51 protein-coding genes and 1 pseudogene (1 of these 52 only partly in view) are annotated in these 55,896 nt (G+C 72.1%); 17 read left to right on the top strand and 35 right to left on the bottom strand.

The annotated features are described in order from the left end of the window. Positions 1–343 (top strand): anthrone oxygenase family protein (locus ACFV9D_RS27765; protein ID WP_385151773.1); only part of this gene is annotated, 343 nt, incomplete at its 5' end. A gap of 232 nt (positions 344–575) precedes the next feature. Then, complete coding sequence (locus ACFV9D_RS27770) at positions 576–1,001, top strand: DUF4267 domain-containing protein (RefSeq protein ID WP_385151776.1); 426 nt, start codon at positions 576–578, stop codon at positions 999–1,001. Between the two features lie 220 nt (positions 1,002–1,221). Here ACFV9D_RS27770 and ACFV9D_RS27775 read toward each other — a convergent pair whose 3' ends face one another. Further along, positions 1,222–1,644 (bottom strand): MarR family winged helix-turn-helix transcriptional regulator, encoded by a 423-nt coding sequence (locus tag ACFV9D_RS27775; RefSeq protein WP_385151779.1) that lies wholly within the window; start codon positions 1,642–1,644, stop codon positions 1,222–1,224. Between the two features lie 171 nt (positions 1,645–1,815). On the opposite strand from ACFV9D_RS27775, the gene eno reads away from it, so the two are divergent. Then, positions 1,816–3,093 carry a phosphopyruvate hydratase gene (gene eno, locus ACFV9D_RS27780; RefSeq protein WP_385151782.1) on the top strand — a complete coding sequence of 426 codons (1,278 nt, stop codon included), beginning with the start codon at positions 1,816–1,818 and terminating at the stop codon, positions 3,091–3,093. Positions 3,094–3,133: 40 nt separating this feature from the next. Here eno and ACFV9D_RS27785 read toward each other — a convergent pair whose 3' ends face one another. From ACFV9D_RS27785 to ACFV9D_RS27795, 3 genes are all read right to left on the bottom strand, one after another. Next, positions 3,134–4,399, bottom strand: coding sequence for an NAD(P)/FAD-dependent oxidoreductase (locus tag ACFV9D_RS27785; RefSeq protein ID WP_385151785.1), 1,266 nt, complete (start codon positions 4,397–4,399; stop codon positions 3,134–3,136). Between the two features lie 140 nt (positions 4,400–4,539). Continuing rightward, a complete protein-coding gene (locus tag ACFV9D_RS27790; protein ID WP_385152049.1) occupies positions 4,540–5,193 on the bottom strand; it encodes a DNA alkylation repair protein in 654 nt (217 codons plus the stop codon). A 282-nt stretch (positions 5,194–5,475) separates the two neighbouring features. Then, positions 5,476–6,327, bottom strand: a complete 852-nt coding sequence (locus ACFV9D_RS27795) for an aldo/keto reductase (RefSeq protein ID WP_385151787.1) — start codon at positions 6,325–6,327, stop codon at positions 5,476–5,478. A 185-nt stretch (positions 6,328–6,512) separates the two neighbouring features. Between ACFV9D_RS27795 and ACFV9D_RS27800 the strand changes: the two genes are divergently transcribed. After that, the gene (locus tag ACFV9D_RS27800) at positions 6,513–7,421 is read left to right on the top strand and encodes a helix-turn-helix transcriptional regulator (RefSeq protein WP_385151791.1); all 909 of its coding nucleotides are present in this window, start codon (positions 6,513–6,515) and stop codon (positions 7,419–7,421) included. Positions 7,422–7,539: 118 nt separating this feature from the next. On the opposite strand, the gene ACFV9D_RS27805 is transcribed toward ACFV9D_RS27800, so the two are convergent. The 6 genes from ACFV9D_RS27805 to ACFV9D_RS27830 form a co-directional block, all read right to left on the bottom strand. Beyond that, positions 7,540–7,773: a ferredoxin gene (locus tag ACFV9D_RS27805; RefSeq protein ID WP_385151794.1), complete on the bottom strand. Its 234-nt coding sequence runs from the start codon at positions 7,771–7,773 to the stop codon at positions 7,540–7,542. Between the two features lie 4 nt (positions 7,774–7,777). Next, positions 7,778–9,034, bottom strand: a complete 1,257-nt coding sequence (locus ACFV9D_RS27810) for a cytochrome P450 (RefSeq protein WP_385151797.1) — start codon at positions 9,032–9,034, stop codon at positions 7,778–7,780. 76 nt (positions 9,035–9,110) lie between these two features. Further along, the gene (locus ACFV9D_RS27815) at positions 9,111–9,902 is read right to left on the bottom strand and encodes an ABC transporter permease (protein ID WP_385151800.1); all 792 of its coding nucleotides are present in this window, start codon (positions 9,900–9,902) and stop codon (positions 9,111–9,113) included. Next, positions 9,902–10,906: an ATP-binding cassette domain-containing protein gene (locus tag ACFV9D_RS27820; RefSeq protein ID WP_385151803.1), complete on the bottom strand. Its 1,005-nt coding sequence runs from the start codon at positions 10,904–10,906 to the stop codon at positions 9,902–9,904. Before ACFV9D_RS27820 ends, ACFV9D_RS27815 begins: the two co-directional genes overlap by 1 nt. 107 nt (positions 10,907–11,013) lie before the next feature. After that, positions 11,014–11,904, bottom strand: a complete 891-nt coding sequence (locus ACFV9D_RS27825) for a DUF4097 domain-containing protein (RefSeq protein WP_385151806.1) — start codon at positions 11,902–11,904, stop codon at positions 11,014–11,016. Between the two features lie 123 nt (positions 11,905–12,027). After that, a complete protein-coding gene (locus tag ACFV9D_RS27830; protein WP_385151809.1) occupies positions 12,028–12,558 on the bottom strand; it encodes a hypothetical protein in 531 nt (176 codons plus the stop codon). Between the two features lie 351 nt (positions 12,559–12,909). Between ACFV9D_RS27830 and ACFV9D_RS27835 the strand changes: the two genes are divergently transcribed. After that, positions 12,910–15,159, top strand: coding sequence for an MMPL family transporter (locus ACFV9D_RS27835; protein WP_385151812.1), 2,250 nt, complete (start codon positions 12,910–12,912; stop codon positions 15,157–15,159). 145 nt (positions 15,160–15,304) lie between these two features. Here ACFV9D_RS27835 and ACFV9D_RS27840 read toward each other — a convergent pair whose 3' ends face one another. Then, positions 15,305–15,718 (bottom strand): hypothetical protein, encoded by a 414-nt coding sequence (locus ACFV9D_RS27840; protein ID WP_385151815.1) that lies wholly within the window; start codon positions 15,716–15,718, stop codon positions 15,305–15,307. A gap of 271 nt (positions 15,719–15,989) precedes the next feature. Then, positions 15,990–16,959, bottom strand: a pseudogene (locus ACFV9D_RS27845) (helix-turn-helix transcriptional regulator). 117 nt (positions 16,960–17,076) lie between these two features. Here ACFV9D_RS27845 and ACFV9D_RS27850 point away from each other — a divergent pair. The 4 genes from ACFV9D_RS27850 to ACFV9D_RS27865 all read left to right on the top strand — a co-directional run bounded on the left by ACFV9D_RS27850 (position 17,077) and on the right by ACFV9D_RS27865 (position 20,362). After that, a complete protein-coding gene (locus ACFV9D_RS27850) occupies positions 17,077–17,502 on the top strand; it encodes a VOC family protein (RefSeq protein ID WP_385151818.1) in 426 nt (141 codons plus the stop codon). Between the two features lie 155 nt (positions 17,503–17,657). Continuing rightward, positions 17,658–17,984 carry a PadR family transcriptional regulator gene (locus ACFV9D_RS27855; protein WP_385151821.1) on the top strand — a complete coding sequence of 109 codons (327 nt, stop codon included), beginning with the start codon at positions 17,658–17,660 and terminating at the stop codon, positions 17,982–17,984. Then, complete coding sequence (locus ACFV9D_RS27860) at positions 17,981–19,195, top strand: hypothetical protein (RefSeq protein ID WP_385151824.1); 1,215 nt, start codon at positions 17,981–17,983, stop codon at positions 19,193–19,195. Before ACFV9D_RS27855 ends, ACFV9D_RS27860 begins: the two co-directional genes overlap by 4 nt. A gap of 123 nt (positions 19,196–19,318) precedes the next feature. Next, a complete protein-coding gene (locus tag ACFV9D_RS27865; RefSeq protein ID WP_385151827.1) occupies positions 19,319–20,362 on the top strand; it encodes a substrate-binding domain-containing protein in 1,044 nt (347 codons plus the stop codon). 276 nt (positions 20,363–20,638) lie between these two features. Here ACFV9D_RS27865 and ACFV9D_RS27870 read toward each other — a convergent pair whose 3' ends face one another. The 4 genes from ACFV9D_RS27870 to ACFV9D_RS27885 all read right to left on the bottom strand — a co-directional run bounded on the left by ACFV9D_RS27870 (position 20,639) and on the right by ACFV9D_RS27885 (position 25,477). After that, positions 20,639–21,349, bottom strand: coding sequence for a sulfite exporter TauE/SafE family protein (locus ACFV9D_RS27870; protein WP_385151830.1), 711 nt, complete (start codon positions 21,347–21,349; stop codon positions 20,639–20,641). Beyond that, complete coding sequence (locus tag ACFV9D_RS27875; RefSeq protein WP_385151833.1) at positions 21,346–22,827, bottom strand: amidohydrolase family protein; 1,482 nt, start codon at positions 22,825–22,827, stop codon at positions 21,346–21,348. Before ACFV9D_RS27875 ends, ACFV9D_RS27870 begins: the two co-directional genes overlap by 4 nt. After that, the gene (locus ACFV9D_RS27880; RefSeq protein WP_385151836.1) at positions 22,824–24,218 is read right to left on the bottom strand and encodes a uracil-xanthine permease family protein; all 1,395 of its coding nucleotides are present in this window, start codon (positions 24,216–24,218) and stop codon (positions 22,824–22,826) included. The genes ACFV9D_RS27875 and ACFV9D_RS27880 overlap by 4 nt, the downstream gene beginning before the upstream one ends. Before the next feature lie 209 nt (positions 24,219–24,427). Beyond that, positions 24,428–25,477 carry a saccharopine dehydrogenase family protein gene (locus tag ACFV9D_RS27885; RefSeq protein ID WP_385151838.1) on the bottom strand — a complete coding sequence of 350 codons (1,050 nt, stop codon included), beginning with the start codon at positions 25,475–25,477 and terminating at the stop codon, positions 24,428–24,430. 102 nt (positions 25,478–25,579) lie between these two features. On the opposite strand from ACFV9D_RS27885, the gene ACFV9D_RS27890 reads away from it, so the two are divergent. After that, a complete protein-coding gene (locus ACFV9D_RS27890) occupies positions 25,580–26,533 on the top strand; it encodes a helix-turn-helix domain-containing protein (RefSeq protein ID WP_385151841.1) in 954 nt (317 codons plus the stop codon). Between the two features lie 8 nt (positions 26,534–26,541). On the opposite strand, the gene ACFV9D_RS27895 is transcribed toward ACFV9D_RS27890, so the two are convergent. The 4 genes from ACFV9D_RS27895 to ACFV9D_RS27910 form a co-directional block, all read right to left on the bottom strand. Then, the gene (locus ACFV9D_RS27895) at positions 26,542–27,090 is read right to left on the bottom strand and encodes a YciI family protein (RefSeq protein WP_385151845.1); all 549 of its coding nucleotides are present in this window, start codon (positions 27,088–27,090) and stop codon (positions 26,542–26,544) included. Between the two features lie 82 nt (positions 27,091–27,172). Further along, a complete protein-coding gene (locus ACFV9D_RS27900) occupies positions 27,173–27,862 on the bottom strand; it encodes an alpha/beta hydrolase family protein (RefSeq protein ID WP_385151848.1) in 690 nt (229 codons plus the stop codon). Further along, positions 27,859–28,725 carry a GyrI-like domain-containing protein gene (locus ACFV9D_RS27905; RefSeq protein ID WP_385151851.1) on the bottom strand — a complete coding sequence of 289 codons (867 nt, stop codon included), beginning with the start codon at positions 28,723–28,725 and terminating at the stop codon, positions 27,859–27,861. The genes ACFV9D_RS27900 and ACFV9D_RS27905 overlap by 4 nt, the downstream gene beginning before the upstream one ends. Positions 28,726–28,846: 121 nt before the next feature. After that, positions 28,847–29,605, bottom strand: coding sequence for a hypothetical protein (locus ACFV9D_RS27910; protein WP_385151854.1), 759 nt, complete (start codon positions 29,603–29,605; stop codon positions 28,847–28,849). A gap of 87 nt (positions 29,606–29,692) precedes the next feature. Here ACFV9D_RS27910 and ACFV9D_RS27915 point away from each other — a divergent pair, with 87 nt between their 5' ends. From ACFV9D_RS27915 to ACFV9D_RS27925, 3 genes are read left to right on the top strand one after another with little or no spacing between them, the layout of a single operon-like run. Continuing rightward, a complete protein-coding gene (locus tag ACFV9D_RS27915; RefSeq protein ID WP_385151856.1) occupies positions 29,693–30,844 on the top strand; it encodes an acyl-CoA dehydrogenase family protein in 1,152 nt (383 codons plus the stop codon). A 28-nt stretch (positions 30,845–30,872) separates the two neighbouring features. Further along, positions 30,873–31,658 (top strand): electron transfer flavoprotein subunit beta/FixA family protein, encoded by a 786-nt coding sequence (locus tag ACFV9D_RS27920; protein ID WP_385151859.1) that lies wholly within the window; start codon positions 30,873–30,875, stop codon positions 31,656–31,658. Between the two features lie 33 nt (positions 31,659–31,691). Further along, entirely contained in the window at positions 31,692–32,648 is a 957-nt protein-coding gene (locus ACFV9D_RS27925) for an electron transfer flavoprotein subunit alpha/FixB family protein (protein ID WP_385151862.1), read from the top strand. An 89-nt stretch (positions 32,649–32,737) separates the two neighbouring features. On the opposite strand, the gene ACFV9D_RS27930 is transcribed toward ACFV9D_RS27925, so the two are convergent. From ACFV9D_RS27930 to ACFV9D_RS27945, 4 genes are all read right to left on the bottom strand, one after another. Continuing rightward, the gene (locus tag ACFV9D_RS27930; RefSeq protein ID WP_385151865.1) at positions 32,738–33,136 is read right to left on the bottom strand and encodes a Zn-ribbon domain-containing OB-fold protein; all 399 of its coding nucleotides are present in this window, start codon (positions 33,134–33,136) and stop codon (positions 32,738–32,740) included. A gap of 121 nt (positions 33,137–33,257) precedes the next feature. Continuing rightward, a complete protein-coding gene (locus ACFV9D_RS27935) occupies positions 33,258–33,977 on the bottom strand; it encodes a TetR/AcrR family transcriptional regulator (RefSeq protein WP_385151869.1) in 720 nt (239 codons plus the stop codon). A 103-nt stretch (positions 33,978–34,080) separates the two neighbouring features. Then, a complete protein-coding gene (locus tag ACFV9D_RS27940) occupies positions 34,081–34,842 on the bottom strand; it encodes an SDR family NAD(P)-dependent oxidoreductase (RefSeq protein WP_385151872.1) in 762 nt (253 codons plus the stop codon). Between the two features lie 73 nt (positions 34,843–34,915). Beyond that, positions 34,916–36,070 (bottom strand): acyl-CoA dehydrogenase family protein, encoded by a 1,155-nt coding sequence (locus ACFV9D_RS27945; protein WP_385151875.1) that lies wholly within the window; start codon positions 36,068–36,070, stop codon positions 34,916–34,918. Positions 36,071–36,194: 124 nt separating this feature from the next. On the opposite strand from ACFV9D_RS27945, the gene ACFV9D_RS27950 reads away from it, so the two are divergent. The 3 genes from ACFV9D_RS27950 (at position 36,195) to ACFV9D_RS27960 (ending at position 37,874) form a co-directional block, all read left to right on the top strand. Next, entirely contained in the window at positions 36,195–36,800 is a 606-nt protein-coding gene (locus tag ACFV9D_RS27950; RefSeq protein ID WP_385151878.1) for a TetR/AcrR family transcriptional regulator, read from the top strand. A 127-nt stretch (positions 36,801–36,927) separates the two neighbouring features. After that, positions 36,928–37,644 (top strand): TNT domain-containing protein, encoded by a 717-nt coding sequence (locus tag ACFV9D_RS27955; RefSeq protein ID WP_385151881.1) that lies wholly within the window; start codon positions 36,928–36,930, stop codon positions 37,642–37,644. After that, on the top strand, positions 37,641–37,874 hold the full coding sequence (locus tag ACFV9D_RS27960) for a hypothetical protein (protein ID WP_385151884.1): 234 nt from the start codon (positions 37,641–37,643) through the stop codon (positions 37,872–37,874). The genes ACFV9D_RS27955 and ACFV9D_RS27960 overlap by 4 nt, the downstream gene beginning before the upstream one ends. Positions 37,875–37,926: 52 nt before the next feature. Here ACFV9D_RS27960 and ACFV9D_RS27965 read toward each other — a convergent pair whose 3' ends face one another. The 6 genes from ACFV9D_RS27965 to ACFV9D_RS27990 all read right to left on the bottom strand — a co-directional run bounded on the left by ACFV9D_RS27965 (position 37,927) and on the right by ACFV9D_RS27990 (position 45,977). Next, positions 37,927–39,141, bottom strand: coding sequence for a GNAT family N-acetyltransferase (locus ACFV9D_RS27965; RefSeq protein WP_385151887.1), 1,215 nt, complete (start codon positions 39,139–39,141; stop codon positions 37,927–37,929). A 54-nt stretch (positions 39,142–39,195) separates the two neighbouring features. Next, positions 39,196–40,332 (bottom strand): XdhC family protein, encoded by a 1,137-nt coding sequence (locus tag ACFV9D_RS27970; protein WP_385151889.1) that lies wholly within the window; start codon positions 40,330–40,332, stop codon positions 39,196–39,198. A 42-nt stretch (positions 40,333–40,374) separates the two neighbouring features. Then, positions 40,375–41,850 (bottom strand): NCS2 family permease, encoded by a 1,476-nt coding sequence (locus ACFV9D_RS27975; RefSeq protein WP_385151892.1) that lies wholly within the window; start codon positions 41,848–41,850, stop codon positions 40,375–40,377. A gap of 244 nt (positions 41,851–42,094) precedes the next feature. Continuing rightward, positions 42,095–44,497 (bottom strand): xanthine dehydrogenase subunit D, encoded by a 2,403-nt coding sequence (pucD, locus tag ACFV9D_RS27980; protein WP_385151895.1) that lies wholly within the window; start codon positions 44,495–44,497, stop codon positions 42,095–42,097. A gap of 2 nt (positions 44,498–44,499) precedes the next feature. Next, complete coding sequence (locus tag ACFV9D_RS27985; protein WP_385151898.1) at positions 44,500–45,084, bottom strand: (2Fe-2S)-binding protein; 585 nt, start codon at positions 45,082–45,084, stop codon at positions 44,500–44,502. A 2-nt stretch (positions 45,085–45,086) separates the two neighbouring features. Continuing rightward, positions 45,087–45,977 carry an FAD binding domain-containing protein gene (locus tag ACFV9D_RS27990; protein ID WP_385151901.1) on the bottom strand — a complete coding sequence of 297 codons (891 nt, stop codon included), beginning with the start codon at positions 45,975–45,977 and terminating at the stop codon, positions 45,087–45,089. 312 nt (positions 45,978–46,289) lie between these two features. On the opposite strand from ACFV9D_RS27990, the gene ACFV9D_RS27995 reads away from it, so the two are divergent. Beyond that, positions 46,290–47,981: a PucR family transcriptional regulator gene (locus ACFV9D_RS27995; RefSeq protein ID WP_385151904.1), complete on the top strand. Its 1,692-nt coding sequence runs from the start codon at positions 46,290–46,292 to the stop codon at positions 47,979–47,981. A 111-nt stretch (positions 47,982–48,092) separates the two neighbouring features. Here the strand turns inward: ACFV9D_RS27995 and ACFV9D_RS28000 are convergent, their stop codons facing one another. The 5 genes from ACFV9D_RS28000 to ACFV9D_RS28020 all read right to left on the bottom strand — a co-directional run. Beyond that, positions 48,093–49,751 (bottom strand): ABC transporter ATP-binding protein, encoded by a 1,659-nt coding sequence (locus ACFV9D_RS28000; RefSeq protein WP_385152052.1) that lies wholly within the window; start codon positions 49,749–49,751, stop codon positions 48,093–48,095. Positions 49,752–50,029: 278 nt separating this feature from the next. Next, positions 50,030–51,772, bottom strand: coding sequence for an ABC transporter ATP-binding protein/permease (locus ACFV9D_RS28005; protein WP_385151907.1), 1,743 nt, complete (start codon positions 51,770–51,772; stop codon positions 50,030–50,032). Beyond that, on the bottom strand, positions 51,769–52,836 hold the full coding sequence (locus ACFV9D_RS28010; RefSeq protein ID WP_385151910.1) for a hypothetical protein: 1,068 nt from the start codon (positions 52,834–52,836) through the stop codon (positions 51,769–51,771). Before ACFV9D_RS28010 ends, ACFV9D_RS28005 begins: the two co-directional genes overlap by 4 nt. Before the next feature lie 536 nt (positions 52,837–53,372). Further along, entirely contained in the window at positions 53,373–54,746 is a 1,374-nt protein-coding gene (locus ACFV9D_RS28015; RefSeq protein ID WP_385151913.1) for a YcaO-like family protein, read from the bottom strand. Continuing rightward, positions 54,743–55,896, bottom strand: the 3' portion of a protein-coding gene (locus ACFV9D_RS28020) for a CocE/NonD family hydrolase (RefSeq protein WP_385151916.1). Its footprint extends 337 nt past the window's final position; the window shows 1,154 of its 1,491 coding nt (coding positions 338–1,491); its start codon lies beyond the right edge, outside the window — the gene reads right to left on this strand; its stop codon occupies positions 54,743–54,745. The genes ACFV9D_RS28015 and ACFV9D_RS28020 overlap by 4 nt, the downstream gene beginning before the upstream one ends.

The raw sequence follows: 55,896 nt of genomic DNA on the forward strand, positions 1-55,896 counted from the left end.
CGAGGACAGTGCCCAACTCGGCCATGCCCACGGGGGCCGGATGCTCGGCGCAGTGATGCCGGTCTGGTACATCGGCTCGCTCGTCCTCGTCGCGGCCTGGGCCATCGCCGGATGGCACCACCACGGCACCGGCCTCGTCGTCACCGCCGGCGCACTGCTGATCCTCAGCGTGATCATGTCGATCCTGCTGCTCGTCCCGATCAACAACCGGAACAAGACGTGGACCCCCGACAACCGGCCCGCCGACTGGAAGCAGCAACTGAACCGCTGGAACCGCTTCCACTACATCCGCGTCGCCGTCATCATCGCCGCCTTCACCCTGCTCGCCGCCGCCCTCACCTGACACCGCGGACCGACCCCCCGCTGGTGGCGCGCGATCCCCACTCCCCGGGCGGCAGCTCGCCACCGAAATCCCGACATCCGGGAATGCACGTGCCGCTCAGATCCCACACCCGCGATCCCGACAAGCCGCGCCCCTCGACCAGCCGCGTCCGCGCGGCCTGATCAGGCCTCACACGACTCAGCAAGCTCCACGAAGCTCACCAAGCCGACGCAGACTCGCAAGGAGAAGAACAATGTCACTGACGAAGATCAACACCTTCCTGGCCGCCGCCTTCATCCTCTTCATCCTCTGGTTCGGGACGGAGTTCATCCTGAGCCCGGAGACGACGGCACCGGGCTTCGGCCTGCCGAGCTGGCCGTCCGGCGACGGCGGCGGCTTCCTGATCATCAAGGGAATCCGCGACGTCGTCCTGGCCCTGGTCCTGGGCATCCTGCTGGTGACGGGCCACCGCCGGGCACTGGGCTGGGCGCTGCTGGTGGAGGCCTTCGCCGCGTACGGCGACATGACCACCGTGCTGACCCACCACGGCTCCGTGGCCACCGCGCTCGGCATCCACGGCCTGACCGCGACACTGATGGTGGTCAACGGCCTGCTGATCATGCGCGAGACCCGCAAGGTCGCGGCCACTCCGGCAGCGCCCGCCCCGCAACCCGCCTAACGCCGACGCCAGTTGAAGAGGAGGGCCCATCAGCACCGGGGCCGGCGTCCTGCTGGCGCAACCGCTCGGAGTACGGGCCAACATGTCCTATCGGCAGGTACGGCTCGATGAACTCCACTCCACGTCGGTCAGCTCCGCACGCGTCACGCAAGACGATCCACCGGATCGAGGATCGGCACGCGGGGAGAACCCGCTCGTTGATCACGACCCGATACACGCCCTAGTGCGCCGCGAGCCTCTCCACCAGCCCGATCCCCCGCGCCAGCAGCTCCCGCTCCTCCCCCGTCAATTCCGCCTCGATCGCCCGCGCAAGCCAATCCACCCTGCGCCCCCGCTCCTCCTCCAGCAGCGCCTGGCCCGCAGAGGAGAGCTCGACCAGGCTCTTGCGGCCGTCGGTCGGATGCGCCCGGCGCGTGATCAGCCCCTGATCCATGAGCAGTCCGACGGCTCGGGCCATGGACTGCGGGCGTACCCGCTGATCGGCCGCCAGTTCGCTGGTCGTCATCGCACCGTTGCGGTCCAGCGCACCGAGGACGGCCACCTGGCCGAACGGCATCTGGTCCTCGAGCTTCACGCGCCGCGTGAGCTTTCCCATCGCGGTGCGCAGTTCGGCCGCGATGGCGGCGGATTCCGGAAGGGGCATACCGAATTTTAACGCAGCACAGCTGCACAGCAGGAGTGCGCAGCAGGACTGAACAGCAGAGCTGAACAGCGAAACTGCGCAGCACTGCTGTAGAGTTTCCCGCGCCGGGTCCAGCGCCACCGTCGCCGCAGCCGAACCCGGCACGCATGCGACAACGGGGAAGGAACTCCCATGACCGCCATCACCTCCGTCACCGGCCGCCGCGTCCTCGACAGCAGGGGCAACCCCACCGTCGAAGTGGATGTGGAACTGGCAGACGGATCCATCGGCCGGGCCGCAGTCCCCTCCGGCGCTTCGACCGGCGCCCGCGAGGCCGTCGAACTCCGCGACGGCGACCCGGCCCGCTGGCACGGAAAGGGCGTGGACCACGCGGTACGCCACGTCAACACGGAGCTCGCAGCCGCCGTCACCGGTCGCGAGGCCGAGGACCAGGCCGGCCTCGACGCCGCCCTCGTCGCCACGGACGGCACCCCTGCCAAGTCCAGGCTCGGCGCCAACGCGATCCTCGGGGTCTCCCTGGCCACCGCCAAGGCCGCGGCCGCCGCCCACCGCCTGCCGCTCTACCGCTACCTCGGCGGCTCCGACGCCCGGCTGCTGCCCGTACCGATGATGAACATCGTCAACGGGGGCGCGCACGCCGACAATCCCCTGGACTTCCAGGAGTTCATGATCGCCCCGATCGGCGCGGAGACCTTCGCCGAGGCCGTGCGGATGGGGTCCGAGATCTTCCACACCCTGCGCCGCGACCTCCTCGCCGCCGGGCACTCCACGGGCGTGGGCGACGAGGGCGGCTTCGCACCCGCCCTGCGCACCGCCGAGGAGGCCCTCGACTTCGTGGTGGCCGCCGTCGAGCGCACGGGTTACCGGCCGGGCACGGACATCGGCCTGGTCATGGACCCGGCGTCGTCCGAGTTCTTCCGCGAAGGCGTCTACGACTACACCGGGGAAGGAGTACGGCGCACACCGGCCGAACACGCCGACTACCTGGTCAAGTTGATCGACGCCTACCCCATCGTGTCGATCGAGGACCCGATGGCCGAGGACGACCTGACGGGGTGGCGTGACCTGACCGCACGGGTCGGTGCGCGCTGCCAGCTCACCGGTGACGACGTGTTCTGCACGAACGAGACCCTCCTGCGCGAGGGCATCGGCTCCGGCGTCGCCAACTCGGTCCTCGTGAAGGTCAACCAGATCGGCACCCTGACGGAGTCCCTGGCCACCGTCAACGCCGCCCACCGGGCGGGCTACACCGTCGTCATGTCGCACCGCTCGGGAGAGACGGAGGACACGACGATCGCGGACCTGGCGGTGGCCACGGGCTGCGGCCAGATCAAGACCGGATCACTGTCCCGCTCCGACCGCACCGCCAAGTACAACCAACTCATCCGCATCGAGGAGCAGTTGAGCGACAGCGCCCAGTACGCGGGCGCGGAGGCGCTGCGCCGCTAGGGCCTGTCAGCGGTCGAAGGCGTCGAGGTGCCGGGGCAGTTCAGCGTGTGGGTGGCGTGGTCGGCCCGCGATGTTTGATGTTGACGGCCGTGGCCTTGGCCAGTGCCTTGGGGTGCAGGAAACCCAGCGGGCCGATCAGGCGGGATGCGAACAGGTGCATGTGGCGCGCCACCGAGTCGTCGCGTGCTGCCGCCGAGAACATCAGCCGTTCCACGGGATTGAACGGGCGGGCCTTGGCGAAGTCGGCGGCCAGGTACTGGTGACCGCGCAGTCGGCGCTGGTGTGTGCGTGCGTACATGGCGAGCGACTTGTCGAGGTCGCCCCGACCGGTTGCGGCCGAGGCGACCGACTCGGCCAGCCATTGCGCGGACTCCAGCGCCCACCCGCATCCCACTCCCCACAGGGGATCGCCCGTCAGGGCGGCGTCGCCGATGAGCGCCACGCCCGGTGCGGTCGGCTTGCGGCTGTGGAGCGGGTAGTTGACCGTGCCGATGATCTTCGTGAGGCGCTCGGCGGAGTCGATGGGCGGTGCCTCGGGCAGGGCGCGGACGAATGCGAGGAAGCTGCCCTCCAGGTCTTCCCGGAAGGCCGGCAGCCGCTCCTTGTGCGGGAGCACCGCGAGGACCGTCACGCCGTCGTCGTTCGGAAACGCGTACGCCATATCGGGTTCGAGGAACCAGGCGTGAGCGATCCCGCCGTGCAGCGGAAGGTTGCGGAAGTGCGCGAGATAGCCGAAGCGCGTGTTCTCGTACTGTCGAGCAGGTACCTCGGCGAACTTCGCCACGGGCGAGTCCTTGCCGTCCGCCCCGACCACCAGGCGGGCCCGGATCTCGCGCTCGCCCTGTGGTGTCGACGCGCGCACCCCCACGGTGCGACCGGCTTCCTGGACCAGTCCGGTCACCTGATGGCCGAGGAGCAGATCGACGCCGGGTGTCTGCGCCGCATGGGACCTGATCAACGGATCGAGGGTGCTGCGCCGAATGTTGTACCCGTACGGCAGCTCGGGTCCCGCCGGCGCGGCCCTCGGCTCTATCCATCCCCAGCGGGTGTACCAGCGGGCCTCGTTGCGGACGGCTCCCGCCTTCTCGAGAGCGGGGACGAGGCCGAGTTCGTCCAGCACCGGGTAGGCGTTGGCCGAGAGGGAGTGGGTGCACAGCACCTTGTACGCTTCGGGGTCCGAGCGGCGTTCCAGCAGTGCGACGCGGACACCGCGTCGAGCGAGCAGGATCGCCGCGGCGCTGCCGGCGAGGCTGGCTCCGCTGATGACGACGTCGTAGTCGTGTCCCGCGCTCTCAGGCCTGGTCATGCGCTGATCGCCCCCTTCGGGTGTGTGGTGCCGTTCATGGGAGCGGCGCAGCGCGCCGCTGTCAGGCACATGACCAATTGTAGAGAGTGGTTGATCGGGTGATGGGTGATCAGACTGCGGCGGCGGACGAGTTCCGCTGATCAAGCCACCGTCTTGTCGTTCTGCCGGCGCACCATCTCGGTGATCCAGACGGGCGCGAACGGAGACGTGCAGCCCGGGGACGTCGGGTAGTCCCTGAGCACCTCCAGGCGCTCGCCGATGTCGATCGCACGGGTGCGCTGCTCGGGGTGCTCGATACCGATCTGGGCCAGGCAGTGGTTCATTGCCCACTGCAGGCGATCCGGGGCGTCCTTCATCTCCGTCTCGATGATGTCGAGCAGTCCTGCGAGGTCGAGGCCCTCGGGCTTCTTCGCCACGCGTTCGGTGGTCAGCGCCCAGCCGGCGCTCGCGACCACGGGGTCCGGATCGGCGGACCAGGCCAGGCGCAGCTCTTCGGAGTGCGGATTCTTCTTCACCACGTAGTTCACGAGCCAGTCGTGCACCTTGGGTGTGCGCGCCTCGCGCACCATGGCGTCCAGCTCGTCGCGCCCGAACGCCTTCGGGCGGCAGATCAGGAGGGCCAGCAGTCTCGCCGCGGTGTCGTCCGTCTCCCAGAGTCGGCACGCGAGGTCCTGCTGTGTCTTCAGCCGCTTCGCGAGCGCGCGCAGCTTGCCGAGGTTCACACCGTGATCGTCACCGTGCCTCTCGTTCACCTCGCGCGCTTTCGGGTCCTCGAGTTCGGCCAGCTCGGCCATCACCTCGGCGACCGTCGTCCCGGTCGGCGTCGTCTCGGCCACAGCAGCCTCCTGTCCCTCACGTGCGAGATTCACCCTACGACGGAAGTCGGCGTCCTGACGTACGCGCGGTTCGGCGGGCCCCGAACCCCCTCAGGGTCGGCTGACGGAGACGGGCAGCCCTCTGCGCCGTAGCCATGCCGCTGTCTCGGCGCCCGCTCCTCTCACCTCCTCGCCGATGGTCGCGCCGGGGCAGGAGGTGACGTGACGCGGATGCCCTTTGACAGCGGATGTCCCTCCGGGTCAGGCGTCGAGGCGGCGCTTTGCGAGCCAGTCGACCATCTTCGGGTCGTGGTGGTCGAAGAACAGCGTGCTTCCGGTGTCGAGGGTGGCGATGGCCGCCATCTGCTCGTCGGTGAGCTCGAAGTCGAAGATGTCGATGTTCTCCTTCATCCGCTCGGCGCGGACGGACTTCGGGATGGCGACGACGCCGCGCTGGGTCAGCCAGCGCGGCACCACCTGGGCGACGGACTTGCCGTGCGCGGCGCCGATCTCGCCGAGCAGGGGGTTGGTGAACAGGTTGTTCCTGCCCTCGGCGAAGCCGCCCCAGGACTGGATCTGGACGCCGCGCTCGCGCATGAGGTCCTGGTCGGCGGTGCGCTGGAAGAAGGGGTGGGTCTCGATCTGGTCGACCGCGGGCGTGATCTCGTTGTTGAGGAGGAGGTCGAGGAGCCGGTCGGGGTAGAAGTTGGCGACGCCGATCGCCCGGGTCAGGCCCTCGCGGTTGAGGTCCTCCATGGCCCGCCACTGGCCGTACACGTCCCCGTACGGCTGGTGCATCAGGTACAGGTCGACGTGGTCCAGGCCGAGCCTGACCAGCGAGGCCTCGAAGGCGCGCCGGGTGTTGTCCTGGGCGGGCGAGTCCTGGATCCAGAGCTTGGTGGTGACGAACAGCTCCTCGCGCGGAATGCCACTGTTCCTGATGGCGCGGCCGACGGCCTCCTCGTTGCCGTAGGCGGCGGCCGTGTCGAGCAGTCGGTAGCCCGCCGCGAGGGCTCCGGTGACGGCCTGCTCGGTCTGCTCCGGCGGGATCTGGTAGACGCCGAAACCGAGGATGGGCATCCTGACGCCATTGTTGAGGGTGACGTACTGCATCGTTCTTCCGTTCGAGTGAGGTGCTGGGGTCGGGCCGGTCCGGTGATGGCCGGGCGAGAGGTGGGGCTGGTACTCCTCCACCTTCAGGCCTTTTCCCGATCTGTGGCAGGCCGGGCTGTGCGGGGGTAGTGACAGGGCCCCCCACCGCACGGCCGAGCAGGTCACAGCGGTGTGAAACTGAATCCATGGCACACGAGCGCACCCCGACCGGCAACGGCGGCGGCACGGAGCTGGGCCGCTTCCTGCGGGCCCGCCGCACGCAGACGCGGCCCGAGCAGGTCGGCCTCACCATCGGCGCCGGCTTGCGCCGCACCCCCGGTCTGCGGCGTGAGGAGCTCGCCACGCTGGCCGGGATCAGCATCGACTATTACGTACGCCTGGAGCGCGGCAAGGAGACCCGGCCAAGCCCCGCCGTCCTCGACGCCCTCGCCCGCGCGCTCCACCTCGACGACCAGGAGCACCAGCACCTGCGCGAGCTGGCCGTTCACGCCGCGCGGTACGCACCCGAGCCGCCGCCCCCGCCCAGCCGCACCGTACGCCCCCACCTCAAGCTGCTCCTGGAGACGATGCGCCCCAACCCCGCGTACATCGTCAGCCGCAGCATGGCCTTCCTCGCCTCCAACCCCGGTGGTCTCGCGCTGTACGCGGGCCTGGCGGACTGGCCGGCCACACAGCGCAACCTCGCCCGCTACCTCTTCCTCCACCCCGCCTCACGCGACCTGTTCCCCGACTGGGACCGCCAGGTCCGCGCCTGCGTCGTCCGTCTTCGCGCCACCGCCGGCACCGCCCCGGATGCCCCCGACCTGACCGGTCTCGTCGGCGAACTCCTCCTCAAGAGCCCCGACTTCGCGGGGCTCTGGGAACGCTACGAGGTCACCGGCGACAAGCCCGCCCGCAAGACGTTCCACCACCCCCAGGTCGGCACCCTGCACCTCACCGGCCAGTCGGTGTTCCTCGACGGCACCCCGGGCCAACGCCTCGGCGTCTACACCGCCGAACCCGGCACCGCCGACCACGACGCCATGATCCTGCTCGACATGACCGCACCCAGGTCCGCCTCCCCGTCGCGAAGCAAACAGCAACGGCAGGCGTGACCACCGTGCCCCGGATCCGACGGCGGCACCTCGTCGGACGGGGCGTACGCGTCCGCACACGCGAGAGCCCCCACCGGTGCACGGTGCGGGGTTCTCGGTCCGGGACGTGCCACGGTCGCTACGCGTCCGTGGAATCCCGGGAGTCGAGGGCGATGGCTCCGGTCGGGCAGAGCCCGGCCGCCATCCGGGCGGCGGCCCGGTGCTCGGGGGCCGGCGTGGGGTGCAGGAGCACCACCAGGCCTTCCTCGTCGTCCTGGTCGAAGACCTCCGGTGCTGTCAGGGCGCACATGCCGGCGCCGGCGCAGCGGTCACGGTCCGCGCTGAGGCGCAGCGGCTCTCGTGGATCGCTCATGGTGCTACTCCTTGTCCCAGGTGACGGGCAGGCTGATCACGCCGTAGATGTTGGATCGGTCCCGCAGAGGAACCTCCTGCGGCGGTACCGCGAGGCGCAGGGTGGGGAAGCGGGCGAAGAGCGCTGGGAACGCGACGGTCATCTCGACGCGGGCGAGCTGCTGGCCCAGGCACTGGTGGGCGCCGTGGCCGAAGGACAGGTGCCCCGTGGCCCTGCGGTGGATGTCGAGCCGGTCGGGCTCGAGGAACTTGTGCGGGTCGCGGTTGGTGGCCTGCACGGAAATCGTCACCGTCTCGCCCGCCCTGATGAGCCGGCCCTCCACCTCGACGTCCTCGAGCGCCGCCCGCGGCAGCGGGTCGGCCACGCTGAGGTAGCGCAGCAGCTCCTCCACGGTCTGCTCGGCGAGCGCGGGGTCGGCGCGCAGCGCCTCGAGCTGGTCGGGGTTGCTCAGCAGGGCGAAGGTGCCGAGGCCGAGCATGTTCGCGGTGGTGTCGAGCCCGGCGGCGAGCAACAGCCCGCCGATTCCGGCAAGTTCCTCGTCGGTGAGGTCGGAGGTGGTCAGATCGCTGAGCAGGTCGTCGGTGGGCTCGGCGCGCTTGGCGAGGACCAGTTCGTTCAGGTACTGGAGCAGCGCCATATAGGCCTCGCCCTGCGCCTCCGCGTTCGCCGTCTGGTCGAAGATGGTCGCCACGTGGCTCTGGAAGCGCTCCCGGTCGGCGTACGGTACGCCGAGCAGCTCGCAGATCATCAGCGCGGGCACGGGCTGGGCGAACGCCTCCACCAGGTCGACCGTGGGCCCCGCCTGTTCCATGGCGTCCAGGCACTCGGCCGTGAACTGCTCCGCTTGCTCGGTGAGTTGACGCATCCGGCGGACGGTGAACTTGCCCGTGAGCAGGCGCCGGTAGCGCGTGTGCTCGGGGGCGTCGAGGCCGATCATGTCGCCGACCGGCGCGGGCGGCATCCCCTCCGCCGCGCCCTCGATCGGCATCGGCGGATGCATGAGTTCGTAGCGTGAGCTGAAGCGGGGGTCGGACAGGATCGCGCGGGCGGGGGCGTGTCCGGTGACCAGCCAGCCTATGTGTCCGTCGGCGTAGCGCATGCGGCGGATCGGCTTGTCGCTGAGCGCGGCGAGTTCGGCGGGCGGGTCGAAGGGGCAGCCGGTGCGCCGGTCGCCGGGCAGGGTGGGCAGCTCATCGGTCGTGGTGTCGTCGGCGGTGGCGCCGGCCGCGGTGGTCCCGGCGGCCTTCGGGTCGTACGACATGAATCCTCCTGCGATCGTCGGGTGGGGTGTGGTGCAGGTGGTGCGTATCGGTGAAGTGGCGCGAGGAGAGCGGCGGTTACCGCTTGGCGCCGGTCTTGAAGGTGCGGCGGGCCCAGACGTAACCGACCAGGGAGAGTCCCACGGTCCAGGCGAGGCCGATGACCGCGCTGGATCCGATCTCGGTGCCGAGCCACAGACCGCGCAGGGTCTCGGTGATCGGGGTGAAGGGCTGGTACTCCGCGAACCAGCGCAGGCCCGTGGGCATGGAGTCCGTCGGCACGATGGCGCTGCCGATGAACGGCAGGAACGTCAGCGGCATCGGGATGTTGCTGGCGGACTCCACGTTCTTGGCGACCAGGCCGATGCCCGCGGAGAGCCAGGTGAGAGCCAGGGTGAGCAGGCCGAGGAGGCCGATGGCGGCGGCCCACTCGACGGGCGTCGCGTCGGGACGGAAGCCCAGCAGGAAGGCGACGCCGATGACGAGCGTGATGCCGATCATCGTCTGGATCACGCTGCCCACGACATGACCGGTCAGGAACGAGGCCTGCGAGATCGGCATCGTACGGAAGCGGTTGACGATGCCCTCGGTCTTGTCGACGCACACGCTGATCGCGGTGGTCAGGGCGCCGGAGGTGGCGGCCATCAGGATGATGCCGGGCGCCAGGTAGTCGATGTAGTCGCTGCTGCCGGTGGGCAGTCCGCTGATGCCGGCGCCCAGGGCGGTGCCGAAGGCGTAGTTGAAGAGCAGCAGCATCATGATGGGCATGATGGCGACCATGAGCGTCAGGGACGGGTAGCGCATGGCCTTCTTGAGGTTGCGCCGCAGCATCGTCCTGGAGTCTCTGGCTGCGAAGGACATGGTGGCCATCAGACGTTCTCCTTGGGCGAGCCGACGGCGTCGGCGGCGCGGGGCTGACCGGTGAGGGTCAGGAAGACGTCGTCGAGGTCGGGGGTGTGCACGGTGAGCGACTCGGCCTGGACGGCGGTGGCCTCCAGGGTGTCGAGGACGGCCCGCAGGTTCGGGATGGAGCCGTCGCTGGGGATCTGCAGGGTGAGGGAGTCCTCGTCGCGGGTGGCGATGCCGAAGACGCCCGCGGCGGCGTCCAGAGCCTGGGCGTCGGCGAACCGCACCCGGATGTGACCGCCGGGGATGCGCTGCTTCAGCTCGTCGGCGGTGCCCTCGGCGATCAGCCTGCCGTGGTCCAACACGGCGATCCGGTCGGCTAGTTGGTCGGCCTCTTCGAGGTACTGGGTGGTCAGGAAGATGGTCACGCCGTCGTCGGCGACCAGCTCCCGGATGATCTCCCACATGGTGCGCCGGCTGCGCGGGTCGAGTCCCGTGGTGGGTTCGTCGAGGAAGATGATCCGCGGATCGCCGATCAGGGTCATCGCCAGGTCGAGCTTGCGCCGCATGCCGCCGGAGAAGGTGACGGCGGTCTTGCCCGCCGCCTCGGTCAGGTCGAAGCGGCGCAGCAGGTCCTTGGCCCGCGCCTTGCCCTCGCGCCGGTCGAGGTGGTGCAGATCCGCCATGAGGAGCAGGTTCTCCTCGGCGGTCAGCAGGTTGTCCACGGCCGAGAACTGGCCGGTGACACCGATCACGGAGCGCACCGCGTCGACGGCCCGGGTCAGATGGCGGCCCGCGACCCAGGCCTCGCCCGCGTCGGCGTCGATGAGTGTCGAAAGGATCTCCACCGTGGTGGTCTTGCCGGCGCCGTTCGGCCCGAGCAGCGCGAAGATGGTGCCTTCGGCGATGTTCAGGTCGATGCCGTCGAGCACGAGCTTGTCGCCGTAGGACTTGCGCAGTCCGGTGGCGCTGATCGCCGGCGCGGGCGCGTTCGCGACGATCGGCGCGGATGTCTGGGTGGCAGTCATGCCGCTTTCCCTTCGGGGATGGGGAGTTGGGGCTGCTCCGGGTCAGGCGCGGCGGACGGCGTCGCCCGGCCGAGTCAGGCGCGGCAGGTGACGCTGTCGCCCGCCGGTCAGGCGCGGCGGATGATGATGTCGCCGGTCGAGGTCCGCGCATGTACCTCGACGGTCTCTTCGGATTCCGTGGGCCCCGCGGCGGAGCCGAGCGAGTTGCGCACCATGCCGAACTTGGTGTTCACGTCGAGCCAGGCGGCGGTGCCCTCGTGGATCCCCACTTCGAGGTCACCCACGGACGTGCGCAGTTCGATCCGGCCGCGGGTGACGTCGCCGACGCGGATGGCGCCCATGGCCGACCTGGCGTCGACGCCGGCGTGGGCCACGTCGATGTCGATGCGGCCGTTGGCGTTCTTGGCCTCGACGGTGCCGTGCGCGATCCCGACGGAGAGGTCGCCGTTGGCCGCATTGGTCTTCAGACCGCCGGTGACCTCGCCGACCTCGGTCGCGCCGTTGCTGTTCTTGACGGTCGCCGCGCCCGCGACCGTGCCGATCTCGATCCGGCCCGCGCCGACGACTGCGACGTCACCGGTCGAGCGGGCCAGGCGGATGTCGCCGGTCGCGGTCCTGAGGTCGGCCCCGGCCGCCTCCTCGACCTGGAGGTCACCGAGGGAGGTCTTGAGCACGGCCTCCCCGAGACGGCCCTCGCAGTAGAAGTGTCCGAGGCCCGTGGTGCCCCGGACGTCGGATCCGGCGGGCAGTTCGATGGTCACCTCGACGGCGCCCGGCTTGCCGAACACGGACCGGTTCTTGGGCGTCTTGACCGAGAGGCGCCCGCCGGAGCAGCTGACCTGGGTCTGCTGTACGGCGCGTACGTCCTTGTCGTTGGAGCCGTCGCGTGGGAGCACCTCCACGACGGTGTCGGTGCGCTTCCCCGCGGTGATGCGGGCGGTGCCGGCGTCCAGCTCGACGACGGCGGAGATCGGTTCGGGGGTCTCGAAAGTAGGCATGGCTGTCCCGTCCTCTTGGCTCGGTTGGGTGATCCCGCTGGTGAGGCGGGTGAAGGGTGAAGGGTGACGTCGGCAGGAGCGGTGCTCCCGCCGGTGAAAGTGGAGTGGGCCGGGCCGGTGGCCCTAGCGGACCCAGCCGGTGAAGCCCCGGCCGCCCGAGTCCTTGCCGCGGCCCGGCGGGCTCGGGCGTTCCCCGCCGTCAAGGGCGGTGGACACGGCCCGTACCAGCCAGGCGTTGACCGACAGGCCCTCCGCTGCCGCCGCGTCCTCGGCGCGGGCCTTGAGGTAGGCGGGGAGGCGGAAGTTGATCCGGGCCATGGAGCCGTCGTCGGCGTCCGTGGGCGGCGGTGGCGACGTGGGTGCGGCGGGCGCCGCCACCGGTGCGTAGGCCTCCTGGAACGGCTCGGGTGCGGGCGGCGCGGTCACCACGAACTCCGGGTCGAGTCCGCGCAGCCGCACGTCGACCGAGCCCGGCGCCAGTTCCTGCGTGACCTCGCCCATGGCGGCGGACAGTGCGTTGAGGAGAGTCAGGCGGGCGGCGGATTCCAGGGGGGCGGTGAGCCGCTCGGCGAGGGCGCGGGCGTCTTCGCCGCCGGCGTCCGCCGCGACGGCGAGTTCGTGCCGGAGGTTGTCGACGTAGGGCGTGAGGTCCATGACGCCATCATGGCACACCTGCGGCGCCATTGCGAGCCACAATGACTCATTCGTGGCGCAGGCGCCTCTGACCTGCGAATTCTCCCACCCATCGGCGCGTCATGGCGCCGCCTTGACGGCTAGGTGGCTTGCGAAGGCGCCGCCGTGATGCCATGGTGGCACCACTGAGGTCAGCGGGTTTGGCGCCACCGCACTGCCGGTCTGGCGCCATTGCCGTGGCTGCATGCCCTCGGCTGCCGGCCACCCCTCGTACGTCCCGCTGCCGCACCCCGCTCAGCCCTGCGCGTTTCCCAGCCTTCCCCGCCCACCGACTTTCCCGGCTTCCCTGCCCACCGACAGGAGTTCCCACCCGTGGCTACCTTCCTCTACAAACTGGGCCGTCTCGCCTTCCGGCGGCGATGGCTGATGGCACTGCTGTGGGTGGTGATCTTCCTCGGTGCGGGCGTCGCCGCCTCCTCCGCGCCGACACCGCCCGCCGACACCTTCTCGATGCCCGGTACGGAGTCGCAGAAGGCCTTCGACCTCCTGGAGAAGAAGTTCCCGGGCGCGAGCGCCGACGGGGCGAGCGCCCGGATCGTGGTCCGCGCACCCGAAGGGGAGAAGATCTCCGCCCCCGCTCAGAAGGAGCACGTCGCGGCGTTGGTCGCGCAGTTGAAGAGGTCCCCGCAGGTGGCCTCGGTGAGCGACCCGTTCACGACGCAGGCGGTGAGCAAGGACGGCTCCACCGCCTACGCCATCGCCACGTACAAGGTCCCCGCCACCATGGTCGACGAGAAGGCGCACGACGCACTCGACGACGCGCTGGCCAAGGCCCGCTCCGGCGGCCTGACCGCGGAGGCCGGCGGCGACGCCGTGAAGATCGAAGCGGCGATGAGCGGCACGGGCGAACAGATCGGCATCCTGGTCTCCGCCGTGGTCCTGATCCTCACCTTCGGCTCGGCGATCGCCGCCGGAATGCCGCTGCTCACGGCCCTCATCGGCGTCGGCATCGGCATCTCCTCCATCACGGCGCTCGGCGCCACGCTCGGCCTGTCCGGCCCCACCTCGACCCTGGCGATGATGCTCGGCCTCGCGGTCGGCATCGACTACGCCCTGTTCATCGTCTCCCGCTACCGAGCCGAGCTCACCGAGGGCCGCGACCGCGGGGACGCGGCCGGTCGGGCGGTCGGCACCGCCGGCTCCGCGGTCGTGTTCGCCGGACTCACCGTCATCGTGGCCCTCGCCGGCCTGGCCGTGGTGAACATCCCGATGCTCACCAAGATGGGTCTGGCCGCGGCGGGCACCGTCGCCATCGCCGTCCTCGTCGCCATCACCTTCGTACCGGCGCTGCTCGGCTTCGCCCCGGTCAAGGTGCTGCGCCGCCGTGACCGCGCCCGCTTCTCCGGCAAGCCGCTCTCGGCACGTAAGCAGCGCAAGGCCGCCAAGCACGCCGAGAAGGACGCGCGCCGCAAGCCCAACCTCGGCTCGCGCTGGGCCGGTTACGTCCTGCGTCACCCCGTCGCCGTACTGCTCCTGGCCGTCGTCGGCCTGGGCACGGTCGCCGTGCCCGCCACCAGCCTGGAGCTCGGTCTGCCCGGCGAGGGCACGATGGCCCCCGACACCACCCAGCGCAAGGCCTACGACATGCTGTCGGAGTCCTTCGGCGCCGGGTTCAACGGACCGCTGATGATCACCGTGGAGGGCCGGGACGCGGCCGCCGCAGCCGACACCGTCGGCAAGAAGCTCGCCGAGCAGGAGGGCGTCGCCACGGTCACCCCGGCCACCGCCAACGAGACCGGCGACACCGCGATCCTCAACGTCGTCCCGACCACCGGACCCACCGACGCCGCCACCGAGGACCTGGTGCGCCACCTGCGCTCCCTCGCCGACGGCTTCCAGGCCGACACCGGCGCCGAGGTCCTGGTCACCGGCCAGACCGCGATGTTCATCGACTTCTCCAAGACCCTCGATGACGCGCTGCTTCCCTACCTCGGCCTGGTCGTGGGGCTGGCGTTCCTGCTCCTGATGGTGGTCTTCCGCTCGGTCCTCGTACCGCTCAAGGCCGCCCTCGGCTTCCTGCTCTCGGTGACCGCCGCGCTCGGCGCCGTCGTCGCGGTCTTCCAGTGGGGCTGGCTCGCCGATGTCTTCGGCGTCGACCAGCCGAGCCCGATCATGAGCACGATGCCGATCTTCATGATCGGTGTGGTCTTCGGCCTCGCCATGGACTACGAGGTGTTCCTGGTGACCCGCATGCGGGAGGCGTACGTCCACGGGGCCCGGCCCGCCGAGGCCGTCGTCACCGGCTTCCGCTACGGCGGCCGGGTGGTCGCCGCGGCCGCCGCCATCATGATCAGCGTATTCTCCGGCTTCATCGTGGAGGACAACGACTTCATCAAGATGATCGGCTTCGGCCTCGCGGCGGCGGTGCTCTTCGACGCCTTCGTCGTCCGCATGACGATCGTGCCCGCCCTGTTCGCCCTGCTCGGCAAGAGCGCCTGGTGGCTGCCGCGCTGGCTCGACCGACTGCTCCCCAACCTCGACGTCGAGGGAGAGAAGCTCTCCCGCACGACCCCGGCCGGCCGGGTGGCGCCTCCGCGCCGCGAACGCGAACTGGTCGACTAGCACGCCTGGTTGACGGTCCACAGGCCCAGCGGCGCGCCGCCGCTGGGCCTGCCGCGTGCGGCGACGGCGTATCCGCGCTGGAGGTGTGCCGAGGGGGATGAACGTGTCGAGGGCATGGACGGATTCGCCCGGAACCATCCCCGACTCAGCTGTGTCGCCGCTTCTCGAGCACACGATCGCCCTGCGTCCGCTGCCACAGTTCGTGGACCCGCAGATAGGGCGCGCCGGGCTCCGGGATCGGGTCCTCGCGCTGCCAGGCGCCGAGCCACTCCAGCGCGTGGTTGATCATCTCGTGCATCGAGCGCTTGTTCATGACGCCGGGATTGACGGAGTTCAGGGCCCACCAGTGGTTCAGCATGTCGAGCACGTGGAGAAGCCGTTCGCGCAGCGCCGGGTTCCGCAGGGTTCGGGCGGCGGCTTCGGCCGGTGCGAAGATCTCCTCGAACCCGCGGTTCCACTCGCTCTCCCTGGCGCTCGTCATGAGCCCCACCCAGGCGATCCGGTCCCTCGCCTGCCCACGGCCGTACTCGGCGGGCATGCCGGACAGATGCTGCCGCATCCGAATGAGCTCACCGACCAGCGCCGCCGCCGCGGTTCCCTCCGCCGCTTGTCGCCGCTCTCTGGCAAGTCTCTTCTGCTGATAGACGGTGCCCTGAAAGGACAAGGTTGCACCGACGAGGGCTCCACCCAGTCCGAACGCGGCCGTGATCCACTCACACTCTCTCAACATCGGGCCGGCGGCCTGCGGTGGGTACCGCTGAACGAGTAGGCGATGGACCGCAAAAGACAGCGGCGTTGCCGTACGGCCTTCAGTACCGAGCCGACCCCGTTCAAGCGGGCGGCGGGGCCGGTGTGGTGGTTGCGGCGGCGGCGTAGCGGCGGGCCAGGTGGGCGAAGGCGTCCTTGAGTTCGGGCGGGCCGACGACCTCGATGTCGGCGTCGAATCTGCCGATGGCGGCGGCCAGGCCGGGCCATGACCACGAGCCCAGGACGAGCCGGCAGCGGTCTCCGTCGAGTTCTTCGACGACGCCGTCGCGCGTGTACGGCGACACCTCGGCGGCGGGCAGGTCGAGGATCACCTCGCCGCGGCACGGCCACTCGTCGGCGCCCCGGAACCTCGCGGCCACGAAGGCCGCCGCCTCCGGGTACCTCGCGCGGGGTGAATCGGGGTCCCGTGGGGGTGCGCGGGGTGATCCGGTCGGCTCGGAAGGTGCGCCAGTCCTCGCGGTCGAGGTCCCAGGCGACGAGATACCAGCGCCCGCCCCAGGTCACGAGGTGATGCGGCTGCGCCAGGCGGGGCGGGGCGTCGGCGGCCGCCCCGTAGTCGAAGCGCAGCACCTCACGGGCGTGCACGGCGGCGCTGAGCGCCGTCAACACCCCGCTGTCGACTTGCCGTTCCGGACGGGTCCCGGGCTGCTGGACAGCCGTGAGCCTGAACGTGTCGATCCGGCGGCGCAGCCGGGCGGGCATGACCTGTCGGACCGTGGTCAGCGCGCGTGCCGCGGCCTCCTCGATGCCGGCGCCGCTGGTGGTGGCGATCTGGAGAGCCACGGCCAGCGCGACGGCCTGCTCGTCGTCGAACAGCAGCGGCGGCAGTTCCGTTCCGGCGTCGAGCCGGTAGCCCCCGTCCGGCCCCTTGGCGGTCAGGATCGGGTAGCCGAGCTCGCGCAGCCGGTCGATGTCGCGGCGCACGGTGCGCGGGCTGACGTCCAGCCGCTCGGCCAACAACGGCCCCGGCCAGTCCCGGCGCGCCTGGAGGAGCGAGAGCAGCGACAGCAGTCGCGCTGAGGTCTTCTGCATGATCGCCATCCTGCCCGAGTCCGCCCGAAGAAGCGGCCACAACCTGTCCTCTTCTCCTGCGACGGTGGTCATCGAGCGATCGGCACCGGCCGATACGTCGAGCGACAAGGAGCCACCATGTCCGTGAACGCCGTGACCCACCTGAACTTCCGAGGCGACGCCCGCGAGGCACTGACCTTCTACCAGTCGGTATTCGGCGGGGACGTGGCCGTGGTCACGTACAAGGACGCCGGAAACGTCCAGGAGCCTTCCGAGGCGGACCAGGTGATGTGGGGTCAGGTGGCTGCCGACAGCGGGTTTCGCGTGATGGCCTACGACGTGCCCGCGAGCCTTCCGTGGGCCAGGGGCGAGAACGCGTTCTTCGTCTCGCTCCGCGGTGAGACGACCGAGGAGATCACCGCGTACTGGGCGAAACTCTCCGAGGGCGCGACCGTCGTGCGACCGCTGGGGCCGGCGCAGTGGGCGCCGCTCTACGGGATGCTCAAGGACCGCTACGGCGTCACCTGGGTCGTCGACGTCGTCAGCGAGTACGCGGCCTTGTGAGCACCCCATGTGCCGCGCCATCTCGGGCGCGGGGAGCGGGCGTTCGCGGGCGCGGAGGGTCACGGCTTCGCGAATTCTCCGGTGTGTCCGCGGCTCGCCGTCTCGCTTCTCCCGCGCTCTGGGCAACATAACTCTACCTATATAGAGTTAGCCGCGTGACCCGTTCCCGACGCCCCTCCGCGCAGACCACGGCCGTGGTCCTGGCACTGGCCGAGGAGCCGGCCGCCTGGCGGTACGGCTATGAGCTGTGCCGGCACCTGGGCATCAAGCCCGGCTCGATGTATCCGATCCTGATGCGACTGACCGACCGTGGCCTCCTGGAGACCAGCTGGGAGACCGGCCTCCCCGCCGGCCGGCCGCCACGCCACCTGTACCGGCTGACCGGCTCCGGTCGGGCGCTGGCCACCGAGCTCGCCGCCGCCCCCGTCGGCGCGACGGCGACCCGGCGGTCCGATTCGAGAGTGAGGTGGCAGGGCGCATGAGCTGGACCCTGCGCAGGTTTCAGACCGTCACGACCTGGGGCGTCGTGGTCGCGTGGGCGGCGTTCTGGATCGTCGCTCTCGCGCTCGCCGACCCGCTGCCCACGCCCGACACCGCCGTCGCGTTCCTCGTGCTCCCGCCACTGCTGTGGGTGCTCGCCGCACGGTTCGTGCTGCGTCACTGGTGGGCCGCCGTCGGCTCCCGGATGGCCGCGATGGACCCGCCGGAGCGGTTGCTCGCGGCCGCCGTCGCGGCGCTGCCCGAGGGACGGCACGAGTGGGGCCGGGCGATGACCGCCGAGCTGGCCGAGGTGGAAGGGCGGTCGGACCGGTGGCGGTTCGCGCTCAGCAGTGCGCGGGCCACGCTGTGGCTGCGCCCCGCCGTCGGCTGGCCCGTGCTCGCGCTCGTGACCGGCGCGGTCGTGGCCTCGGTGGCGGTCGTCGGTCCGGCGGTCGGCGCCGCGGTGCCCGGACTGCGGGTGTTCGCGGTGAGCTTCACCGGGCTTGTCGGTGCGATGGTCGTCCTGGCCGTCGCCCGCTCGCTCCGGCCGCGGCTGCCAGTGCCGATTCCGACGGTCCTGGTGACCGGTGGCGTGGTCGCGGCGATCGGCGTGACGGTCTCCTTCCTGCACCGGCAGCCGACCGCGGCCGAGCACCTGCCGCCGGTCGCGGCCGTGTTTCTCGCCGCTGCGCTGGCCGGCTGCCTGTGGGTCGCCGTGGCGGCACCGCGGTGGCTGGGCACCGACCGGCTCGGGCCGCACCTCGGCACGGGCGCCGCCGTCGTGTTCGTGGCCTGGTTCCTGCTGATCGTCCGGACCGACGGGGCGGAGCCTCCGCTCCCGCTCGTGCTCCTCCTCGCGCTCGTGCTCCCGCTCGCACCGGTCGCCGTCTTCCTCGTCCCGGCGTTCGCGGCGCGACGGGCCGGCCGGTCGTTCCGCTCGGGCCTGCAGGCCGCCGTCTGGATGGTGGCCGCCACCGTGCCGCTCACCTACGCCCTCTGGCTGCCCGAGGCGCTGCGCCGTCACGCCGTCGACGGGACACTGCTCGTCGGCGAGGGCGAGCCGGCTCCCGTGGGCGTGAACCTGGCCGACGCCCTGTACTTCTCCCTCGGCGTCTTCCCCGTGCTCGGCCTCACCATCGGGGTGATCGCCGCCGGTCTCGGAGCGCGGAACGCGCGCCCGCCCGCGGTCGCTCCGCCTCGACCCCGTACCTGACCGCATCCCTGACCCGGCTCGTACGATGCGGGCGCTTCGGCGCCCGCATCGGCACGCCCGCCGCGCCGTTCGGCGAAGATGGTGGGGTCACCCGTCCTTGTCACGCGAGGAGCGTTCGCGCACATGCCCAGTTCCGGTCCGGGTCCGAGGCCGCCGACGATCGCCGATGTCGCGCGCGTCGCCGGGGTGTCGCGTACGACGGTCTCGCACGCCCTCAACGGGATCGGCAAGGTCGACCCCCGGACCCGGGAGCGCATCAAGCAGGTTGCCACCGAGCTCGGTTACCGGCCCAACCTGCGGGCGCAGCGGCTGAGGCGCGGGCAGGCGAAGGCCATCGCGCTCGCTTCGTCCATGCCGTTCGCGGTGGCCGGCGGGCCGTCCCGGCTCGGCTTCTACATGGAGGTCGCAGCGGCTGCCGCCGAGAGCGCCCTCGTGCACGACTACGCGTTGGTGCTGGTGCCTCCCGTGCAGTCCGGCTCCGCCCTGTACTCCGTCGACATCGACGGGGCCATCGTCGTGGAGCCCGACGTGGATGACGCGGCCGTGGCCACTTTGAAGGAGCGCGGGCTTCCTTACGTTGCGCTCGGCAGGCCCGTGTCGCCGGAGGAGGACGTGCCGTACGTCGACCTGCGCGGCGGGCTCGTCGCCGAGCTGCTGCTGGACCATCTGCGCGAACAGGGCGCGCGGCAGCCGGCGCTGATCATCGGCTCCGGTTCCCGGCACTCGGCGGTCGACGCGCGCGCCGCCTTCGACCGGGTCGCCGAGGAGCACGGCTGGGTGCCGATCGTGGCGACGGCCCCCGAGGCGGGCGGTGAGCAGGCCGGGTACGAGACGTGCGCCGCGCTGCTCGCCGAGCACCCCGGAATCGACGCGGTCTGCGCGCTCGTGGACGCCTTCGCGGTGGGCGCGGTGCGGGCGATCGGGGACAGTGGGCGCACCGTCCCGGACGACGTCATGGTCGTCACCCGGTACGACGGTCTGCGCGCCCGTACCTGCGAACCGCCGCTGACCGCCGTCGACCTGCACCTGGACCGGGCGGCGGCCGACGCGGTGCGGCTGCTGCTGGGCCGGCTCCGCGGTGACTCCGCCGCCACGACGGTGGCGACGGTGCCCGAGCCGCGGGTGATCGCCCGTGCGTCGTCCCTGCGGGGCGCGGCGGGGCGGTAGGAACATCCGCGGCCGGTCGACCCGGCGGCCCGCACCGTGGCGGCGGAGCCGGGTGGGCGGCACCCCGGCCGCCGCACCCGTGCCGCCGGCGCCTAGGAGCCGCACCCAAGGCGTCGGCATCGAGGAGCCGCACCCAAAGGCGTCGGGACCAAGGGACCGACCCGCGGCGGCACCGAGGAGGCCGCACCCCATGGCGGCAGCACCGAGAGGCCGCACCCAAGGCAGCGGCGCCGAGAGCCGCACCCATGGCGTCCGCGCCGGGGACGGCGGCCGGCGTCAGATCCCGAGCATGAGCACCACCCCCGAGACCAGGGCGAAGACCAGCACGAACAGACGCGTCCGCCGCGCGTCGAGCCGATGGTGCACCAGGCGGCTCAGCCAGGCGCCCGCCGCGATCGCCGGCAGCAGCGCGAGTGCCCACCCGAGGTCGGCCGGGTTCCCCTCCCCCGTCGCGAACAGCAGCAACAGCGAGGCGACTTCACCGACGAGGAAGCACGCGGCGACGGTGGAACGCAGCTCGGCGGGCGGCCGATGCTGGTAGACCAGCGCCAGCGGCGGGCCGCCGACCCCCGTCGCGGTCTCCGTCAGGCCGGTCACCGCACCCGCGCCCACATAGGCGGCCCGGCCGGGTGTGAACGCGGGCGCCGCGAGGCTCACGGCGGCGGCGAGTACGGTGGCGAGGCCGACGAACAGGCCGATACTGCGGTCCGGTATCAGCCAGAGCAGCGCCAGACCGCCCGGCGTGGCGGCGAGCCGCGCGGCCGTGATCCAACCCGCGCCGCGCAGATCGAGCGAGGCCCGTTCGCGCCAGGCGACGTACACGTTGAGCGGGACCATCGACGCCAGGACGAAGACCGGAAGCAGGCCGGGATCCAGGATCCCGGCCACCGGGGCGACGATCAGGGCGAAGCCGAGTCCGCTGCTTCCCTGGACGAACGCGGCGGCGGCGACCGTGACGGCGAGCACCGCCAGTGTCTCGGTGGTCACCGCGCGGTGCCCCGTTCCCGTGCCTCCGTGTCCGGTACCGCCTCGTCCCTCGCCGCCACGCCCCCTGCCGCCACGCCCCCTGCCGCCATGTCCCGTGCCTCCGTGGACGTGGGGTGTACGCGGGTGATGGCGGCCCTGCCCACGGCGGCGCGGGCCAGTTCGGCCGCGTGGCGTACGAGGGCGGAGCCGTCCCAGTCGACCGGCCCGCCGCACCACAGGCGCAGGCGTCCTCCGACGAACACGGCGGTGATCTGGTCGCGGTTGCCGCGCCGTACCAGCTCCCAGGGCAGGTCCCAGGAGAGCGCGAGTTCGGGGGTGGTGACGTCGACCAGGAGGAAGTCGGCGGCCAGCCCCTCGGCGATCGTGCCGGTCCTCGTGCCGAGTCCGACGGCGTCGGCGCCGCCGCGCGTGGCGTGCTCCAGCCAGGTCCAGCCGGCGCCGCAGGACGAGTCGCCGGTGACGAGCCCGTACGCGAGCCGCTGCGCGAACTCGGCCGCGTCGGCGAGCCGGAAGCCGTCGCCCCGGGTGCCGTCGGTGCCGAGTCCGAAGCGGACACCGCGTTCGGCCATGGCGGTGGCGGGCGCGACGGCGTTGCCCTTCCACGCGCTGGCGACGGGGTTGTAGCTGACCGCCGTCCCGGTGTCGGCGAGCAGGGTGAGCTCGCGCGGGGTGAGGAGGGTGGCGTGCGCGGCGAGCAACTGGGGTCCGAGCGCGCCGATGCCGTGCAGGTACTCGAGAGGGCGCAGTCCATGGCGTTCGAGGGAGCGCTCGACCCCCGCCAGGTGCTCGTTGACGTGGATCTGGACGACCGCCCCGGACTCGGCGGCAAGGTAGGCGGTGCGCCGGAGGGTCTCCTCGGTGGCCGCCTCGGGGATGGAGACGGCGAGGGAGGGGTGCAGCAGCGGGTCGCCTTCGTAACGCGCGAGGTGCTTCTCGGCGCCGGCCAGAACGGACGGGTCGGACGGGTCGCAGGGGTTCCCCTGCTCGGCGTCGTTGCAGACGAGCCCCAGCACGCAGCGGATCCCGGCGTCGCGGGCGGCGGACGCGACGACGTCGATGTCCACGTCGGCGCGGGTTCCTGCGTCGGCGACGGTGGTGAAGCCACCGCGCAGTGCTTCGTACGCCGCCAACTTGGCTGCCACGTACGCCGATTCCTCATCCAGCTCGCCTTCGAGCGGCACCCACACGCGGCGGAAGATCTCCGACGGCTCCCCGAAGGCGAGTGCGGAACCGAAGCTCTGCGTGAGGTGGTGGTGAGCGTCGACGAAGCCGGGCATGAGGAGGTGGCCCGGCAGGCCTACGGGGTCGAGGTGCGGATGCGTGCGCACCAGCTCCTCGGCGGGTCCCACGGCGCGGAAGGCGCCGTCGGCGACGACGACGGCGTGGCCCTCGGCGGGTCCTTCGAGCAGCAGGACGGCGTCCGGTACGAGGAGGAGAGGGCCCGAGCCGCTCAGATGGTCGTGGGTGAGCCGGTTCATCGGTCGCTTTCCGTACAGGAGTCGGCCGGGCGAGCGGTGATGGCCGGCCTGACGTGGTGGAAGAGGATGTTGAGGACGGCGGCGACGAACGCGCCGACGGCGACGCCGCTTTCGAGGAGGATGCGGACGTTCGGCGGGAAGCCGCCGTACACGCCGGGAACGAGGATCGGCAGCAGACCGAGTGCGAGGGCGACGGCGCAGATGAAGGTGCTCGTGTGCTTGTCAAGATCGGAGCGGCCGAGCATCTGCACGCCGAGCACGGTGATCACGGCGAAGACGACCATCGCCGTGCCGCCGACGACCGCGGACGGGATGACACTGATCGCGCGGGTCACGGGCGCCAGGAACCCGATGACGACGAGGACGACGCCGGCGGCCGCGGTCACGAACCGGCTGCGTACGCCGGTGACGCGGACGATGCCGATGTTCTCGCCGCTGGTGACCATGAGCGGCAGCCCGAAGAACCCGCCGAAGAGCGAGGTGAGCGCGTCACCGCGGACGGTCTTCGGGACGTCGGATCGCTTGTCGATCTCCTTGCCGACGGCTTCGGCGTTGATGACGGTCTGGCCGGTGGCCTCCGCCATGGAGGCGAGGCTGTAGAGCATCAGCGGCAGGGCGGCGACCAGGTTGAACTGGGGTGAGCCGAACGGCATCAGCTGCGGCACGGTGAACAGGCCGCCGTCGGCGGCCCGGCCGAGGTCGATGCCACCGAGGAACGCGGCGAGAGCGGCGCCGGCGAGGAGTCCGAGCATGACGGCGAGCTGGCGCAGTATGCCGGTGAAGAGCAGGTAGAAGACGACGGTGAAGCCGATGGTGGCCATGCCGAGACCGAGGTTGACGGGGTCGGCGAAGCCGGGCTGTCCGGGGCGGCCGGTGACGAGGACGGCGCCGACCTTCACCAGGTTGACACCGACGATGACGATCATCGTGCCGATGACGAGGGCCGGGAAGAAGGCCAGCAGCCGCGAGAAGACGGGCAGCACGACGAAGTAGAAGGCGGCGGTGAGGATCACCGCGCCGGTGGCCGTGCGCAGACCGTGCTGTTCGGCGATGGCGAGGAAGAGGATGAGCGGCGCGCCGCCCGGCAGCATCACGAACGGCAGCCGGGGCCCGAACTTCCACGGGCCGAGCGACTGGATCAGGGATCCGACTCCGGAGAGCACGAAGGCGGCGGAGAGCAGGTTGACGGTCAGTCCGGGGTCGAGGCGGAGGGTCGCGCTCATCAGGAAGATCGCCGAGATGGGGGTGGCGGCCATGACGAGGACGTGCTGGATCCCGAAGAGCAGAATCCGGCCGAGGGGGCGGGACTCGTCGACGGGGTGGGGAGTGGCGGGTGCGGGTGCGGGTGACTGTTGTTCCGTGCCGGGCAGGGTCTGGCGGGGACTGGACACGTTCAGGCTCCGTTCGGGCGTTGCTGCACGCTCGGATTTCAGCCGCGATCCGGCCCTGGACGGAGAGCCAATGCGATGTGGCCAAATCGATTTGGCCGCCAGTATCGAAGGGCTGTCGCCGAGCGTCAAGGGGCGCGGTGCGGGAGACCGTCCACACACCACGACCCTCGACGGGCCTGCTTGATGCTGTGCGATGCAATACGTCGGGCCTAGTGGGGCAGGTCGATCACCATGTGCGGGGACAGGGCACGGAGGAAGTCGGGCGCGTCGAAGATCGCGCCGGCGGAGGCGACACCGACCGTCTTCGTCCGCCCCGTCAGGACACGGTGGACCGCCTCCACCGCGAGCGGCGCGCTGACGGCGTAGATGTCCTGGCCGCGCGCCACGGCGCGCCGTTCCAGGCCGCCGGAGTGCACGACGACGTCGACGACGAAGGTCTGCTCGGACCGACCGCGCTCGTCGACCGCGGTCGGCGACGGCGTGTCCGGAGCGGCCAGGTCCTTGGCCGCCTCGACCGCCATGTAGGTGCGCACGTCGGGGATGTCCAGGTGGCTGGGGACGGTGACCACGTCGGCCATGCTGAACTCCCCGATCACCTCCCGGGTCCCCATCGGGTCGGGAAAGGACCACTTCAGGGTCGGCAGCGCACCGTCCCCGTACTCCAGCCGCCCGTCGCTGTAGCGGACGCGCCGGCCGTCCCTGCGCTGCCGCGAGACCGCGCCTGCGGCGCGGGTTCCGGAGGTGGGGTGCCAGCTGCTCAGCCCGTACGCGACATGCGCCTCGTCGGCCGTCGCCCAGTCGCCCATGGCCGCGGTGACCAGCAGGTCGCCGAGACCGCCGAAGAAGGCCATCGCGGGGATCACGACGGTACCCGCGGCGGTGGCGCGGTCCGCGAAGTGCGCGAACGTGTCCAGATTGGCCTCGATCTCGGCGGCCACGTCCACGTACGGGATCCGGGCGCGCAGCGCGGCCTCGATCACCGGGGCGGCGGTCGCGGCGAAGGGGCCGGCGCAGTTGATCACGGCGGCCGCACCGGCCAGCGCACGGTCGAGTGCCGCCGGGTCGTCGACCGCGGCGGGCCGGACGTCGAGCCCCGGATGGGATGCCGCGAGGGCCCGCAGCTTCTCCGCGTCACGCCCGGACAGGATCGGAACGAATCCTCGGTCCAGCAACTCCGCCACCACGAAGCGCCCGGTGTGCCCATAGGCCCCGAACACCGTCACCGCACGCCCCGAACCGACCTCACTCGTCGCACTCATCGCACTCTCCCGCCGTCGCCGATTGTTCAACTGTGAACATTCTGGTGACGTCGGCTGCCGGGCACGAGTGTCTGGAACGCCATGGCCCGTACACTTTCGGACATGGGTACTGTCGCCATCGCCGTCACCGACGGGATGCTGCACTTCGAACTCTCCGTGGCGTACGAGGTGTTCGGCGCCGATCCGTCCGGCGTGCCCGACCCCTTGTACAGCGTCGCCGTCTGCGGGCCGGGCCCCGTGCGGTTCGGCAGGTTCCGGCTGGAGCCGGACGGCGGTTTCGACGGACTCCCGTACGCCGACACGGTGATCGTGCCCGGGTGGGCCGACGTCGACGAGGATCCGCCCGCCGACCTGGTCGACGCGGTGCGCGCGGCTCACGAGGCGGGTGCGCGAGTGGCCTCGCTGTGCACGGGCGCGTTCGTGCTGGCCGCCGCCGGTCTGCTGGACGGCCGGCGCGCGACCACGCACTGGGCGCACACCCGGGCCCTGGCGGCCCGCTATCCCCGGGTGGAGGTCGATCCGGACGTGCTCTACGTGGACAGCGGCAGCGTGCTCACCTCCGCCGGCAAGGCCGCCGCGATGGATCTGTGCCTGCATCTGGTCCGCGTCGACCACGGCTCGGCGATCGCCAACACGGTCGCCCGCAATCTGGTGGTGCCGCCGCACCGGGCGGGCGGCCAGGCCCAGTTCGTCACCGCCCCCGTACCGGCCCAGGACGACAGTCCTCTCGCCGACCTGCTCCCCTGGGTGATGGAACGACTCGACCGACCGCTGACCGTGGAAGACCTGGCCCGCCGGGCGAACATGAGCTCACGCAACCTGGGCCGCCACTTCAGGTCGGCGACGGGCACCACGCCGCTGCAATGGCTGCTGACCCAGCGGATCCGGCGCGCCCAGGAACTGCTCGAGACCAGCGGCGACAGCGTGGACGCGATCGCGGCGGCGACCGGGATGGGCACCGCCGCGACGCTGCGCCGCCACTTCAACCGCACGCTCGGCGTCCCCCCGGACACCTACCGGCGCACGTTCCGCAGCTCACGAGCCGGGGCCGGATGACGCCGGGCTCAGCGACGTCCGCCGAACTCCCAGTCGTGCACCTCGATGTCGGCGTACCGGTCCTGGGTCAGGACGGCGCGTGCCGCCGCCGGGTCCGGCGCCTGGAGCAGCACCGCCGTGCCCAGCCAGGTGTCGCCGTCGTCGGACAGCAGGGGCCCGTAGGCGATCAGCTCGTCCCGGTCGTTCGGCACCTCCAGGTCGGCGGCCGGCCCGTCGCCGAGGCCGAGCACCAGGTACCGGTTGCCGCCGGTCCGGCCGCCGGGGAAGTCCCACATGGTCCGCCCCAGCATGTTCCGCCACCGCCGCACGAGGACGTCCCGGTAGATGCCGGCCTGGTAGTTCGGCTCGTCGAAGGCGAACGCTCGGGCGGCGGCGGGGTCGGGCAGGTCGACGATGTGCACGCTGCCGCTGGGCGTCTCGCCGTCGTCGGCGAAGGTCGGGCCCCGGGCGATGATCTCCTTCGCGTAGCGGTCCATGTAGGACCAGTGATCTTCGAGCAGTTCGTGGCGCAGGGCTACCGAGCCGGGCCGGTCGCGGTGGTAACAGAGGAACTCCATGCCACGATCTTGCCCCAGCCGGGTCCGAGGAAGGGTCACGGTCGGTGGAAGGTGACTTCCGGATACTGCGGCGAGGGCCCGTTCAGCAGCGGCACGCTCCGCCCCCGATGACTCCCGCCTTGACCCGGGCGTCGGACAGCAGGACCGGGATCGTACTGAAGCCGCCGGCCGAGTGCCCGACCATGGCGATGCGGTCGGCGTCGACGAGCGCGCCGCCCTTCCAGGCCGGGTGCTTTCCGGTGAGTTCGTCGAGCACGAACGAGACGTCCTGGGCACGGACGGCGCCCACCTTGGGATAGTTCCTGTCCTCGCACGCCACGCAGGTGGTCGTGCGCCCGTCGGGGAAGGAGATGCCGTCGGCCTCGTAGTTGTGTCCGACCCCCGCGACGACGTAGCCGCGGCTGGCCAACTCCTCGCCGAGACCCGTCAGGGTGGCGCGCGGCATCCCGAAGCCCGGGGACAGCACGACCATCGGCAGTCCGGCGCGCGCCTTCAGGGGCTTGGCGCCGACGGTCGCGTGGGTGCCCACCGTGCTCAACACCTCGGGCGGCAGGGGCACGTCGCCGGCCTCCAGGTACGTCCTGGACTCCTGGGCCGTCATGTACGGCGCGCATGTGTGCGAGGGCTTCACGGCCGGATACCAGAGGGAGACCATCAGCTCCCGGCGCTCCTCCGGTACCCACGGATCGGCCCGGTCCTCGTCCACCAGGTGCACGGTGGCCGAGCCCACCGGGTGCTTCCCGGTGGGCTCGGGCAGGGCCCCGGGGCTCACGCGGTGGCGCGCTCCACCGGGATCCAGAGCTCCGCCTCCGCCGTCGCCCCGCCCGGCGCCAGGTCCACGCGCAGGATCTCCGGGCCGGGCCTGCTCCGGTACGGGTTCGAGGGGAACCACTGGGTGAAGACGTCCCGCCACAGGTGCTGGAGCGCCTGCGGGAACGGGCCGTTGTTCTCGAAGACGGCCCACGTGCCCGCCGGGACGGCGAGGACATCCATGTCCTCGGGCGCCTCGGCGCGCGTCACGACGCCGTGGTAGTAGTCGAGTTCGGTCCCCTCCGCCCGGCTCGGGTCGAGCTGGTCGCTCACAGCGACGATCCCCGCCGGCTCCTGGTCGGACAGGGCCGTGATGCGCCCCAGCGTCTCGGGGCCGAGGCCCCGGATGAACTCCGCGATGGCCGGATTGATCCCCTCGTGGACGAGCGGGACACGGGCCTTCCTGCCGACGACGCGGAACTCTTCCCTGTCCGCGATCCTGTATCGCATGGTGCTGCTCCCTTCGATGACGAGTCGGAAGGACATCCGTGGCTGGGAGCGCAGAGCCGCACCGGTCCGCCGCGCCTCGCCCGGTCCGACGCCGTGGACGGCGCGGAACGCGCGTGCGAACGCCTCCCCCGAGCCGTAGCCGTAGCGCGTCGCGACGTCCAGCAGCGTCCGCTCGCCGGCGAGCACCTCGGCGCCCGCGACAGTCAGCCGCCTGCGCCGGATGTACTCCGAGAGCGGCATGCCGGCCAGCGCGGAGAACATCCGCCGGAGGTGGTACTCCGACGTCACCGCGATCCTCGCGAGGTCGGCGACCTCGATCGGCCCGTCGAGATGCGACTCGATGTGCTCCATCGCCTCGTTCAGCCGTTCCAGCACTCCGGACTCCTTCCCTTTCGCCCACCACGCTAGGAAGGGACCACCCTGCCGGACCCGACATTCCGTGCCCGAATCGGTCGGGTCCTCCGCCTCTGCCGAGCAGGCTCCGCCGATCCGCAGATCAGGCGGACGGATGCTCCGGGGCGGGGTTCCAATCGGCCGGGAGGGGGCTCCCGCACGGCGCGCAGACGTACTCCTCCTCGCGTACGAGATTCAGCTCCGCGCACGCCGGGCAGCGCCGGAACACCACCTCGTGGCCGAACCGCCCCTGGTGGGCGAGGCCCACGCGATCGAGGGCGGCGGCCACGGACGGCCAGGAGTCGGGGTCGGGACAGTAGCCGGTCGACTGGTTGCTCGTCCCGACGGCCTCCCAGCCGCCGGGACCCCGCGCGAACGCCATCTCGCCGGCCGCCCGCACCCAGCCCCGTCCGGCGCAGGCGACGTGCTCGCTGCGCCGCGGCGCGAGCCGCAGGAAACCGTCCAGGTCCACGACATAGGTGAAGGGCTCGTCGAGGTCCCCGACCGTCTGATCCGCGACCCATGCCGTGAAGTCCTCAGGGGTACGCATCACCCGGCCCGAGCTGCCCTCCGCGACCGCGGCGCGGATCTCGGGCGGCCCGACGTACCCGTACCGGCGCGGCCCGGCGGAGTCGATCACGATCCAGGGGCGCAGCACCCGGACACCCGGGCCGGAGAGGCGCACGCGTGCCGACAGGGGTGGGGTGACTTCCGGCACCTCGCGCCCGTACAGCTCGATCCGGTCGAGGACCAGCGTCCCGCCCTCGAACCGGTCCCCCGGCCTGACCAGGCCGCCGACGCAGCGGACGACACAGACGGCCGCATCCGGACCGTTCGCCTCCACCTCGTGGATCTGGAGCATGCCGTCACCCTAGCCACTGGCATCATGGCACTGAGTGTGTTTTGCTGAGGGTACTCAGTGCCACAAGCCTTAGGGGAGCTCACCATCATGGGCAAGGACTTCGACCTGTATCGCCCGTCCGAGGAGCACGAGATGCTCCGGGAGACGGTCCGTGCGCTGGCGGAGGCGAAGATCGCGCCGTTCGCCGCCGCGGTCGACGAGGAGGGCCGGTTCCCCCAGGAGGCGCTGGACGCGCTCGTGGCCGCCGACCTGCACGCGGTGCACGTCCCGGAGACCTACGGCGGCGCCGGCGCGGACGCGCTCGCGACGGTGATCGTGATCGAGGAGGTCGCCCGCGCCTGCGGCTCGTCCTCGCTGATCCCGGCCGTGAACAAGCTCGGCTCGCTCCCGGTGATCCTCTCCGGCTCCGAGGAGCTCAAGGCCAAGTACCTCGGCCCTCTCGCCAAGGGCGACGCGATGTTCTCCTACGCCCTGTCCGAGCCGGACGCCGGCTCCGACGCGGCCGGCATGAAGACCCGCGCGGTACGCGACGGTGACTTCTGGGTCCTCAACGGCGTCAAGCGCTGGATCACCAACGCCGGCGTCAGCGAGTACTACACCGTGATGGCCGTCACCGACCCCGAGAAGCGCTCCAAGGGCATCTCCGCGTTCGTGGTGGAGAAGTCCGACGAGGGTGTGTCGTTCGGTGCGCCGGAGAAGAAGCTGGGCATCAAGGGCTCCCCGACCCGCGAGGTCTACCTCGACAACGTCCGGATCCCCGCGAGCCGGATGATCGGCGCGGAGGGCACCGGCTTCGCCACCGCGATGAAGACCCTGGACCACACCCGGATCACGATCGCCGCCCAGGCCATCGGCATCGCCCAGGGCGCCCTCGACTACGCCAAGGGCTACGTCAAGGAGCGCAAGCAGTTCGGCAAGCCGATCGCCGACTTCCAGGGCGTGCAGTTCATGCTCGCCGACATGGCCATGAAGCTCGAGGCCGCCCGCCAGCTCACCTACGCCGCCGCCGCCAAGTCCGAGCGCGTCGACGGCGACCTGACCTTCTTCGGCGCCGCGGCCAAGTGCTTCGCCTCCGACGTCGCCATGGAGGTCACCACCGACGCCGTCCAGCTCCTCGGCGGCTACGGCTACACCCGCGACTACCCCGTCGAGCGCATGATGCGCGACGCCAAGATCACCCAGATCTACGAAGGCACCAACCAGGTCCAGCGCATCGTCATGGCCCGCAACCTCCCGTAATCGTCTGTCACTTGAAAGGAGCCAGGCCGTGACCCTGAGGATCGCTGTCTGTGTGAAGTACGTACCCGACGCGACCGGCGACCGCGGTTTCGCCGACGACCTGACGGTCGACCGCGACGAGGTCGACGGTCTGCTGTCGGAGCTCGACGAGTACGCGGTCGAGCAGGCGCTGCGCATCTCGGAGGAGTCCGACGACGCCGAGGTCACCGTCATCACGGTCGGCCCGGACGACGCCAAGGACGCGCTGCGCAAGGCGCTGTCGATGGGCGCCGACAAGGCGGTCCACGTCAACGACGAGGACATCCACGGCACCGACGTCATCGGCACCTCCGCGATCGTCGCCAAGGCGCTGGAGAAGACCGGTTTCGACCTGGTCATCTGCGGCATGGCGTCGACCGACGGCACGATGGGTGTGCTGCCGGCGCTGCTGGCCGAGCGGCTGAGCCTCCCGCAGGTCACCCTGCTCTCCGAGGTGACGGTGGAGGAGGGGCTGGTGAAGGGCCGCCGCGACGGCGACGCCGCCACCGAGCAGATCGAGGCCCCGCTGCCGGCCGTCGTGTCGGTCACCGACCAGTCCGGCGAGGCCCGTTACCCCTCCTTCAAGGGGATCATGGCCGCCAAGAAGAAGCCGGTCGAGGAGCTGGACCTGGACGACCTCGGCATCGACGCCGACGAGGTCGGTCTGGCCGGGTCCTGGACCCTGGTCGAGTCGGCCACGGCGCGCCCGGCGCGTACCGCGGGCACGATCGTCACCGACGAGGGCGAGGGCGGCAAGCAGCTCGCCGCGTTCCTGTCCGCCCAGAAGTTCATCTGACCCACCGTCACTACCGTTCAGGAGCAAGGAATCATGGCTGAGATCCTGGTTCTCGTGGACCACGCCGACGGTGCGGTCCGCAAGCCGGCGCTCGAACTGCTCACGCTGGCCCGCCGGATCGGCGAGCCGACGGCCGTCGTCCTCGGCGCGGGCGAGGCCGCGGCGTCGATCGCCGCCACCGCCGGCGAGTACGGCGCCGCGACCGTGTACGTCGCCGACGGCGCCGAGTTCACCGAGCAGCTCGTCGTCCCGAAGGTCGACGCGCTCACCCAGATCGCCAAGGACAAGGGCGTCGCCGCCGTCCTGGTGACCTCCTCCGGCGAGGGCAAGGAGGTCGCCGCCCGTGTCGCGCTGCGCCTCGGCTCCGGTCTCATCACCGACGCCGTGGAGCTGGAGGCCGGTGACAACGGCCCCGTCGCGACCCAGTCCGTCTTCGCCGCCTCGTACCAGGTGAAGTCGACCGTGTCGCACGGCGTGCCGGTCATCACCGTCAAGCCCAACTCCGCCGCGCCCGAGGCCGCTCCGGCCGCCGGTACGGTCGAGAACGTCACCGTCGCCTTCACCGGCAACGCGGCCACGGTCGTCTCGCGCACCCCGCGCGTGTCCACCGGCCGCCCCGAGCTGACCGAGTCCGCGATCGTGGTCTCCGGTGGTCGCGGTGTCGGCGCGGCCGAGGGCTTCGAGGTCGTCGAGAAGCTCGCCGACTCCCTCGGCGCCGCCGTGGGCGCCTCGCGCGCCGCGGTCGACGCCGGCTGGTACCCGCACTCCAACCAGGTCGGCCAGACCGGCAAGCAGGTCTCCCCGCAGCTGTACATCGCGGCGGGCATCTCCGGCGCGATCCAGCACCGGGCCGGCATGCAGACCTCGAAGACGATCATCGCGGTCAACAAGGACGCCGAGGCCCCCATCTTCGACCTCGTCGACTACGGCGTGGTCGGCGACCTCTTCGCCGTCCTGCCGCAGCTGACGGACGAGATCGGCGCGCGGTAGCGACTGAACCCCCGGCGGGGGGGCACTCCCCCGCCGAAAGGAAAGGCCCGGTGGCACTCTGTGCCACCGGGCCTTTCGTCGTGCGCGGCTCAGATCCAGCCGTCGAGGGGGACCTCCTCGCAGAGCCGGACGACCGGCTGCTGCCCGGCCGCGGCCGAGCGGGCGGAGAGCCTGACGCGGACGCCGGGGCGCACCGCGTGCGGCGGTCCGTCGACCCGGCACCGGACGACGAAGCCCTCGGCCATGTGCACCGGCCACAGGTCGGCGTCGGCGGCGGCGACCCCGCGGCGTACGGTGATCACGCCCTCGCCCTCGCTGCGCTCGGGCGCGAGGTCGGTCGACCCGCAGGTCGGACAGAGCAGGCGCTGGAAGGTGGTGGTCTGGCACCAGCGGCAGATCTGGTAGTAGAGCTCGGCGTCAGCGGCCGATTCCTCGGTCCGGACGGCGACGCTCCCGGTCCTCAGTCCCGTGGATCCGGTGTGGAACACGATGCGTTCTCCTTGCACTCGGCGGCTCAACCGTGCATGGAGCCAAGATATGGCACTGAGTGCCATCAAATAAAGACCTCAGTTCCCTCAATTGAAGATACTGAGATCCCTACGGAGCCTCTCAGCTCTCGCCGAGGCTCGACTCCACCTCGCGCACCACCCGCCACATCGGCGTGGACCTCTTGGTGATCACCACGACGACGTCCTCGGTCTCCTCCCCCTGGACACCGGCGCCCTCGCCGTCCCCGCGCCCCCCGCTCCACGTGCCCCGGACGAACTCCAGGGCCCGGTCCACCTCGGCCAGCGGGTCGCCCTCGCCGCCCGAGCGCAGCCAGTGACGCAGGGCGTGGTTGTGGGCGGCGACCACGGAGGCGGCGACCACGTTGGCGCGCAGGGTGCCGTCGCGGCGATCGGCCCAGCGGGTGCGCAGATAGTCGCCGAGCGTCTTCTCGTACCGCCAGACGACCGACAGTTCGTACGTCCGCAGGCCCGTCACCTCGCGGGTGAGGCGGTAGCGCTGGACGGAGAAGGTGGGGTTCTCGGCGTACATCCGCATGACGAGGCGGGTGGCGTCGCAGACCCGGACCAGCGGGTCGTCGCCGTCCCCGCTCGCGGCGAGGAACTCGGTCATGTCGGCGAGGCTCTGCTCGTGGTCGGGGAAGACCACGTCCTCCTTGGACGGGAAGTACCGGAAGAAGGACCGCCGACCGACCCCGGCGAGGGTCACGATGTCGTCGACGGTGGTCTGCTCGTACCCGCGCTCAAGGAAGAGCTGGAAGGCCGCGGCGATGAGGGCTTCCCGCATCGCGGGCTTGGCGGTGTTCGTCGACGCAGTTCCCATGGCCCGAACCTAACATCCGGCGGCCGAAAACGCGGCATTTGGTGCCAGCTTGAGCTGGCACCAAGTGCTGTCCCGACCGCGCGGGGTCAGCGGCCCGGCAGGCTCAGCGGGCCGCCATGCGCAGGGCGCCGTCCATCCGGATCGTCTCGCCGTTGAGATAGTCGTGCTCGGCGACCATCGTGACGAGCCGGGCGTACTCCTCGGGACGGGCGAGACGCTGCGGGAAGGTGACGCTCGCGCCGAGCCCGGCCCGGATCTCCTCGCTGAACCCGGCCATCATCGGGGTGTCGACGATCCCCGGGGCGATGGTGACGACCCGGATGCCGAACTGGGCGAGGTCGCGAGCGGCGGTGACGGTCATTCCGGCGACGCCGGCCTTGGAGGCGGCGTACGCGATCTGTCCGACCTGGCCCTCGAAGGCGGCGATCGAGGCGGTGTTGACCACCAGGCCGCGCTGGCCGTTCCCGTCCGGCTCCTGGCGCGCGATGGCCTCGGCGGCCAGGCGCATCACGTTGAACGTCCCGAGCAGGTTGACGTTCAGGACCGTGCGGAACAGGTCGAGGTCGTGCGGGCCCTTGCGGCCCAGGATCCGGGCGGAGGGGGCGATGCCCGCGCAGTTGACGGCGAGCCGCAGCTCGGCGCCGTCGGCCTCGATCCGGGCGAGGGCCTCGCGGACGGGGCCCTCCTCGGTGACGTCGGCGGCGAGCAGGGTGACGCCGTCGGGCTGGGGGCCCGCCGCGGCGACGGCCTTGTCCAGGTCCAGGCCGTAGACGGTCGCGCCGCGGGCGGCCAGGGCGGCGGCGGTGGCGGCGCCCAGGCCGGATGCGGCGCCGGTGACGAGCGCGGCGGAGCCGGCGATGTCCATGGAACTCCTCGAAACGTCAGCGGAAAAAGGGGTGCGGCAACGGGAGAACGGTGCGGCCGCGGTGAAGGGTGCGTCAGCGGGCCAGACCGCGGCTGATGACCAGTCGCTGGATCTGGTTCGTTCCTTCGAAGATCTGCATGATCTTGGCCTCGCGCATGTAGCGCTCGACCGGGAAGTCGCGGGTGTAGCCGTACCCGCCGAGGACCTGGACGGCGTCCGTGGTCACCTTCATGGCGGCGTCGGTCGCGATGAGCTTGGCGGCGCTGGCCTGTCGGCTGAAGGGCCGGCCGAGGTCACGGCGGCGGGCCGCGTCGAGGTAGGTGGCGCGGGCGGAGTCGACGGCCGCGGCCATGTCGGCCAGGAGGAAGCCGAGGCCCTGGTGGTCGACGATCCGCCGGCCGAAGGTGGTGCGCTCGTTGGCGTAGTCGACGGCGGCGTCGAGCGCGGCCTGGGCGAGGCCCGTCGCGCAGGCCGCGATGCCGAGGCGGCCGCAGTCGAGCGCACTGAACGCGATCTGGAGCCCCTGGCCCTCGTCGCCGATGAGCCGGTCGGCGTCCAGGAGGGCGCCGTCCCAGTGGGCGGAGGTGGTGGGGACGGCCTGGAGGCCCATCTTCCGCTCGGGCAGGCCGAAGGTGAGGCCGTCGGTCTCGCCGGGGGCGAGGAAGCAGGAGACGCCGTGGCTGCCCGGTTCGGTGCGGGCGAAGAGGGCGTAGAAGCCGGCCTTGCCGCCGTGGGTGATCCACGCCTTGTTGCCGGTGACCCGGTACGCGGCGCCGTTCGGGCCGTCGTCGGTGCGCTCGGCCTTGCAGGAGAGGGCGGCCGCGTCGGAGCCGGCCTGCGGCTCGGAGAGGCTGTAGCCGCCGATGGTCTCGCCGGCGAGCATCGCGGGCAGCCAGCGCTCCTTCTGCTCCGCCGTGCCGAAGGAGTGCAGGGGGTGGCAGGCGAGCGTGTGGACGCTGGTGGCGACGGCGACGGCCGCCCAGCGGGCCGCCAGCTCCTCCAGGACCTGGAGGTACACCTCGTACGGCTGGCCCCCGCCGCCGAACTCCTCGGGGTACGCGAGGCCGAGCAGCCCGGCCTGGCCGAGCGTGGTGAACAGACCTTCGGGATACGTCTCGGCGGCCTCGTGCTCGTCCACGCGGGGGGAGAGCTCCTTGTCGGCGATCTCCCGCGTGAGGGCGATGAGGTCCGCTGCCTCGGGGGTGGGAAGCAGGCGGTCGACATCCATGGCGACTCCAGTGACACTCAGCACCGCTGTAACGGTACTGCGGGCGGTACGGCAGTACCGTTGAGAGTAGCGCAGAAGGGTTCCGCCGTAACCCCCCGAACGGGTCGACCGGCATACTGTTCGGGTGATCGAGACCTCTGCCGCCGGCGCCCCCAAGCTGACGGGCCGCGGCGCGGCCCGCAGGTCGGCCCTGTTCGAGGAACTGGTGGCCCTGCTGGTCGGCGAGGGCTTCGCCCAGCTGACCCTGGACGATCTCGCGGCCCGGCTGCGCTGCTCCAAACGCACGCTCTACGGCCTGGCGGACAGCAAGGAACAGCTCGTCCGGGCGGCCGTGGTCCATTTCTTCCGGCGCGCGACCACCCGGGTCGAGGCCGTCCTCGCGGCGGAGCGGGATCCCGCGGAGCGGCTGGCCGCGTACCTGCGGGCGGTGGCCGCGGAGCTGGCTCCGGTCTCCCCCCGGTTCTTCGACGACGTGGCCGCCTTCGAGCCGGCCGCCGAGGTCTACGAGCGCAACACCCGCGCGGCGGCGGGCAGGGTGCAGCAGTTGATCGAGGAGGGTGTGCACGCGGGCGTCTTCCGCGAGGTGCACGTGACCTTCGCGGCCGATGTCATCGCCTCGGTCATGGTCCGCATCCAGCAGCGGCAGGTCGCTGCGGCGACCGGGCTCGCGGACGCGGCGGCGTACGGCCAGCTGGCCGAGCTGCTCCTGCACGGCCTGCGCAAGGGCTGAGGGCCGCCCTCCCGGGACATCTGGCCGATACCGATCCTTTCCCGGTCACTCTCCGAAGGTGATCCACTACTGTGTGCGGCGCATCGATTCGCCATGACACATGGTCACCACAGAGGGAGATCGCCGCGTGGAGCGCAGCCGTACCGACCTGAGGATCCGTGCCGTACTCGCCGCGCTGGGCGTCACCGCCGCGCTGGCGACCGCACCCGTGGCGCAGGCCGCGCCTTCCCCCGAGCCCTTCGAGCAAGGGGGACCCCCAGTCGCTGTCCCGGCGCGCGTGGCGCCCGCGCCGTGCACCGGCGAGTTCGAGGGCGACAAGCGGCTCGGCCCGCAGTACCTGCCGAAGAAGCAGCAGAAGCCGGTGGGCCCGCTGCTCCGCCACTACAAGCGCACCGGGAAGCTCTCCTCGGCCGACTTCCTCAAGAAGTACTGGGAGGGCCCGGCCGACACCGGCAGCTGGAAGTACCCGCCGAACGACGGCTTCGCCGAGATCAACGGCGAGATCGACAAGGGGCCGGACGTCCTGCAGGAGGGCGAGCGCCTGGACCGCTTCGGCTCGGAGTACGGCTCCTATCTCGCCCCGGCAGGCGACCCGTACGCCAAGCGCGCACTGCCCCCGCAGAACCTGAACACCCGTGACGCGGCCTTCCCCTGCGACTACCACCTGTACGAGGTGACCAAGGAGTTCATCGTCTGGGAGGGCGGGATCGCGCCCTGGTTCGAGCAGCCGGGCGGCGGTCGCCAGATCAAGCTCGACCCGGCGTTCCTGAACCCGGGCGACGGGCAGCGCCTCAACGTGAAGTGGCTGCTCGACCACGGCTATCTCAAGGCCGTCACCACGTGAACCGATCCGCCCTGGCCCGGGCACTCCGCGCAGCCGGGGTGCCCGAGGGCCACTACTGGATCGAGGGCGTCCACGAACCGGCGCCCACCCCGCCGGACTTCGTCTACCTGCGCTCGGCTCCGGGCGGGGACGGGTGGGAGACGGGGGTGTACGAGCGGGGCGCGTACGAGCCGGTCGCCACGCACGCGACCGAGGCGGAGGCCTGTGCCCACTTCCGTACGCTGATCTGAGACCTGTGCCCAATTCTGTGCGCCGACCTGAGACCTGGTCAGCGACGCCGGTCTAGAACTCGTCGTCGGTGTGCGGCAGTCGCGCCGTCCGCAGCGCGGTGTCGAGCACGGCGGCGGCGCCCGTGGTGTGTTCCTCCACGAGGCCCGCCGCGACCAGGTCCGTGACGCGCGTACCGCCGAGGTAGCAGGCGCCGAGGTCCCGTACGTCGAAGGAGAGGTCGACCGGGTCGCCGGTCGGCTCGTACCGCGCCCCTGCCGGGCCGGCGGCCAGGCGGAAGCGGCCGGAGTTGGCCGGGAGGCGGCCGTCGTGCACTTCCAGGACGAGGTCCACCGCGGCGGTCCAGGCGCGGGCCGTCAACGCCGCGCGGACGTCGATCAGCCGCACCCACAGCGCGGGGAACTGGCCCGTCACCCGCACCTGGTCGCGGTCCCCGGCGAAGAGGAGCAGGGGGTCGTCCAGCGGCCGGCCCCAGGCGCGGACCGTACCGGTCAGATCGATCGAGGCCAGGTAGCGCCAGAGCGCGGCGGCGACGGCCGGGGTGTCGGCCTCCACCTCGTCGACGCGGACCAGCCCCGGGGTGTGGGTGTCCTCGTTCTCGCCCTTGGTGCGGTAGACGGCGTATCCGGCGAGAGGTTCGCCGAGGGCGACGACCCGGGGCGGGGAGAGCTCGTCGTCCTCCTCGTCCTTGTCGGCGAGCCACTCCCCGCTCCAGCGCTCCTCGTCCCGCGCGTTCCGGCCGGCCCGGTGGGCGCGCGTGGCCTCGAAGATGGGCCCGACGACGGCGGGCGCGTCGGCCGGGTCGACGAGGCGCAGCGGGCGCTCGTCGGGGTCGATGCGCAGGGCGAGCGGCCGCCGCGAGTCGATCTCGACGGTGACGCCCTGGGTGGCGGGCCCGAAGCCGAACCGGCCGTAGATGGCGTCCTCGGAGGCCCAGAGCGCGGCGATCGGCAGGGCCCGCTCCGCGGACCGTCGGAAGAGCTCGGCGAGCAGGGCGGAGAGCACGCCCCGGCGCCGGTGGGTGGGGGAGACGGAGACGAACGTCAGGCCGGGACAGGGCAGTTCGCCGCCGGGCACGGACAGGGTGAAGCGGTGGGCGGCGACGAAGCCGACCAGGGTCTCGCCGTCGTACGCCCCGATCCGCTCGCAGGGGAGCAGCAGTTCGCGGTGGTGCTTGCGCTGCTCCTCCTCGGGACGCTCATGGAAGACGAGGTACGCGAGGTCGAGGGCGCGGTCGAGATGCGCTTCCGGTACGTCACGAATGTCCATGATCCGGACCCTAACGGTCGGGTGGGCCGCGCAGGACGTCGGCGTACGGGCCGGTCAGGCGACGGAACCTATCCGGCCGTCCGGTTCGCGCGGGCCGTCGTGGTGGATCGGCGTGTGGGCGCCCGTCAGAGAGGCGCCGGAGCCGCCGCGCCGGTTGGCGACGATCTCGGCGGCGATGGAGAGCGCCGTCTCCTCCGGGGTACGGGCGCCGAGGTCGAGGCCTATCGGGGAGCGCAGGCGCGCGAGTTCGAGTTCGGTGACGCCGACCTCGCGCAGGCGCTTGTTGCGGTCCTCGTGGGTGCGGCGGGAGCCCATCGCGCCGACGTAGGCGACGGGAAGCTTCAGGGCGGCCTCGAGGAGCGGGACGTCGAACTTGGCGTCGTGGGTCAGCACGCACAGGACCGTGCGGGCGTCGACCTCGGTCGACTCGAGGTAGCGGTGCGGCCAGTCGACGACGATCTCGTCGGCCTCGGGGAAACGCAGCTTGGTCGCGAAGACCGGCCGGGCGTCGCACACGGTGACGTGGTAGCCGAGGAACTTGCCGACCCGGACGAGGGCGGAGGCGAAGTCGATGGCGCCGAAGACGATCATGCGGGGGGCGGGGACAGAGGATTCGACGAGGAGGGTGAGCGGCTGTCCGCAGCGGCTGCCGTCCTCGCCGATCTCGACGGTGCCGGTGCGGCCCGCGTCCAGCATGGCCAGCGCCTCGCCGGCCGCGGTGCGGTCCAACTCGGGGTGGCCGCCGAGGACGCCTTCGTACGAACCGTCGGGGCGGACGAGCAGCGCCCGCCCCATCAGGTCCTCGGGTCCTTCGGTGATCCGTGCCAGGGCCGCCGGCTCCCTGACGGCCGCCGCCGCCAGGGCGGCGGGGAAGACCCCGCCGCGTACCGGCGTGACGAGGATGTCGATGATTCCGCCACAGGTCAGACCGACGGCGAAAGCGTCCTCGTCGCTGTATCCGAAGCGCTCGGCGACGGTCTTGCCGTCCTCGAGGGCCTGTTGGCACAGCTCGTAGACCGCACCCTCCACACACCCGCCGGAGACCGATCCGATCGCCGTGCCGTCGCTGTCGACGGCGAGTGCGGCGCCCGGCTGCCGGGGCGCGCTCCCGCCGACCGCCACGACCGTGGCGACGGCGAACTCGCGTCCCTGCTCGACCCACCGGTGCAGCTCTTCGGCGATGTCCAGCATCTCGAACTCCTCGATATGTGTGTGGAGGGCGACGGTAAGGCGTCAGCCAACGCCCAGCCAGCTCTCGATCGGATGGATCGCGAAGTACACGATGAAGATCGCGGTCAGGCCCCACATGAAGGCGCCCACTTCGCGTGCCTTGCCCTGCGCCACCTTGATGACGGCGTAGGAGATCACACCGGCCGCGACACCCGTGGTGATGGTGTACGTGAACGGCATCAGGACCACGGTGAGGAACACCGGGATCGCGACGGAGCGGTCGCTCCAGTCGACGTGCTTGGCGTTCTGCATCATCATCGCGCCGATGACGACCAGGGCCGCGGAGGCGACCTCGGCGGGCACGATCGCGGTGAGCGGGGTGAAGAAGAGGCAGGCCGCGAAGAACGCGCCGGTGACGACGGAGGACAGACCCGTACGGGCACCCTCACCGACGCCGGTCGCCGATTCGACGAAGACGGTCTGGCCGGAGCCGCCGCTCGCACCACCGAGGACACCGCCGGCGCCGTCGATGAACAGGGCCTTGGACAGGCCCGGCATGCGGCCCTTGTCGTCCGCGAGGTTGGCCTCGGAGCCGACGCCGATGATCGTGGCCATGGCGTCGAAGAAGCCGGCCAGGACCAGGGTGAAGACGATCATGGTGATCGTGATGTAGCCGACGTCGCCCCAGCCGCTGAAGGACACTTCGCCGATGAGCGAGAAGTCCGGTGCGGAGACGGCGCTGCCGTTGAGCTCCGGCGGGCCGGAGAACCAGGCGCCCGCGCCCTTGGCCGGGATGTCGGCGACGGCGTTGACGATCAGGGCGACGACGGTACCGACGACGATGCCGATCAGGATGGCGCCGGGGATGTTGCGGGCCTGCAGCGCGAAGATCAGCAGCAGGGTCACCGCGAAGATGAGGACGGGCCAGCCCTGGAGCTCACCGAGCGGGCCGAGGGTGACCGGGCCACCGCCGGGAGACGGGTTCTCGTGGACGAAGCCGGCCTTGACGAAGCCGATGATCGCGATGAAGAGGCCGATGCCGATCGTGATCGCGTGCTTGATCGCCAGGGGGATGGCGTTCATGATCATCTCGCGCAGGCCGGTGACCACCAGGAGGCAGATCACCACACCGTAGGCCACACACATGGCCATGGCCTGCGGCCAGGTCATGACGGCGATGACCTGCGACGAGAGCACACCGGAGACGCTGAGCCCCGCCGCGAGGGCGAGCGGGACCTTGCCCCAGAAGCCCATGAGCAGGGTGGTCACCGCGGCGGCCAGGGCGGTCGCCGTGATGAGGGCGGGCTGGCTGAGGACGTTTCCGTCCACATCCTTGCCGCCGAGGATCAGGGGGTTGAGCAGGAGAATGTACGCCATCGCCATGAAGGTGGTGACGCCGCCGCGGATCTCCGTCGCGACGGTGGATCCTCTCTCCGAGATGTGAAAGTACCGGTCGAGCCAAGAGCGGCCGGCGGGGACGTTCGAGCCGGAGCCCGCGTCCTCCGAGGCGGTCTTGGGCTCCACTGACGACTGGGTCATGGGGCCTACTCCCAAGGTTCAAAGGGGCACCCGCATAAGACTTTCCGAAGGTCAGACAAGCTGCGGGATTTGGGATGCTGCGTGGGCTGCACGACCCGGGGGACGGCCCGAGACGAACGGGTGAATCGGTACTGCTGGGTGGTGCTGGTACTGCCGGGTACTGCTGGGTACTGCTGGGTTGCTCCGGGCGGTGCGGGCTGGGGAAGTGTGACGTTCCTGGGAGGCACGCACCGCCCGGAGAGTCCTACAGGGTGCCGGTGAGCGCTTCGGGGCGGACCGGCGTCTTGTTGAGCTCCAGGCCCGTCGCGTTCCGGATCGCCGCGAGGACGGCCGGGGTGGACGACAGGGTCGGGGCCTCGCCGAGTCCCCGCAGGCCGTACGGCGCGTTGGGGTCGGCCAGTTCGAGTACGTCGACCGGGATGGTCGGCGTGTCGAGGATCGTCGGGATCAGGTAGTCCGTGAAGGAGGGGTTGCGCACCTTCGCGGTCTTCGGGTCCACGATGATCTCTTCCATCACCGCGACGCCCAGGCCCTGGGTGGTACCACCCTGGATCTGACCGACGACGGAGAGCATGTTGAGCGCCTTGCCGACGTCCTGGGCGGTGGCGAGCTCGATGACCTTCACCAGGCCGAGCTCGGTGTCCACCTCCACCACCGCGCGGTGCGCGGCGAAGGTGTACTGGACGTGGCCGTCGCCCTGACCGGTCTTCAGGTCGAACGCGACGGTCGGGCGGTGCCGGAACTCGTGCTCCTGGTCGATGGCCTCGCCCTCGAGGACGTCCGCCAGGTCCGCGAGGACCTCGCCGCCGTCGGTGACGACCTTGCCGCCTTCGAGCAGCAGCTCGGCGGTGGCCCACGCCGGGTGGTACGAGCCGAACTTGCGACGGCCGATCTCGAGGACGGCCTCGCGCACCTTCTCGCAGGTGTTCTTCACCGCGCCACCGGTCATGTACGTCTGCCGGGAGGCGGACGTCGAACCGGCGGAGCCGACCTGGGTGTCGGCCGGGTGGATGGTCACCTGGGTGACGCCCAGCTCCGTGCGGGCGATCTGCGCGTGGACGGTGACACCGCCCTGGCCGACCTCCGCCATGGCCGTGTGGACCATCGCGACGGGCTCGCCGTTGATGACCTCCAGCCGCACGCGGGCGGTGGAGTAGTCGTCGAAGCCCTCGGAGAAGCCGACGTTCTTGATGCCGACGGCGTAGCCGACACCGCGGACGACGCCCTCGCCGTGGGTGGTGTTGGAGAGGCCACCCGGCAGGGCGCGGACGTCCGCGTCCTCGCCGGCCGCGAGCCACTGCTGCTCCGGCGGCATCGGGCGGGCCTTGACCCGGCGCAGCAGCTCGGCGACCGGGGCCGGCGAGTCCACGACCTGGCCGGTGGGCATGATCGTGCCCATCTCCATGGCGTTCAGCTGGCGCAGCTCCACCGGGTCCATGCCCAGCTTCGCCGCGAGCTTGTCCATCTGCGCCTCGTACGCGAAGCACGCCTGGACCGCGCCGAAGCCGCGCATCGCGCCACAGGGCGGGTTGTTCGTGTAGAGCGCGACGGCCTCGATCTCGACGTCGTCGATCACGTACGGACCGGCGCCCAGCGAGGACGCGTTGCCGACGACGGCCGGGGAGGCCGAGGCGTAGGCACCGCCGTCGAGCACGATCCGGGCCTTCATGTGCGTGATCTTGCCGTCCTTGGTGGCGCCGTGCTCGTACCAGAGCTTCGCCGGGTGGCGGTGCACGTGACCGAAGAAGGACTCGAAGCGGTTGTAGACGATCTTGACCGGCTTGCCGGTGCGCAGCGCCAGGAGGCAGGCGTGGATCTGCATCGAGATGTCCTCGCGGCCACCGAAGGCACCGCCGACGCCGGAGAGCGTCATGCGCACCTTCTCCTCGGGGAGACCGAGGACGGGGGCGATCTGCTGGAGGTCCGAGTGCAGCCACTGGGTGGCGACGTACAGGTCGACGCCACCGTCCTCGGCGGGCACGGCGAGGCCGGACTCCGGGCCGAGGAAGGCCTGGTCCTGCATGCCGAAGGTGTACTCGCCCTCGACGATCACGTCGGCCTTCTTACGGGCCTCCTCCACGTTGCCGCGGATGATCGGCTGGCGGTGCACGATGTTCGGGTGCGGGACGTGACCGGAGTGGTGGTCGTCGCGGCCCTCGTGGATCAGCGGGGCGTCGGCGGCGAGGGCGGAGGCCTCGTCGGTGACGACCGGCAGTTCCTTGTACTCGATCTTGATCTTGGCGGCCGCACGGCGGGCGGTCTCCGGGTGGTCGGCGGCGATCAGGGCCACCGGCTCACCGTGGTGACGGACCTTGCCATGGGCCAGGACCGGGGTGTCCTGGATCTCCAGACCGTAGTTCTTCATCTCGGCCGGCAGGTCGTCGTACGTGAGGACGGCGTACACGCCGGCCATCGCGAGCGCCTCGGAGATGTCGATCGAGACGATCTCGGCGTGCGCGACGGTGGAGCGCAGCGTCTGGCCCCACAGCATGTCCTCGTGCCACATGTCCGAGGAGTACGCGAACTCGCCGGTGACCTTGAGGGTGCCGTCCGGGCGGAGCGTGGACTCGCCGATGCCACCCTGGTTGTGCTTCTGGGTGACGTTCGTCGGCGTACCGGCGGGCGTGGTGCGCGTGTTCTGAGCCATGGTCAGACCGCCTCTCCCTGACGGGCGGCCGCCAGGCGGACCGCGTCGAGGATCTTCTCGTAGCCCGTGCAGCGGCAGAGGTTGCCGGAGAGGGCCTCACGGATGTCCTGGTCGGACGGGTCGCTCTGACGCTCCAGGAGCTCGTCGGCGGCGATCAGCAGACCCGGGGTGCAGAAACCGCACTGGACGGCGCCGGCGTCGATGAACGCCTGCTGGATCGGGGAGAGTTCGACACCCTCACCGGTCTGCGAGTCCTGACCGGGCTTCGCCTCCCACTGCTTGGCGGAGTCGAGCGAGGCGCCGGTGGCGCAGCCACCGTGGCCGTGCTCCTCGCGCTGCTTGGCGAAGTCGGCGAGACCCTCGACCGTGACGACGTCGCGGCCCTCGACCTGGCCGGCGGCGACCAGGCAGGAACAGACCGGCACACCGTCGAGGCGGACCGTGCAGGAACCGCACTCGCCCTGCTCGCAGGCGTTCTTGGAGCCGGGCAGGCCCATCCGCTCACGCAGGACGTAGAGCAGGGACTCGCCCTCCCAGACGTCGTCGGCTTCCTGCGGACGACCGTTGACCGTGAAATTGACGCGCATGGTTATGCAGCTCCCTCAAGCGAGCGGCCGGTGCCGCGGTACTGCTCCCAGGTCCAGCCGAGCTGACGGCGGGCCATGATGCCGACGGCGTGGCGGCGGTACTTGGCGGTGCCACGAACGTCGTCGATCGGGTTCGCGGCGCCGGAGCACAGGTCCGCGAACTGCTTGGCGATCGACGGGGTGATGATCTTGCCGCTCTCCCAGAAACCGCCCTCTTCCAGAGCCGCGTTCAGGAAGGCCTCGGCCTCCTTGGCGCGGATCGGGGTCGGCGCGGCCGAACCGATGCCGGTGCGGACGGTGCGGGTCTCCGGGTGGAGCGCCAGGCCGAAGGCGCAGACCGCGATGACCATCGCGTTGCGGGTGCCGACCTTGGAGTACTGCTGGGGGCCGTCCGCCTTCTTGATGTGGACGGTCTTGATGAGCTCGTCGGGCTGCAGCGCGTTGCGCTTCACGCCCGTGTAGAACTCGTCGATCGGGATGAACCGGTTGCCACGCACCGACTCGACCTCGACCTCGGCGCCCGCGGCGAGCAGCGCGGGGTGCGCGTCACCGGCGGGGGACGCGGTGCCGAGGTTGCCGCCGACGCCGCCGCGGTTGCGGATCTGCGGGGAGGCCACGGTGTGCGAGGCGAGCGCGAGGCCCGGCAGCTCGGCCCGCAGGTTCTCCATGATCTGGGTGTACGGAACGGAAGCGCCGAGTCGGACGTTCTCCTCGCCGACCTCCCACTCGCGCAGCAGCTCGATACGGTTCAGGTCCAGGAGGTACTCGGGACGCCGGTGGTCGAAGTTGATCTCGACCATGATGTCGGTACCACCCGCGATGGGCACGGCCGTGGGGTGCTCGGCCTTGGCGGCGAGCGCCTCCTCCCAGCTGGCGGGGCGAAGGAAGTCCATGGTGGCTCTCTTCTTGTGCTTCTAGTGGTCGGGGGTCGGTCGTACGGGCCCGGGGGGACGGCCGGCCCTCGACTTCGAATTCATGTTCACGTGCTGTTAACGCGATGTGTGGCCTAGTACACAAGCCCGGCCCGCTGGGGTGCAGTCACCGAAAACATGAAGGAGTTGGCTGGTGGCCTCGTTCGTCTTGTAGATTCGAACGAAAGGGTGTCCTCAGTAACCTCGCCGTTTTCCCCTGGAAACGGCGGCACCAGGCCACCTACGACAACGCGACAGTTTTCGCGACGGACGAGAAGGAACGGCGGCAACGAGATGCGGCTGCGCGCACTGCTGGAAACCGACGCGCTGGGGCTGCGCCTGCTCGGTGGTGAGGACGAGCTGGACCGCACCGTCCGTGGCGTGATGACGACGGACCTCAAGGACCCCAGCCGGTATCTGTCCGGTGGAGAGCTGGTCCTCACCGGCCTCGCCTGGCTGCGGGACCCGGAGGACGCCGAGCCCTTCGTCCGAATCCTTGCGTCCGCCGGGGTGGCGGCGCTGGCCGCCGGCGAGGCTGAGCTCGGAGACATCCCCGACGATCTCGTACAGGCGTGTTTGCGCCACCGACTGCCACTGTTCGCGGTGAACGAGTCCGTTGCTTTCGCGACGATTACCGAGCACGTTGTTCGACAGGTCTCCGGGGAGCGGGCCGGGGACCTCGCGGCGGTCGTCGACCGCCACCGGCGGCTGATGACCTCCGGCCCGGCGGGCGGCGGCCCCGAGGTCGTCCTCGATCTTCTCGGCTCCGACCTCGACCTCCGGGCCTGGGTCCTCTCCCCCACCGGCCGCCAGATCGCGGGCGCCGGGGAGCCGCTGGACGCCGGGCTCGCGGCGAAGCTGGCCGGCGAGCACCTGGCCGCCACCCGGACCGGACGCCGCGGGCCGCACCGCCTGAGCGCCGCCGGAACCACCTACTCCCTCTTCCCGATCCGCAACACCGGGCGCGGGGCCGCGCCCGCCTCCCGGGACGTACGGGAAACCGTCCTGTCCGACTGGCTGCTCGCCGTCGAGGCCGACGCGGGCGACTGGCCGGCGGCCCGGCTCGACCTGCTCCAGGGCGTCACCCAGCTCATCGCCGTCGAGCGGGACCGGCGGGACGCGGCGCGCACCGTACGGCGCCGGCTCGCGCAGGAGGTCCTCGAACTCGTCCAGACCGGCGCCGCCCCGGCGGAGATCGCCGCCCGCCTGCGGGTCGCCGCCCCGGTGCTGCTGCCCGGCCTGGGGACCGCGCCGCACTGGCAGGTCGTCGTCGCCCGGGTGGAATGGGACCCGGAGGCCGGGGCGGGCGCCGTGGACACCGGTCCCGTCGCCCAGGCGCTCCTGGAGGAGATCCTCGTCGACCCGGCGACCGTGGGCGCCGACTCCGCGGACCGGATCGCCGTCGCGCACCACGGGGACGAGGCCATCGCCCTGGTCCCGCTGCCCGCCGGGCCGCTCCCCGACAGCGAGGACGAGGGCACCAACAGCATCGGGCTGCACGCCGACGCGCTGCTCGCGGCGGTACGGGACCCCCTGTCGTCCGGTCTCGCCGACGACGGCCGCCTCACCCTGGGCGTCAGCGCGGCCGTCCACTCGGCGGAGGGCCTGCGCGGGGCCCTGGAGGAGGCCCGTCACGCCCGGCGGGTCGCCGCGGCCCGCCCCGGCCGCGTCTGCGCCGCGGGCCACCACGAGCTCGCCTCGCACGTGCTGCTCCTGCCGTTCGTGCCGGACGACGTCCGCCGCGCCTTCACGGCCCGGCTGCTCGACCCGCTGCGGGACTACGACCGCCGCCACCGCGCCGAGCTCATCCCCACGCTGGAGGCCTTCCTCGACTGCGACGGCTCCTGGACGCGCTGCGCGACCCGACTTCACCTGCATGTGAACACCCTGCGCTACCGGGTGGGACGGATCGAGCAACTGACGGGGAGGGACCTGTCGCGTCTGGAGGACAAGCTGGACTTCTTCCTGGCGCTGCGGATGTCCTGACGGATGTCCTGACGCGGCTCGGGGCCCGGTACGTACGGCTCGGGGCCGCTCAGGCCCGCTCAGGGCCCGGCTCAGGGCCCGGCCGGTACGACGGCACGGCCTCAGGGGCCCTCAGGGCCCGGTACGGCTCAGGAGCGTCCTGAAGGGACCTTCCTGAGCCGTCAGCTGCTCCCAGGTACCCGTTTCCACCACCCGGCCGCCGTCCAGCACGGCGATCCGGTCGGCGCGGCGGATGGTGGAGGGGCGGTGGGCGATGAGGACGGTGGTGCGGGTCGCCGCGCCCGGCGCGGCGGCGAGGGCGGCGGCGAGGTCGGCTTCCCCGGCGGCGTCCAGGTTCGCCGTGGTCTCGTCGAGGACGAGGATGCGGGGCTCGGCCAGCAGGGCGCGGCCCAGGGCGACGCGGGCCCGCTGGCCGCCCGAGAGCGTGGCGCCGCGCTCGCCGACCGCGAGGCCGGAGACCAGATGGCCGACCCCGCACAGCTCCGCCACCTCCCGAACCTGCTCGTCCGGGGCGTCGGGCGCCGCGAGCCGCAGGTTCTCCGCGAGGGTGCCGTGGAAAAGCGGCGCGTCCTGCCCGACCACGGCCACGGCGCGGCGCAGGTCGGCATCGGCGAGGCGCCGTACGTCGACGGCGCGATCGGCGGCCTGGTCGCCGACGATCTCCACGACGCCCTCCCGCGGGTCCCAGAAGCGGGCGAGGAGATGGGCCACGGTCGATTTCCCGGCGCCCGAGGCCCCGACCAGCGCCACGGTCTCCCCCGGGCGGACGACGAGGTCGATCCCGGCGAGGACGTCCGTACCGCCGTAGTCGAAGCGGACGCCCCGCAGCCGTACTCCCAGAGGTCCGTCCGGCAGCGGCACGGGCCGCTCGGCCGCCGGGGCGCCCGCCCGGGCACCGATCGCGGCGCCCACGCGGGCGGCGGCCGCCCGAAGACCACCCGCTTGGCCCAACGCGGCCGCCGAATCCGCGACCGGCGCGAGACAGCCCAGGGCCAGGGCCATGGCGGCCGGTGCCCACGGGCCGCTCAGGGTGTGCGCGGCCGCGGCGACGACGCCGACGACCGCCGCGACCACGAGCAGGTCGCGGACGGCGGCTGCGCCGGCCTCCCAGGTGTGCTCGGCGCGCTGGGCGTCACCCAGCCGCCGGCCGTACGCGCGCAGCCGTGCTCGGCGGCGGTCCAGGGCGCCGAAGGCGAGGAGCTCGCGCAGCCCGTCGACGGTCTCCACGGTCTCCGCCGACAGCGCCGCGGCGGCCTCGCGCGTCCGCGCCCCGCGCGCCGCCCTGCCTCGCCCGTCGAGGAGCGGCCCGAGGACGAGGAGCCCGGCGGCCGGCAGCACGGCGGCGAGCAGCCACGGGTCGACGACCCCGAGCACGGCCGCCCCGGTGGCGAAGACCGAACCGGAGGCGAGGAGTTGGGCGACGGCGTGCGCGTAGAAGAACTCCAGGGCTTCCACGTCCCCGAGCGCGGCCGACGCGAGATCCCCACTGCGCCGCCCGGCGATCCGCGCGGGCGCGCTCCGGGAGAGCCCGTCGAAGACCCGGACGCGCAGCTCGGCGAGCACCCGATAGGCCAGGTCGTGCGACAGGTCCATCTCCCGCCAGGTGGCGAGCGACCGCACCAACACGAGCCCGACGAGAGCGACCACGGTCCCGGCGCCGGGCACCACCCCTTCCACGACGCCGGCCCCGACGGTATGCGCGGCGACCGTGACCAGCGCGACGAGCGCGGCCTGATCGACCAGCGCGGCGAAGAAGGTCCGCCCGGTCATCCCCCGATGCGCCCCAAGGACAGGGAGAAGCGCGCGCAGGGCGCGGGGCGGGGCGTCGGACTCAGCCGGGGACGGGCCGTCGGGCCCGGTCGGCACGGCCTGCCCGCGCGCCGACTCCGGGGGCTCGGTCGTGGCCGGTGCGGCGGGCTTCGTGTCGGGCGACGGCGGCCGGCCGGTCGTGGGCGGCTCCCCGGGCCGATCGGGGCCAGGGGCCGCCGGACCGTACGCGTCCATGTCGTCGTCGGCCATGTCGCCGTCCATGTCGCCGTCCATGTCCCTCACGCCGCCTTCTCCTTCGTGCTTCCCGCGGCCACCAGCCGCGCGTACAGGCCGTCCCGCGCGCGCAGGGCCGAGTCCGTGCCGATCGCGTCGACGCGGCCGCCGTCCAGGACGACGATCCGGTCCGCGTCCCGTACCGACGCGAGGCGGTGCGCGACGACCAGGCAGGTGCGGCCCCGCGCCGCTTCGCGCAGGGCGCGGCCGATGCGGGCCTCGCGGCGTTCGTCGACGGCACTGGTCGCCTCGTCGAGGACGAGGACCGGCGCATCGGCCAGCAACGCCCGTGCCAGCGCCAACCGTTGGCGCTGCCCGCCCGAGAGCGTCGCGCCGCGCTCGCCGACGACCGTCCCGTAGCCCTCCGGAAGCGCGAGGACCTCCTCGTGGATCCCGGCGGCGCGCGCCGCCGCCCGCAGCTCCGCGTCCGTGGCGCCGGGCCGCGCCAGCCGGAGGTTGTCGGCGACGGAGGCGTGGAAGAGGTACGTCTCCTGGGAGACGACCGCGATCCCGCGCCGCAGGGAGGCCAGCGTGTACGAGGTGTGGTCGGCGCCCCCGACCGTGATCCGGCCGCCCTCCGCGTCCCCGCCCTGACGCAGGAGCAGCCCCAGCAGCGTGGACTTGCCCGCGCCGGACGGTCCGACGATCGCCGTCGTCCGGCCCGCCTGGGCGGTGAACGTCACGCCGCGCAGGGCGGGTTCGGCCGCGCCCGGGTGCGTGTGGCGGACGTCCTCGAAACGGATCTCGGGCGCCTCGCCCCAGGCCGCGACGGTACGCCCGGTGTCCGGCACGGAGCCCGTCGCGGTCCGGAGCGCGGCGATGCCGTCGGCGGCGGAGACACCGAGATATCCGGAGTGCCACTCTCGCGACAGGTCGCGGATCGGCCGGAAGCACTCGGAGGCCAGCATCAGGACGAGGTACGTGCCGGTCGCCGCCGTCCGCCCCGACGCGGCCGAGGTGCACGCCACGAGCGCGGCGGCGACCGTGCCGCCCTGCACGGCGAGATCGGTGATGCCGGTGTCGACCAACGAGACCCGCAGCTTGGCCACCGTCGCCCGGTGCAGCTCCGCGGACCGCGCCTCCAGACGCGCCCGGGTCCGGGCGACGGCCCCGGCCGCGCGCAGGGCCGGCATGCCCTGGAGCGCCTCCAGGTAGTCGGCGGACAGGGCCTCGTACGCACCCCAGTGCTCCTGCCCGCGCCGCGCGAGCAGCCGGTCCCACCAGCGAGGGGCGAAGAGCGCGAGAAGAAGGGCGGGGGCGAGGACGAGTGCCGCGTACGGCTCCACGAACGCGACGGCGAGCAGCAGGACGGGGGGTACGGCGACGGTGACGAGGAGCTGGGGGAGGTACCGGGACACGTAGGCGTCGACGCCCTCGACGCCGTCGACGAGCGTGGCCCGTACGGCCCCGGCTCGCGCGTCCGCCTCCCGGGTGGCTCCGACGGTCCCGAGCCGCTGGAGGAGCGTGTCGCGCAGCCCGGTCCGTACGGTGGCGCCGGCGCGCACGGCGACCTGACGCTGCCGACGCATGAGCCAGGCCCGTACGGCGACGGTGGCGAGCACACCGGCAAGGAGAGGGCCGAGACCGTCAGTGGAGCCGGTACCGCGGGCGATGCGGGCGAGGGCGAAGGCGAGCAGGGCTGCCTGCGCGAGATGGGTGACCGTGACGGCGACGAGCAGCGCGGTGGCGACGGTGAGGGTCCCGCGCGCCGGACGTACGGCGCGGACCAACTCCGGGTGGAGCATCATGACGGCGGAGCTCCTTGGGCGGAGTCGGACGGTGGACGGGCCGGTGCCTGGGGGCGCCCCTCCGGGCGGCGGCCGAGGGCCAGGGCGTGGAGGACCGGGGAGAGTCTCGGTGGGTCGCCGAGTGCGGCGCCGAGGTCGGCGGACTGCCAGGAGCCGACCGGCCGGGAGAGCAACCCCGCTTCGCCGGCGAGGACTTGGGTGAGGCCGACGGCGTAGCCGGCACCGAGGTGCGTGCGGCGGATCGCAGCGGGCGGGGCGTCGTCGGGGCAGCCGTACGCGAGGAGTACGGCTCCGGCCTCGGCGAGCCACGCCTGGCCCGCGGCCCATCGCGCGAACGTGGGGCGGGCGTCACCGGTGGCCAGGGGGCGCAGTTCGGGGCCGCCGAGGACGGCCGGATCGTGGCCGCCGACGGCCACGCACCAGCGGACGCCCTCGGGTCCGGCCGCCTCGGCCGCACGCACAAGGCGGGCCAGTTCCGCGCGGTCGGGTACTCCGCGGAAGCCGGGGGCGGCGCTGCGGCGCTGTGCACGGGGTGGAGCGGTCGGCACACCGGGGAAGCGACGCCAACTCCCCTTCCCCGCCTGCTCCGTGACCTCCGCGAGCGCATCCCAGGCATCGCTCAGCACGGTGGGCGCCGACCTGCTGGTGCCCAGCGGCGCCGTGCCGGGACGGTGCCCGGCCCAGGGCGCGAGGAGGTTGCCGACGGGCGGGTCACCGGGGCCCAACCAGGCCGCCGCAAGGGCGTGTTCGGGCTCGCCGGAGCTGACAGTCAGGCCCGCGGCGGCGGCCAGGAGCGCCCCGTCCGCGTCCCCGCAGTACGCCTGCGCGCCGGCCAGGGCGAGCGCCGCGAGCGCATGGCCGGTGTCGAGGAGAAGCAACGGCCAGGCGCGGTGGCCGTAGTGCGAGACGGTACGGCGAGCGGTCACCGTCAGCACGACGACCACGCCGGGCGGGGCAGCGACGGGTGCGCCACCGCGGGGGTGGAGCCGGTGGCGGGCCGGGTCGTACGCGTACCGCCCGGGCGCGGTCGTCCGGCCCGGGCCCACCAGGAGATGGGCGTTCACGGGGTGCAGGCCCCCCGCCGACGCGGCGGGCCGCAACCGCCCGCCCGCGAGTGACGCTTGCAGCAACCGATCCAGTTCGTCCGGCACGGCCAAGGCCTCCCCGGACCAGGCGGTGACAGCACTCCCCGCCGCAAAGTCGTCCCCAGGCACCCGCCCCGACCGTGCAAGCGCCAGCGCCCCCGAGACCAGGGAACCCCTACCCGGTCCCCGTCCACGGGGCGCGGAGCCCGCGGCCCCCGCCGCCACCAGGCCAGTCGCGGAAGGCACATCCGATGCACCCGCCGGGCGAGGCGCGTGGACCGCTCCCGCTGAGGCCTTGGAGGCCGCAGCCCCGCTGGAAGCCGGGCCGGGGTCCGGCGCCGCGTCGGCCGCGGCACGGGGACGAAAGCCCCACCCGGCGTCCGGCCGCCCGTCGGCGGGCGCAGCGGGGTGAGGGCGCTCCCCGTCGCGGAGCGGCCCGCCCGGCACGGGCAGACCGGCCGGCCCGGCCGGCCCGGGCCTCGGGCCCATGTGCGCATCGGTCATCGTCCCCGTCCTCACATGTGTGGCGGCGGCGCGAGGGTGAAGTCGTGCGGGGTAGTCGGTGGCGTCGTGCGCCAGCCTCGTTCGATCGCCGCTCGGCCGAAGCGTTCGCAGCCGAAGTAGCCGAAGGCGGCAGGGGCGTTGGGGACGAGGCCGGAGACCAGGACCCGGGCCACCCGCAGCGGGGTCTCGGCGATGTCCTCGGTCGTCAGGTCGACGGTGACCAGGCGGTGGCCGCCGACCGCGAGGCGGGCGTCGAGCGTGGTCCGGCTGCCCGCCGGGATCTCGTCGACGGGGACCACGCCGAGCGCCGGGTGCGTGAAGCGGCGGGCGTACGACGCCATCCGGGGGTCCAGCCAGACCTGGACGTGCGCGCCCAGGTCCCGTACCGCGCCGAAGTCCTCGCCGACGGCGTCCAGGTAGCGCCGGTCGGCCCGGTGGTCGAGGTACAGGCCGCGGGCGAACATGCCCGCCTCGACCGCACGGAAGACCCAGCCGTCCGCGTCCACCGCGCCCTGGGTGAACACCCACGTGTGGACCGCCTCCAGGACCGCCTTGCGCGCGGCCTCCGCGGGGTCGTAGCGGCAGGCGAACCCGGCGGCGTGGATGCCGCGTTCGGGGTCGTACACCCACGCGGCGACGCACGGCGCGAACTCGGAGGGCATCTCCACGATCCGGACCTCGAGACCGCAGCCCTCGAGGTCGCGGTCGAGTCCGGGCACCGAGCGCGGGTCGATGCCCCGCGTGGGCCCGTCGAGGTGCCACCACAGCTCCAGCGCGTCGCGCTCGACGACTTCGAGGAGCCCGCGTTCGACGGCGTCGTCGAAGCCCTGGCCGGTGGCGATGCCCGCGTAGTTGAGGTGATGGGTCCGCGGAAGCGAACACAGCTCACCCTGGCGCCAGTTGAGATGGCTGAGGGCGACCGGCACCCAGCATTCCAGGCCGTCCTCGGCGCCCCGGGCCCAGAGGGTGGGGGTGTCGGGGCCGAGCGGCACGTAGGGGAAGCGGGGCCGTTCGTACTGCCAGGAGGCGTACGAGGGCAGGTCCCCGGGGCCGTACAACCGCAGTCCCTCGGCGCGGAGTTCGTCGGCGGTCGCCCGGCGCGGCGCGTCCGGGTGTCCGGGCGGCGGCAGCCGGTTGCCGCAGTACCGCTCGACGGCTTCGGCGACGGCGGCGAGCCGCGCGCCCCGCGGATCGCCGAAGGTGGTGCCCAGCGAGACCCGGTCGGCGGGCCAGGCCCCGAACCGGCGCGCGTCGGAGACCTCGGCGGTCATCGCGGTGTAGCGGGGCGGGGCGCCGGTGGGGTGCGGAACGGGTTCGACTCCCCGTATGAGCCCGCAGACGGGGTCCACGAGCGCGTCGAGCGACGGTACGCCGGTGAGGGTCAACGGAGTGTCTCCTGTACGGGATCGGTGGCTGCGGGGCGGTGGACGACGGGCAGCAGCAGGACGCTGCCGGCCGTCCGCACGGACCGCAGGGACGGCAGGAGCCGTGTCGCGGTCACGGGGTCCTCGCCGGTGTGCGGATTGCGGGCGTGGGCCGGGAAGTGGTGTCCGGCGACCTCGACGCGGAGCCGGACCCCGGCGGGCAAACGGCGTGCGACGTGCCCGAGAGGAACCGTCACCTCCCGTGCCCGCGACCCTTCGTGGGCGGCTCGGACGATGCCGGTGGCGAGCGGTTCGGCGCGCCCGTCGGGGTGGAGGGCGACGAGCCGCACCGCCCAGTCGGCGCTCCGCCCCTCGGCCGCGGCGACGAGCCGTACGTCGGCGTCGCCGAGCAGGTCGAGGGGGCGCGGGAGCGGCGGGGTGACGAGCAGACAGCGGTCGGGCGCGCCGTGCTCGTCGATGTCGAGGCGGTCGGAGCGCACCGGCCGCAGCGGATCGGCGACGAACTCGGCGCCGTGCACGAGCCGCAGGCCCGCGCTGTGTCCGAAGCGGTACGGGACGGGGTGCGCGGACTCCGCGTCGGCGGCGGCGCACCAGTGGGCGCTGCCGCCGAGCGCGATCGCGCCGCTCCGGCCGTGCAGGGTGCCGGCCAGCGCCGCCCTGGCCCAGCGGGCGTACAAGGAGCCGAGGTCCAGACGGTGTTCGGGGCGGGCCTCGGGTGCGGGGGTGGCCGTCAGGCCGTGTCCCCAGGGGCCGAGGAGGAGCCGTGCGGGTGCGCCCCACGAGCGCCAGAGGCGGACGGTGTCGTCGGCGAAGGGGTCGCGGCTGCCGCCGACGGCGAGCAGCGGTACGCGGGCGGAGGCGGCCCGCTTCCACAGGTCCTCGTCGCGCGACGCGGCCCACACGCCGGGCCAGGAGGCGAGCGGGAGGATCCGCGCGACGGGGAGCCGGTCGAGCAGGTCGGGGGTGTCCCGCAGGGCCTGTTCGAGGGCCTGGTCGTCGGAGTCGGGGCGGTCGCCGTGCGCCAGCCACCATCCGGCGCGGGCCGCCAACCTCTCCACCCCGGTCGCCTCGCGCGCCACTTCGCCACCGCCGAGGGCGGGTACGGCGGCGATGACGGCGTCGGGACCGGGGTGCGGGCCGTGCCCGTCCC

The sequence above is a fragment of the Streptomyces sp. NPDC059875 genome (assembly GCF_042731085.1).
Taxonomy (GTDB): Bacteria; Actinomycetota; Actinomycetes; order Streptomycetales; family Streptomycetaceae; genus Streptomyces.

What these genes read in the sequence shown, in the direction of transcription:
- ACFV9D_RS27890 (WP_385151841.1), top strand. Translation starts at nt 25,580, where the DNA reads ATGGGTACTGTCGCCATCGCCGTCACCGACGGGATGCTGCACTTCGAA.
- ACFV9D_RS27815 (WP_385151800.1), bottom strand. Translation starts at nt 9,902, where the DNA reads ATGGCCACCATGTCCTTCGCAGCCAGAGACTCCAGGACGATGCTGCGG.
- ACFV9D_RS27875 (WP_385151833.1), bottom strand. Translation starts at nt 22,827, where the DNA reads ATGAACCGGCTCACCCACGACCATCTGAGCGGCTCGGGCCCTCTCCTC.
- ACFV9D_RS27790 (WP_385152049.1), bottom strand. Translation starts at nt 5,193, where the DNA reads ATGGCCGAGCTGGCCGAACTCGAGGACCCGAAAGCGCGCGAGGTGAAC.
- ACFV9D_RS27885 (WP_385151838.1), bottom strand. Translation starts at nt 25,477, where the DNA reads ATGAGTGCGACGAGTGAGGTCGGTTCGGGGCGTGCGGTGACGGTGTTC.
- ACFV9D_RS27830 (WP_385151809.1), bottom strand. Translation starts at nt 12,558, where the DNA reads ATGGACCTCACGCCCTACGTCGACAACCTCCGGCACGAACTCGCCGTC.
- ACFV9D_RS27840 (WP_385151815.1), bottom strand. Translation starts at nt 15,718, where the DNA reads ATGCGGCAGCATCTGTCCGGCATGCCCGCCGAGTACGGCCGTGGGCAG.
- ACFV9D_RS27965 (WP_385151887.1), bottom strand. Translation starts at nt 39,141, where the DNA reads ATGGACATTCGTGACGTACCGGAAGCGCATCTCGACCGCGCCCTCGAC.
- ACFV9D_RS28000 (WP_385152052.1), bottom strand. Translation starts at nt 49,751, where the DNA reads ATGACCGGGCGGACCTTCTTCGCCGCGCTGGTCGATCAGGCCGCGCTC.
- ACFV9D_RS27995 (WP_385151904.1), top strand. Translation starts at nt 46,290, where the DNA reads ATGCGGCTGCGCGCACTGCTGGAAACCGACGCGCTGGGGCTGCGCCTG.
- ACFV9D_RS28005 (WP_385151907.1), bottom strand. Translation starts at nt 51,772, where the DNA reads ATGATGCTCCACCCGGAGTTGGTCCGCGCCGTACGTCCGGCGCGCGGG.
- ACFV9D_RS27805 (WP_385151794.1), bottom strand. Translation starts at nt 7,773, where the DNA reads ATGAGCGATCCACGAGAGCCGCTGCGCCTCAGCGCGGACCGTGACCGC.
- ACFV9D_RS27970 (WP_385151889.1), bottom strand. Translation starts at nt 40,332, where the DNA reads ATGCTGGACATCGCCGAAGAGCTGCACCGGTGGGTCGAGCAGGGACGC.
- ACFV9D_RS27915 (WP_385151856.1), top strand. Translation starts at nt 29,693, where the DNA reads ATGGGCAAGGACTTCGACCTGTATCGCCCGTCCGAGGAGCACGAGATG.
- ACFV9D_RS27985 (WP_385151898.1), bottom strand. Translation starts at nt 45,084, where the DNA reads ATGCGCGTCAATTTCACGGTCAACGGTCGTCCGCAGGAAGCCGACGAC.
- ACFV9D_RS27860 (WP_385151824.1), top strand. Translation starts at nt 17,981, where the DNA reads ATGAGCTGGACCCTGCGCAGGTTTCAGACCGTCACGACCTGGGGCGTC.
- ACFV9D_RS27940 (WP_385151872.1), bottom strand. Translation starts at nt 34,842, where the DNA reads ATGGACATCGCCGGCTCCGCCGCGCTCGTCACCGGCGCCGCATCCGGC.
- ACFV9D_RS27770 (WP_385151776.1), top strand. Translation starts at nt 576, where the DNA reads ATGTCACTGACGAAGATCAACACCTTCCTGGCCGCCGCCTTCATCCTC.
- ACFV9D_RS27795 (WP_385151787.1), bottom strand. Translation starts at nt 6,327, where the DNA reads ATGCAGTACGTCACCCTCAACAATGGCGTCAGGATGCCCATCCTCGGT.
- ACFV9D_RS27775 (WP_385151779.1), bottom strand. Translation starts at nt 1,644, where the DNA reads ATGCCCCTTCCGGAATCCGCCGCCATCGCGGCCGAACTGCGCACCGCG.
- ACFV9D_RS27850 (WP_385151818.1), top strand. Translation starts at nt 17,077, where the DNA reads ATGTCCGTGAACGCCGTGACCCACCTGAACTTCCGAGGCGACGCCCGC.
- pucD (WP_385151895.1), bottom strand. Translation starts at nt 44,497, where the DNA reads ATGGCTCAGAACACGCGCACCACGCCCGCCGGTACGCCGACGAACGTC.
- ACFV9D_RS27820 (WP_385151803.1), bottom strand. Translation starts at nt 10,906, where the DNA reads ATGACTGCCACCCAGACATCCGCGCCGATCGTCGCGAACGCGCCCGCG.
- ACFV9D_RS27945 (WP_385151875.1), bottom strand. Translation starts at nt 36,070, where the DNA reads ATGGATGTCGACCGCCTGCTTCCCACCCCCGAGGCAGCGGACCTCATC.
- ACFV9D_RS27865 (WP_385151827.1), top strand. Translation starts at nt 19,319, where the DNA reads ATGCCCAGTTCCGGTCCGGGTCCGAGGCCGCCGACGATCGCCGATGTC.
- ACFV9D_RS27910 (WP_385151854.1), bottom strand. Translation starts at nt 29,605, where the DNA reads ATGCTCCAGATCCACGAGGTGGAGGCGAACGGTCCGGATGCGGCCGTC.
- ACFV9D_RS27895 (WP_385151845.1), bottom strand. Translation starts at nt 27,090, where the DNA reads ATGGAGTTCCTCTGTTACCACCGCGACCGGCCCGGCTCGGTAGCCCTG.
- eno (WP_385151782.1), top strand. Translation starts at nt 1,816, where the DNA reads ATGACCGCCATCACCTCCGTCACCGGCCGCCGCGTCCTCGACAGCAGG.
- ACFV9D_RS27800 (WP_385151791.1), top strand. Translation starts at nt 6,513, where the DNA reads ATGGCACACGAGCGCACCCCGACCGGCAACGGCGGCGGCACGGAGCTG.
- ACFV9D_RS27990 (WP_385151901.1), bottom strand. Translation starts at nt 45,977, where the DNA reads ATGGACTTCCTTCGCCCCGCCAGCTGGGAGGAGGCGCTCGCCGCCAAG.
- ACFV9D_RS27810 (WP_385151797.1), bottom strand. Translation starts at nt 9,034, where the DNA reads ATGTCGTACGACCCGAAGGCCGCCGGGACCACCGCGGCCGGCGCCACC.
- ACFV9D_RS27825 (WP_385151806.1), bottom strand. Translation starts at nt 11,904, where the DNA reads ATGCCTACTTTCGAGACCCCCGAACCGATCTCCGCCGTCGTCGAGCTG.
- ACFV9D_RS27935 (WP_385151869.1), bottom strand. Translation starts at nt 33,977, where the DNA reads ATGGGAACTGCGTCGACGAACACCGCCAAGCCCGCGATGCGGGAAGCC.
- ACFV9D_RS27925 (WP_385151862.1), top strand. Translation starts at nt 31,692, where the DNA reads ATGGCTGAGATCCTGGTTCTCGTGGACCACGCCGACGGTGCGGTCCGC.
- ACFV9D_RS27975 (WP_385151892.1), bottom strand. Translation starts at nt 41,850, where the DNA reads ATGACCCAGTCGTCAGTGGAGCCCAAGACCGCCTCGGAGGACGCGGGC.
- ACFV9D_RS27785 (WP_385151785.1), bottom strand. Translation starts at nt 4,399, where the DNA reads ATGACCAGGCCTGAGAGCGCGGGACACGACTACGACGTCGTCATCAGC.